Raw genomic sequence first — 57,671 nt, forward strand, 5'->3', positions numbered from 1 at the left:
ATATTATATATATAAGTAATATTATAATTTTTCTTTTAACAGGAATTATTCTAGATACTTGTTTATAAGTAAAATTTACAAATTTATAAAATAAAAATGAAAATACAAAGGTTAATAGTACTAGTGTTATCATATCTTTTATAGAATAGAATAACACTAGCAATATAAAAAAGGCAAAAAGCTTTTTAATAAAATCTTCTGCAAATATTCTTTTAAATAGTACCATAAAAATCTCCTTCTAATGCATTTTGTTTTTTAATTTCGAATACATTCCTTTATATAAATTAATATACTATTAAAATATAAATAAATCTAGAAAAATATATAAATATATTGTGGTTAAACTGTAATACTAGTTACATATTCTAAAATTATATACCAATAGTGTTTACTAATATGAATTCTTTAATAAATTGATTAAATTTCTTTATATTGTTCATAATATTAATGAAAGCTCAATAACTAATAATTTTCAGTACGAACATAGTTATAAGCTTTTTAACATTTTGATCCCCCTAAAATGTTATTTATAATATAGCAATAGAAAAGGCTGATATTTCAAGTATCAGCCTTTTCTATTAATAATGTGTAACATGTAGTTTAAATGTTTCTATATCAATGTTCTAGTATTTTTCTATGTTCCTATGAATATATATAAGTCTAAGGGGGTGTTATTATGGGTTATGGACTTTTTGCTATATTTAGTACTTTTGGATTTATTGTATTTTTTATATTATTAGGTTTAATTATATATGGTCTAATTCTTTTTATACAGCTTAGTAGTCTTGGAATTAGGGCTTTAAATATATACCTAAAAAATAATGAATAAATTATGATTGCATATGATATAGTTTTTTATAATAATACTACATATACTTGAATAAATTTGATTAATATGCATAAACTTTATACTGCTGAGGCAATGTAACATTATTCACATAAAAGGTTAACATCTAAATTAAATTTGTTTCAACTTAAAATAACCCTGATATTTTTCAGGGTTATTTTAATATGTGTTCTTATCTTCTATGCTCTATTAAATCTATTCCACCAAGTACCACATGAGCTAAACCAAAACCTAATACAGCTGTTTCTATCATGGGTAGAACATTTCTTGTTCTTAAACCCCTTCTTTTTATATCTCTAGATCTTAAAGCAGCTGCACCTACTGTTACTGCAGCACCAAGCACTGTAGGAACTATTCCTTCTCTCATAATTATTTCCTCCTAACACTTAGTATTTTAAATTATTTTTGAATTTGTATTATACCTTTATTTTTAATGTTAAATCATAAGTAATCATCTAAAGCTGTGATGAAATATAACCTTTGTGTACACTATAAGTATGTGCTGTTTTAAACTTATTACCCTGTTTAATTACATACAGTACCTGTAATATTTATCAATAATACCATAAGTTTATTTGCTAAATGTGCTGTATGTCTTTATTTTTCATATAATTCTGAAGCTGGTACATGGTAAAGTTGTCCAGTTTGCAAGTCTTTCACATTAGCTGTACCACTTGCTTCTTGTATACTTTCAATCCATATAGGACTATTTTTATATAATACATTTACTGTACCAAAAGAATTAAATATTTCTTCAAGTTTTTTAAACTCCATAATATCACCTCTTTATAAATATGGAACTTTTAAATTTAATTTAAAAGTTTCGTACCTATATTTATATTAAAAGTTTATACTTTTCTTCAATTATTAATCCCTTAAGTTTATTCTAGTAATTGCAATATATAACATAAAAAACATTAATATACTTTTGTTACTTTTTCAACAAAACAATAAATGAATATTATAAAAACAACTGGTAAAGCTAGTATTAAAAGAAAAGGAGGCTTCCTATATGATTGGATTTATATTTAAAATCATTGTTTATCCTATTATATTACTAATTTCAGACTATTTATTTAAAGATATATATTATTCCTATACATATGAAACTTTCTTTGTTGGTGTACTCCTTGCTATAACAATATATTTAGTAGAACTAGTATTGTTTAGACCTGGCACCTTGCTAATTACTACTGCCGCAGATTTTTTATCAATATTTACCGTAATATATTTATCACAATTTATGTTTCCTGGAGTAACTGTAAATCTAATAGGTTGTTCTATTGCTTCAACTCTATTAGCAACTATACAGTTTCTTCAACATATATTTTTAATTTATAACTACAAAACAAAAAAATTGGAGTAACTAAGCTTACTCCAATTTTATTTATCCTTTTTCCCATTTAATTCATATATTTGTGGTTCAATTCTCTCTTCTTTAATTGTACCATCACTATTATAACCAGTTTGCATAGTAGGTACAATCTTAACAGTCTTTAGCTTATCAGGAGTTCTATTGGCTTCATTAATTTCTATACGCTCCTCTAATTCTTCTTTTCCCATTTTCTTTCCTATCATATGTTGCCTAACCATACTACCTCTCCTTTCTAAAAATATGTTTTCCATAGAGAGGTATTTTATTCTTAAGTTTTATCCAATGACTATCCGCTCTAACGCTCCATCTGATTCAAGTTTTACTTTATGCAATTATTTAAAGCTTTTCTCTATTTGTCCTTTAAACAACCTGTGAGTATGTGTACTGAGTGATTGTTTAATCAACACATTATTATGTGCTGTGTTGTGTTCAATATATTGCTCAAAGTCATATAAACACATACAAGATATCTTTAAACCATGAATTAATTCTTCTAAATTTTCTTCGAAACTTAAGAAGTCTTTTGGTAATAAATCTTTCATTATATAACTTACCTGTCCTATAATTCTTATACCCGAATATCCCTGAGTATATATATTATTTTCACAATCTCTAAGCTCTATCTTTACTGCTTTATTTCCTGCTTCTTTATGTAAATTTATTATTCTATTAATATCAAAATAAGATATGTCTTCAGTATATTTATCTAAACATTTACAAACTCTGTCATATAGTTTCGGTTCTGCACATAAATATATATATTCATTTCTTTCTATACAATCTTTTATATATTTATACATATTCACCATTAAATGATCAATTCCAAAATAATAAAAAACACAATGGTTACCAAATTTATAATAATCCATCATAACAACTACCCTTTTCAACTAATATTTTATTCGTTGACTGCTCGCTCTAATATTCCCATCTTTATAGGAAACTCCTTTTCCTATGGGGAGACCAGTCCTCACAGAGTAAGTAATCATATCAAATTCACAGGCTTTGTATGTGTGCTTAACCGATTTGTACAAAATCATAGGTTCTCTGCTTAATTGGGAGTAAAGAACGGCTACGTTCTTGAATAACGTTTTCTAAGCTTCAAAAAAGTGAAGGCTTTCCTGAAGCCAAGAACCCTGTTTATTTATGTATTCTACATAAGGTATTAATTTTCCTTCTAGAAATTTATTATAATTTTCAATTTATATATTCATGAGTACTCTCTTAATTTTTTTCATATCTGTTAAGTCAAAATTATACATTTATTTAATTAGTAAAACTAATATATATAATATATTAAGGACTAATGACATAAAACTCATTAGTCCTTAATATACTAAAAATGTTTTGTAATTTCTTTTTGTACTCTCCTAATATCTTTTTGCCTTAAGCTAGTTTCTTGTTTAATCTTTGCCCCTGTTTCACCATCAAGAAGCATCTCTCTTACTTTTGACTTAGGTTTATCTATTCCATTACTCATAACTTATACCCCCTATTTCTTACCTTCCATCTTCATTCTTGCTTTAGTAACATCATGTTCACTAAGTTCGGTTATTTCTTTTATTTCTCCCATTCCTATTCCTTTATCAATTAAGTCCTTAGCTGTTTCCATAGATCTTTCATGTGTTCCTTTATTTCTCCATCTGCCCAAAATTATCACCTTACCCTTTTACATTTATAACTTTTCCTGTGTCTACTAATTCCTCTACAGGCACATAAACAGTTTCTTTCTTATCCATAATTTTCACTAATACCCTACCTGCTTTATCATCTATACTATCAAGCCATACTGGATGTTCTTCATATAGTACTTCTATGTTAGCTGGGGAATCCATTATTTCTCTAGCCCTTCCTAAATTCATAGCAGTTTACCTCCATAAATTAGTCTTTTTATTTTAATAAAAATTAAATATGTTATCTATAACTAGTTTTAGTTGTCTACTAATAATTTATACAGCTAAAATATCCTATATTAGATGAAAGAATGCAATACTGTAATGTCAATGTAAAATATTTTCACAAAAATAGATGCTTATTAATTATATAAGCATCTATAGTTGTTTTTAGCATATTTTAAACTAGACTTAATTGCAATATTATTTTAGTTCAATGGTTTAATCCTTATAGAAAACTATAACATCATCGCAAAAATAATACTTTTCTTCTGTGTCTTTGTCTTGTATTTTTCCTTCACTATCAATATAAATTATATCCCCTATATTAAAATTTACTACATCATTCTTTAAGACATTACAAACATCTCCGTTTTCCTTTTTATATATGACATAATCTCCAACATAACATACTATAGTAGCTTTCATAATTTTTATCCTTACCCTAACTATTTTACTATTATCTCGTATATAGAATAAAATAACAGTAAAAAATTATCAACCTTATTTTATAGGTATAGGATCAATATATCTTTTTATTATACACTCCAGTTTTCTTTGCTGTTTTTTCCGTTTTTATTTTCCGCTTTATAGTTGGCACTTCTTGAATGATACTTAGCACTATTAGGATCATTGGACCATTTTTTAAGCTGTGTTTTTCTATGTTCCATCATAATACTTTTCTCCTTCTCTATAATAAATTTTTATAATAACTCTTAATACATATTAATCTAAATGTTTTTCAGACATAGTTCCAAACTTAGCTCTTGAACTTTCATCCTGTGGATCATGATCAATGTGCTTTTTTCTAAATCTTCCATCTGATTTTTTATTATTATTTGTATACTTCATTTTGTTTTGCATGGCTACATCTCCTTTCTTGTACTAGCTTTTCCATGAACTCAGTTTTTATTCTTAAGTAATAATTACGCACTTACATTCATATATGTTTTTATAAATTTATTATAAAATTTGCATGAATTAGCATTTATTTTTTTCATTTGATATAATATAGTTACTATTTAGGAACACTTATAAATGTTATTAGTTTCATAGGGAGGTTTGTACAATGATTTTTAAGTTACCAAAATATCACTCACCTGATTTTAGTGAAGAACTTTTTAAGTCTTCTCCAAATGTAGTAACAGGGAAAGTAACTATAAAAGGCGTAGCTCCAGATAACTATCATGCAACGTCAATATATCCAGAATACTTTAAAATAGAGGGTAATTGGATTTTAGCTTCACAAAGTCGTATGGACTGTGTAGTTGTTGTTGATGAAAATAATGATCTTCAAGTAAAAGAATTTAGAAATCTAAATATAGATGATAACGTAATACTAGGAAGAAGTGAGAATGCAGAAGATGGTATCTATGTTCATGTACAATGTTTTCAACAAACTACCAGCGAAGAGCAGTCTTTTGCTTTCCGCTCTGGCAGAACAAGAGAAAGTTCATACTCAAAAGATTATGATAGCTTATATGAACTTCTTAAATATGAAAAAGAACATGGTTTTATATTATGGGTTTTAGGACCTGCAGTTATATTTGATCATGATTCAAAAAATGCTATGGCAGATTTAATTAGTAAAGGTTATGTAGATGCTCTCTTTGCAGGTAACGCCTTAGCCACACATGATTTAGAAGGTTCTTTACTTCGTACTGCATTAGGTCAAGACATATATACCCAACATTCAGTTTACAATGGCCATTATAATCATATAGATATTATTAATAAAGCTAGACGTGCAGGATCTTTAGACAAATTTATTGAGCAAGAAAATATTAAGGATGGAGTAGTTTATACTTGTATCAACAACAATATACCTCTTGTATTAGCTGGCTCCATAAGGGATGATGGACCTCTTCCCCCTGTCATATCGGATGTTTATGTTGCACAGGATGAAATGAGATCTTATTGTAAAAAAGCTACCACAGTGATTTGTATGGCAACGCAATTACACACCATAGCAACCGGCAATATGACCCCAATGTACAAAGTTGAAGAAGATAAAATACGTCCAGTTTACATTTATACTGTTGATATTTCTGAATTTGGTGTTAACAAGCTTAGAGATAGAGGAAGTCTTGAAGTAACTTCCATAGTTACCAACGTTCAAGATTTTATTGTAAATATTAATAATAATCTAAAATAAGAGTTGTAATCTTCTCTTTATTGTTACATTGTTTGAATTCCAAAACCTGTATATAATATTAATTAAAATCATATACTATATACTTTGTATATTAGAATCTGGAGGTATACTTAATGTTAAAGCGTGACTTAACGTCAGAACTAGTAAAAAACTTCAATGAAATTCTTGATAAAATATTGATTTATAAAAAAGAAAATAAATATGATGAATGTTTAAATTTAATTGATAACGCTTTTAAAGACATATTTAGGTTGAGTTCTAAATTTTTTAATTCTTTTTCCCATGAAAATTTAATAGATATGATAAAAACTGATGGTACAATAAATTCAGATAAGTGCATTATGATGGCTAAGCTTTTAGAAGAAGAAGGAGAGATATTTGAAAAACAAAATAATCTTGATGAAGCCTTTTATATGAACTTAAAATCTATAAATCTTTTTTTAGAGGCATACTTAAATAAAGATAATAACTGTGATTTAGACTACTATTTTTCTGATATAGATAAATTACTTGAGCTGGTATCAGAATATAAGCTACCAGTATCTCTACAGAATAAAATAATAGATTATTATGCAAAGAACCAAGAATATGATAAAGCTGAAAATACTTTATATGAAATTTTAGATGCTAGTTCTTTTAGTGAAGATTCTATAAGAGATGCTCTAGATTTTTATGAAAAGTTATTAACTAAGGATGATGAAACTTTAAATAAAGCCAACCTTCCAAGAGAAGAAATTGAAGAAAGTATAACTTCTTTAAAGCAGAAGTTATAAAACTTCTTAGTTAAAGCAAATTAAAAAACACTATCAAATTTATTAAATTACATAAATCTGATAGTATTTTTTCTAAATAACTTAATATTAAATTAATTTTTTATTCAGTTAAATTATCTATAGAAATTCCTAATTCTTTTATCTGAGCTTCATCAACTACATTTGGTGCTTCAGACATAGGACAATATGCACTTTGATTTTTAGGGAATGCTATTACATCTTTTATATTTTCAGTTCCTGCTAGAAACATAACTAGTCTATCAAGTCCAAAAGCAAGTCCGCCATGTGGTGGTGGTCCATATTTAAATGCTTCCAACAAGAATCCAAATCTTTCCCAAGCACTTTCTTGAGATATTCCTATAACCTCAAACATTTTTTCTTGAAGCTTAGTATCATGTATTCTGATACTTCCTCCTCCAAGTTCTTCTCCATTAAGAACTATATCATATGCTTTAGCTCTAACCCTACCTGGATCACTATCTAAATATTGGATATCTTCATCCATAGGCATAGTAAATGGATGGTGTTCTGCTTGAAATCTTTCTTCTTCTTCATTATATGAAAGTAGTGGAAACTCTGTTATCCAAACAAATCTGAATTCTTTATTATTTTCAAGAATTCCTAATTCTTTTGCTAAATGAAGTCTTAATGCACCTAAACTTTGGAATACAACACTATTTTTATCGGCTACTATTAAAATTAAATCTCCAACCTTTGCATCCAATTTAGTTAATATTGCTTCTGTTTCTTCTTCTTTTAGGAATTTTGCTATAGATGCTTTAACACCATCTTCTTTATAAGCTATCCATGCTAGGCCTTTTGCTTTGTATGTCTTAACAAATTCTACTAATTTATCTATTTGTTTTCTACCCATATTTGCGCAATTTTCAGCTTTAATAGCTCTTACTGAACCACCATTTGAAAGTGCATCTTGAAATACTTTAAAATCAACTGATTTAACAGTTTCACTTAAGTCATTTATCTCCATACCAAATCTTAAATCTGGTTTATCTGATCCGTATTTCTCCATAGCTATTTTATATGGCATTCTCTCTATAGGAATTTTAATATCTACACCAGCTACCTCTTTAAAAACTTTTTGTATAAGCTTTTCATTTAGTTTTATCACATCATCTTCCTCAACAAATGAAAGCTCCATATCTATTTGAGTAAATTCTGGCTGTCTATTTGCTCTTAAATCTTCATCTCTAAAACATTTTGCAATTTGAAAATATCTATCATAACCTGACACCATCAAAAGCTGTTTAAAAAGCTGAGGAGATTGTGGTAATGCGTAGAATTTTCCTAGGAAATTTCTACTTGGTACTAAATAATCTCTAGCACCTTCTGGTGTACTCTTAGTAAGTATTGGTGTTTCCATTTCTAAAAAATTATTTTCATCCAAAAAGTCTCTTGCAACTTTTGTAACTTTATGTCTTGTTATGAAAATTTTTTGCATATCTGGTCTTCTCAAATCAAGATATCTATACTTTAATCTTACATTTTCAGCAGCATCTAAATTTTCCTTTATGTATATAGGTGGAGTTTCTGATTCTGATAATATGTTTATTTGTTCTCCTTTTAACTCTACGATTCCTGTGGGCATATCAGCGTTCGGAGCCTCTCTTCTTACTATAGTCCCAGTAACTGCTATACAGTACTCTGATTTAACTGTATCAGATTTCTCAAATGCTTCTTTATTTATTTCCTCTCCAAATACCACCTGAAGTATCCCTGTTCTATCTCTTAAATCAACAAATATTAAGCCTCCAAGATTTCTTTTTCTTTGTACCCATCCCATAACAGTAACCTTGTTATCAATATGAGCTTCTCTCAACTCTCCACACATTATGGTTCTCTTCAATCCTCTTAGCGCTTCTCCCATGTTCCTAATCCTCCAATAAATTAATTTCTTGCTCTATGTTAACTTTTCAAGTCGCATATCTGTATAGGGTTCCAAAGTAGAAACTTAACTTATACTCCGGAATATGTTGCCAAACTTCAGCACGTTAAAAACTTTTAATCAGTCTAAAGTTCGTGTTTTAAGCAGAGAGCCAAAATCTGTGATTTTGTGCGAATCGCTTACTCATCTGACGTAAGGAAGAGGAGTTTCATATAAAATAAGAAACTTTGATAAACTCGTACCTCAGTCCGGACCAACTTATCAATTCCCATTGATAAGTCGCTCGTTGAAAGCCATTCAGGCTTTCAACCATATCAAAGCTCCTAAGATTTTCTAAAAACACTTCACTAAGACTGATAAAAAAGTTTTTAAATGTGCTCCAGTTTTGTCAACATATTCCTACGTATAAGTTAAATTTTCACTGTAGTACTAACTAACTCTACTATGCTATCTAAATTATTTAAGCTAACTTCAAATTGCTCTCCATCACTCATTCTCTTGATCTTAGCTATACCAGATTGTAATTCATTTTCTCCAAGTATCACTGTAAATCTAGCACCTATTTTGTTTGCATATTTCATTGATGCCTTAACGCTTCTATTCATGTGGTCACAATCACACTTTATGCCAATTTTTCTTAAGCTGTTTATTAGCTTAAAGGTTTCTATTTTTGCAGCTGCTCCCATAGCACCTACATATAAGTCTATATAGCTTAAATCAGGTATTTCTATACCCTCTGTTTCTAAAGTCATTAAAAGCCTTTCAATACCTACGGCAAATCCAAAAGCAGGAATATCTGGTCCACCTAGCTCTTCAATAAGTTTATCGTATCTTCCTCCGCCACAAACGGTTAAATCTTTATATATTATTTCAAAAACAGTTTTAGTATAATAATCTAATCCTCTTACTATCTGTGGATCAACAGTATATTTGATACCTATTGCATCTAAATATTTCTTTAATTCTTCAAAATGATCTTTACACTCATCACATATATAATCAAGTATTGTAGGTGCATTTTTAGTTATCTCTTTGCATTTTTTTTCCTTACAATCAAGAATTCTCATTGGATTTCTCTCAAATCTTGATTTACAGGTACCACACAATGTTTCGTAATTTTCTTGTAAAAATTGTTTTAATGCATCGTTAAACTTTTTTCTACACTCTGGACAACCTAAGCTATTTATATTTAAGCTTAAATCCTTTAATCCAAACTCATCTAGGGCTCTAATTGCTATACTTATACCTTCTGCATCAATTGAAGCCTCTTTTGAACCAAAAACCTCTACTCCAAATTGATGAAATTGTCTTAGTCTGCCTTTTTGCATTTTTTCATATCTGAAAGCTGGTGTAAAATAATAAAGCTTTGTAGGCTGAGAATCTGCATATAAGCTATTTTCTACAAATGCTCTAACAGCTGGTGCCGTTCCTTCTGGTTTTAATGTAACACTTCTTCCACCTTTATCTTCAAAGGTATACATTTCCTTTTGAACCACATCAGTAGTTTCTCCTACTCCCCTTGTAAATAATTCTGTATTTTCAAATATAGGAGTTCTTATTTCCCTTATTCCATATGTTTTTGCTAACTCTTCAAATTTCTGTTCAACATAATGCCACTTATATGAATCTCCAGGTAACACATCTTTTGTACCCTTTGGAGCTTGTATTGCCATTTTATTTCCTCCTCTTAATCCAAACAGTTAAGTTTATATAGATAGCACGCCCGAAATTTAACTTATACGACCGTATATATTACCATGTTTCGTCACGTTAAATATTTTTTATTAGTCTAAAGCTCAAATTTAAGCAGAGAGCCAAAATCTGTGATTTTGTGCGAATCGCTTACTCCTCTGACGTAAGGAAGAGGAGTTTCATTAACCTAAGAACTTTGATAAACTCGTACCTCAGTTCGGACCAACTTATCAATTACCATTGATAAGTCGCTGGTTGAAAGCCATTTAGGCTTTCAACCATATCTAAAGTTCTAAGGCTTTTCTCAAATTTTCGCTAAGACTAATAAAAAAATATTTAAATGTGACTTCAACATTGGTAATATATACTTACGTATAAGTTAAATTTAAGTGTGAGTATCTATATTAAATATAAAATTATACTTTATATAGTGTATCTAAAATATTTATCTTCTTTTCAACCATTTCCTTAACTCTATTTGTATATTCTTTTACATCTTTCAGGTTAAAATGTCTCTCAATCCTATTCTCATCCATAAATACAACTTTAGTAACAGCATCTGCACCACAGGATATAATAGTCTGTCTCTCTTCCATCATTTGTATATTATATAGACCTTCTTTTCCTTCTTTAGTATAACCTACATTCTCCATGTTTCCTACCATATTTTTTTGTCTATACATATAATATGGTTTCATTTTTAATTTTTCAGCAAGTTTTGCTGTTTCCTCGTACATTAAATTTAATTCATGCTGATCTGAAACAGAAACTTTCTGCTTATTTATTATGTTCTCATGAAGCCTTGAGCCTCTTTTTATAGACATGCCATGAACAGTTATACTTTCTGGATTAAGCTTTAGTATTTCTTCACAAGTATTCTTAATATGCGCCAAATCTTCTCCTGGTAAGCCTACTATAATGTCCATATTTATGTTTTCCATTCCACATTTTCTTGCCATATTAAATTTATCTATTATATCTTCTACTGTGTGAATTCTTCCAATAACCTTTAAAGTATCATTATTCATGGTCTGAGGGTTTATGCTAATTCTATCCACATTATATCTCTTCATACTTTCCAATTTGCTAAGAGTTATACTATCCGGTCTTCCACACTCTACTGTAAATTCCCTTATATTATTATTCAGTATAAAGCTTTCATATATATGCTGCATTGTTTTTTCAAATTGCTCATCACTAACTGATGTAGGAGTTCCTCCTCCAAAATAAACGCACTGAATCTTTAAATTATTATCTTTTACATATTTAGCAGTAGCTTCAATGTCATAGAATAAGGCTTCAAGATATGGATTCACCATATTTTTACAACTTTCAATAGGATTAGACGTGAAAGAACAATAAAGGCATCTAGTTGGGCAGAAGGGCATACCTATGTAGATGCTAATGGTTTTAGCATCTTTGTTTACTAATTCTCTCTCAATATTTGCAACTTCTATACAAAGTCTTGCTTTGTCCTCACGTACATGAAAATTCTTTTTAAAATAGTTAACTATATAGTCATAATCTTTACCTTCTTCTATTAACAATAAAGCCTTCTTACTTGGTCTTATACCAATTAAACTCCCCCATGGCATATCTTTTTTCGTTATTTTAGTGAAATACTCAAATATAGCTTTTTTAATGCCTTCCTTATGGGTTAAATCTGAATCTAGAAAAATTTCTAATTTATTCTCTTCGTTTAAAATATTAATTTTCTCATTGAGAATTTCAATATAAAAATCCCAATCCTTATCCACAAACTTTATATCAAAAAAACTATAAAATATATTGACCATATGGTATACATCATATCTATAATTCATGTCATTTAGCTTTATCTTAACTTCCATTATAAATCTTTCTTAGCCTCCTAATAATTAAATTTGAAGAACCGTGCTTAGAGGCATTTATTACTCTTAATTTTTTTTACTATAACCTATAGAAACGGATTATGTGTTCTTTCTTCTCCAATGGTACTCTTAGGTCCATGCCCTGGTAACACAGTAATGTTATCAGGAAGTATCATGAGTTTCTCCTTAATACTTTTTATTATAGTATCAAAATCTCCTCCTATAAAATCTGTTCTTCCAATAGAACCAGCAAACAATGTGTCACCAGTAAATATCATTTCATTAACTAAAAAGCACATTCCACCAGGCGTATGCCCAGGTGTATGTATAGCCTTTATTTCCTTATGTCCTAGCCTGAAAGTATCATGTTCCTTTATATATTTATCAATATTTCCAGAAATGTTTCCAAAAATATATTCGCCTTTCTCACATATATTATAATCCTCTTGGCTAATATATATAGGCACATTAAATTCTTCTTTTATCTGAACAGCTGCATCCGTATGGTCTATATGTCCATGAGTAAGTAGTATGAATTTTACCTGTGCTCCTGTGTCTTTTATTGCTCTTATTAAATCTTCTGCATCTCCACCTGGATCTATAACAGCAGTGTCTTTTGTCTCATCATCCATTATTATATAGCAGTTAGCTGAGTAAATACCCGCAGGAATTGTTTTTAACTTCATAATTATACCCCTTTATTCAAAATTATTTTAATTAAAAAATCTTTTTACTATCTAGCATAATAGTAACAGGTCCATCGTTTTCTATGGATACCATCATATCAGCTCCAAATTTTCCTGTTTCAACTTCAGTTATTACCTGTCTGCATTGGCGTACAAATTCTTCATACATACTTTCTGCTGCTTCTCCTCCCAATGCTTCCACAAAACTCGGTCTTCTACCTCTTCTACAATCTCCATATAGAGTGAATTGAGATACTATTAATAATTGTCCATCAATATCAATAAGTGATTTATTAAGCTTACCATTTTCATCTTCAAAAATTCGTAAATTTAATATTTTATCTTTTATATACGCTATATCTTCAGTTGTATCTTCTCTTGATATTCCAATTAAAACATTTAACCCTTTTTCAATTTGGCCAACTATGCTTCCGTCTATTTCCACTTTGGAACTTCTCACTCTTTGCACTACCGCACGCATTAATAGTCACCTCTTTTATTCTAGAAAACACTATTTTTAGTTCTATAGGTATCAATTACGCCTTTTATTCTTTTTATCTTCTTTATAACAGCCTTCAAATCATCAATATTAGATATCTTTAATTTTATATTTATTAGTGCAATATCATTCTTAGCTGGTTTTGCATTTACTGCATATAATGAAGTATTGCTACTACTTATAATTTCCATTGACTCAGCCAATAATCCTTGTCTGTCTTCTGCTTTAATTAGAATCTCAGCAATATATTCGCCACCTTTAGGTTTTCCCCAACTTACTTCTATTAGTTTATTTTCTTCATTTTTAAGCAAAAATTCTATATTTTTGCAATCTTCTCTATGAATAGAAACTCCTCTTCCCTTAGTTATATATCCTACTATCTCATCCCCTGGTACAGGGTTACAGCATTTTGCAAATCTCACAAGTAAATTTGTTTCACCTTTTACAATTACACCTGGTGAATTTGCTTTAGCTTTGGTAACTGACTTATTAGCGTTGGCATTTTTATTTAATTGTTCTTCTACAACCTTCCAGTCACTAACTTCATTTTTAGAAACCTTGGAATATAATTCTTTAAGTCTTAGCACTACAGTTGATGGAATCATAGCACCTATACCTACAGCTGCATATAAATCATCCACAGAATTCATATTATATCTCTTTAATATGGTATCTATTGTTTCACCCTTAGCTATTTCACCAAAGTTGTAGCCCTGTTTTTTAGTCTCTTTCTCTAAAAGATCCTTACCTTTAATAATATTCTCTTCTCTCTTAGCTTTCTTAAACCAGGCTCTTATTTTACTTTTAGCTTGATTACTCTTAACCATGTTAATCCAGTCTATACTTGGACCTTTTGGTGTACTAGAAGCAAGGATCTCAACTATTTCCCCAGTTTTTAGATTATAATCTAAGGGTACCATCTTACCATTTACTTTTGCACCTATACATCTATTTCCTATGTCCGTGTGAATCTTATATGCAAAATCAATAGGAGTTGCATTATATGGTAAGTTAATAACGGTTCCTTTTGGTGTAAATACAAATACTTCATCAGAAAATAAATCTATCTTAAAACCTTCCATAAATTCTTCTGCATCTGCTGTTTCCCTTTGCCACTCTAACATTTCTCTCAGCCAGGTAAGTTTTTTATCTATGTCCTCTGCATTTTCAACTCCCTCTTTATATTTCCAGTGAGCTGCTATACCATATTCTGCAGTTGTATGCATTTCGAAAGTTCTTATCTGTATCTCAAAAGGCTTCCCTTGAGGACCAATTACTGTAGAGTGAAGCGACTGATACATGTTAGGTTTAGGCATTGCTATATAATCTTTAAATCTTCCTGGAATTGGTTTGTAAATAGTATGAACAATTCCTAAAGCAGCATAGCAATCTTTTACAGTATCTACAAGTATTCTAATAGCAGTTAAATCAAATATTTGATCAATAGTTTTATTTTTCTTCACCATTTTTCTATAAATACTGAAAAAATGCTTAGGTCTCCCTTCTATATCAGAAGTAATATTAGATTTATCAAGATTTTCCTTAAGTTTAGAAACTATTTCATCAATATAATTTTCTCTTTCAACTCTTTTTTCTGCAATTTTTCTAACTATAAAATAATATTCATTAGGATTCATATACCTAAAGGCTAAATCTTCTAATTCCCACTTAATTTTTGACATACCTAGTCTGTGTGCTAGAGGCGCATATATATCAAAGGTTTCCTTTGCCTTTTCTTTTTGTTTCTCCACAGACATATATTTTAGGGTTCTCATATTGTGTAGTCTATCCGCAAGCTTTATTAATATAACTCTTATATCTTTGGCCATTGCAAGAAGCATTTTTCTTACGTTATCAGCTTGTTGCTCTTCCTTAGTTTTATACTCTATCTTACCAAGTTTTGTTACTCCTTCTACAAGGTTAGCAACCTCTTCACTAAACTCTCTGCTCACATCTTCATAGGTAAAATCCGTATCTTCTATGACATCATGAAGTAGTCCTGCTGTTATAGTACTAGTATCTAAGCCCATATCCGCCAAAATACCTGCTACTTCAACAGGATGCATGATATAAGGCTCTCCTGATTCTCTTCTTTGATCCTTATGTGCATCATAGGCAAGATTATATGCTTTTATCACCATATCTTTATCTTCATTACTACAATTTTTATCTATCTTTTCGATTAATTTCTCCAGCATATTACTACTCCCCTAAAATCAATGGCTGGTCTTAATAACCAGCCATTATTTTTTATTAATATTATATTATATACAGTAAGAACTTGCAATTTTAAATTAAAGCTGATTAAACATCATACTGAACTAAAGATATTGAATCATATTTTGTTAACTTTTCTATTCCATTTAAATCAGTTAGTTCTATTACAAAATCTAAAGTTATAACCTCTCCGCCCACTTGTTCTACGAGTTTTGCAACAGAAGCTATGGTTCCCCCTGTGGCTAATAAGTCATCTACTATAGCAACTCTTTGACCTGGCTTTATGGAGTCCTTATGTATTTCTAATTCATCACTACCATATTCTAAATCATAACTTATGCTTACAGTATCATAGGGTAATTTCCCTTTTTTTCTTACTGGAACAAATCCCGCACCAATAGCATAAGCAACAGGTGCACCGAATAAAAATCCTCTAGCTTCTGGACCAACTACTATATCTATATTTTTATCTTTTAGATGCTCAGCTATTTTATCAATTGTATATTTAAAAGCATCTTTATTTTCTAATATAGTAGTTATATCCTTAAAACTTATTCCTTCCTTTGGAAAACCTTCTATAACCCTTATCTTTTCCTTTAAATTCAATTATATTCCCCCCTCAACATATCTATGTTATTATAGAAAATAAGCAAGCCTTACTTTATAATATTTGTGGTGATTATTAATATATATTGAAATTTTTAGAACTTATTTCTAAAGAATACATAATTGGTTTCCGTTAATTTCATTTTTTAAGTATTTTGCAATCTGTTCTGCTCTATCCATATTGTTTGTGGTAAATAGTTCAACTGTTATTCTAGCGTTATCCACACACCTTTTATTCTTCATAGAAGGAATCAAATTATTAGCTAGTCTATATATGCTTTCCTTATTTATGTTAGCGATTTTAAACACTTTAATTAAAGCCTTAAAGCCATAATTATTAGTACAGCTTAAATAATAAATACCTTCGTTAACTATAGCTTTATTTTCACCCATTGTATTAGCACCTTTAGAAAGAGTTCCTAAGGTAGCTAAGTCTAAATATTTACTTATAGATTTCATCTGATAATATGCAGATATAGCTTCAGCCAGCTTAAAAGCAACTCCAACAGCCGTCAATTCCTTAAAAGGATATTTACATCCTTTTTGATTAGGATCAATAACTACAGTTTCAGGTAGTATGCCATTGTATTTATGATAATCAGTTATAATTACATCAATACCCAGTTCTTTACATAATTCTACTTCATTCATAGAATTAATACCACATCCTACAGTAATTATAAGCTTTGTTCCTAAAAATTTAATATAATTTCTTACAATGTCTCCATTTATACTAAAATCTTCATCTATATCATCTGAAACAAAATATTCTACGTCAGCATTTAAGTACTTCAAAACAAGCAATAATAAAGACACAGCTGTTATACTATCTAAATCATAGTGTCCATAGATAAGTATTTTTTCTCTCTCATTTACTGCCTTTATTATTCTTTGTAAGGCTTCTTGCATACCCTTTAAATGAAAAGGGTCTTGAATACCTGAAAACTTAGAATAATGTAAATTTTCCTCTCTTCTCTCCATCATAAAATCCTCCAAATTTATCGAAAGCATATATATTATAAATGATATTGCTGTTTTTTACAAATACTTTGTAGAAAAATATTCATGAATAAAAAATAGAGTATTATATTACTCTAGATTTTATATTCTATCATAATAATACTATATTTTAAATATTTACTTCCAAAAATTTAAATTCCATATATTTCTTAATAAAAACTTCTTACTAGAAATCATGGTAAGAAGTTTTTATCATTGGACAAAATTTATGTGGAGTAAGGACTCCTATGTGATTTAAGTTGTATTTTATCATTTTGCAGTACTTAAAGTCTTCTTTTTATTTATAGAATATTTTTTTAATGCAACCCAAAGTGGACTTGCTATAAATATAGATGAGTAACATCCTGATGCAATACCTATTAAAAGTGGTTTTGAAAAATATCTTATTGAAGGTACAAATATATATACTGCAGCTATTGTAATTAATACTGTCAAAACAGTATTAATAGATCTTGCTATTGTTTGTGTTATGCTGGCATCTGCCAATTTAACCAAATCAACTCTTCTCATATATTTTTGATTTTCCCTAATTCTATCAAAAACAACTATAGTATCACTCATAGAATAACCTATGACTGTAAGCATGGCAGCAATAAAACTTGAATCTACAGGAATTCTAAATACTGAATACACCGTTAACATTATAAGAACGTCATGTACAAGTGCTAAAATAGCAGCAATACCAAACTTAAATTCAAATCTTATACCAATATATATAAGTATTAAAATATTTGCTATAATTATAGCTTGAACAGCTTTAAATTTAGTTTCTTTCCCAATAGTTGCTCCTATACTTTCCTGATTGGTTAGATTACTATCTTTATATTTTGCTTTAATATCTTTTACCATAGCACTTATATTATCATTTGATAAATTACTGCTTTTTATTTCAATAGATGTATTATTAACTTTGTTAGACTGAAAATCTGAAGTATACTTTTTAATTATACTATCAATTTCATCTTTATTAAAATCTTTTCCTATGCTTATATTAACTACAGTACCGCCTTTGAAATCTATTCCGTACTCTAACCCTTTTGTAGCTAAAGAAAATATTCCTACTGCAATTATAATAAGGGATATAGTAAACCAAATCTTACTTTTCTCAACAACTTTCAGCACTTTACTCTACCCCCTTTCTGTAGTCGTGTACTCCAAAGGTTCCTATGGTCCATTTGTTATCAAACCATCCCATGTTAGCTGCAAGTTTAACTAAGAACCTAGTAATAACTATTGCAGTAAACATACTTATGATAATACCCACTATTAAAGTTAGTGCAAATCCTTTTACGGAACCAGATCCCAGTGAATATAATATTATACCTGAAATTACAGTTGTAGTATTGGAGTCTATTATTGAGGACAGAGCTCTCTGGAATCCTGTATTGATTGCAGACTTAACGGATTTACCAGTTTTCAATTCTTCCTTTATTCTTTCAAAAATAAGTACATTAGCATCTACTGCCATACCTACTGTAAGAAGAAGCCCTGCTATACCTGATAGTGTTAATGTTACACCTATGTTAGCAAATGCTAAAAGTACTAAATAAATATATAGTATTAGAGCTATGCCTGCTAAAAATCCTGGAATTCTATAATATAGTAACATAAATAACAGTACTATACCTACGCCAACTTTACCAGCCAATATACTTAGCGGAAGAGCATTGGCACCAAGTGATGCTCCTATAGTTTTAACTTCAACCGGCTTAACAGTAACTGGTAAAGCACCAGAATTAATCATGTTAGCTTGACTTTTTGCTTCATCAATACTCTTACTGCCTGAAATTGTAGCCTTTCCATCTGTTATATGTGCTTGAACTACAGGACTTGTCAGAGTTTGTTCATCCATTGTTATAGATATTTGCTGTCCTATGTATTTTTGAGTTGCATCCGCAAATTTTTTTGCTCCTTCAGCATTAAGTTCAAGACCTATAGTAGGTTTATTATCTTGATCTATATAAGCTGTAGCTTTTTTAACATCTTTACCAGTAAGTATAACCTGCTTGTCTGGACCTACAAATTTCAATTCACCAGTCTTAGCTATACTATCTACTACTTCTTTTGCATCAAATTTTCCTGGTATCTCTATTCTTATTCTTTTTTGTCCTTCTCTAGTAACAACCGTTTCACTTACTCCTAACTTATTAACTCTATTTGATAAAAGTTCTGCGGTTCTATTTAATGTATCTTGATCTACTTTATCTGCTTGGATTTCCTCAAGAACTGAAACCCCACCTTGAAGATCAAGCCCACGATTTATAACTTCGTTAAAAGGCTTAACTCTATAGCCACCCATGGTTATGCCATATACACCAGTATAAGCAAGAAAACCTATAACAAGTATACATATAATAAACAATATGGCACTTTTCCCCTTACTTTTCATGTTTATCCTCCTTTGTGAATACTGTATCGCTTCAATTTACAGCCATTTACATTAGACATTATATTACTTATAAAAATCTCCGTCAATATAAATAACCGTAAATTAATTTGTAAAATTTTCAAGAACTATGTAAAAATTTCTTTATTATTCCTCCATTGCTTTAGCTTTTAACGCTATAGCACACTCAATTCTCTTTTTTTGCATCTTACAGCCTAAATGATATGGAATATGAATATCTTTATTAAAGTTGTAGTTATTAGCTTGACACCCTCCACTGCAGTGAAATCTTGCCCAACATTCCCTGCACTCCGGCTTATTATATATGTGTGCTGCCTTAAACATGTTAGGTAGTTCTTTGTTTAAATTTTCTATATCCTCTAAACTTCCTAACTTAAATTCTTCATTTCCTATAAATTGATGACAAGGGTAAATATCGCCATCTGGGGTTATAGCCACATACTCATGACCAGCTCCACAACCTGATATTCTTTTATATACACAAGGACCTCCCTGTAAATCAATATTAAAATGATAGAATTTGAATTCATTACCTTCTTTATGTCTTTTAGCCATTTCTTCATAAAGCTTATCATATTGTTGGAATATAGCAGGAATATCTTGTTCTCTTATAGAAAGAGGGTGATCATCTGGTAAAACCACTGGTTCTACAGATATTTCATCAAACCCCTGATCTGCTAAGTATTTCACATCTTCAAAAAAATCAGTATTCTCTTTTGTGAAGGTTCCTCTAGCATAATACTGTTTTGACTTATCTCTTCTTTCCACCATTTTCTTAATTTTAGGCATAATAGCATCGTAAGATCCGCTTCCATCTACTCTTACTCTTACCTTATCATTTATTTCTTTTCTTCCATCTATACTCAGCACAATGTTGCCCATATTTTTATCAAGATACTCCATTATTTCATCGTTTAACAATGTGGCATTGGTAGTCATTGTAAATCTAATAGTTTTATTATGAATTTTTTCTTGTTCTTTTGCATATTCCACTATTTTTTTTACAGTATCAAAGGCCATCAGTGGTTCTCCACCAAACAAATCTATTTCGATATTTTTTCTGGGACCTGATTTTTCTATAACAAAGTCTATAGCCTTCTTCCCTATATCTTCACTCATTAACTTTCTACAACCCTTGTATTCTCCTTCATCTGCAAAACAATATTTACACCTTAAATTACAATCATGCGCTATATTTAAACATAGGGCCTTTATGAATGAATCAGAATCATCTGTGTTTAATGCTATATTTTCATATAAATCTTTTGAATATAGTATACCATCCTTTATTAATTCTTGTATTTCATCATAAGCCTCTATTATTTCTTTTTCAGAGTACTTGTCCGCTAATACTTCTACTGTTTCAGCTTTAGATTTTAACCCTTCGTCCTCTAAAATATCATATACCAATTCATCAACTACATGTACTGCTCCAGAGTTTACATCTATAATGTAATATTCTCCACCTTGTTTAAACTTATGAATATCAGCCAAATCTTTTTCCTCCCTAAAAATACTACTACCATTTATCAATAAATATTTCAACTAAATTTAAAGCAGTAACATAATGTTACTGCTTGAATTTATATTAATTTTCACAAGCTAGGTTAGCAACTGTACAAGAAGTTTTACATGCTGATTGACATGAATTAGCACACTCTTTACATCCTGGTTTCTTTAAGCTATCCTTTAAGTTAGTTCTGTTTACAGTTTTTATATGTTTCATAAAATTTTCCTCCATTCTTAAGGTTTTCCGTTTGATTATAACATAAATCATTGACAAAATAAAGTTAATTAATAAATAAGCTTACTTAATATGGAAATAAATCAAAGATTTATGCCAAGCATTCCAGACAATGTGCCTACTACTATGGCAAGTAAAAATCTCCATATTCTATCTGCACCTATTACTGCAGAGTTTCCTGATATTATAGAAACCACATACAGTACAATTAAATATAACAGTGCAACTACTATTCCTACAAGCCAACCTTTTCTCTTAATTTTTCTTACAGCATATATAGTTCCATACATTATACTTAAAAGTGTTGTAATAAGATAGAAACTTGAGCTTATACTTTCGTCAATTTCAGTAAAAGTCATTATAACTGCAAATAGTAACAGTAACACTACAGTTATGATAAATCCTCTAAGTACACCTTCCGCAGCGGGAAGATAATTACTACCTCTTTCCACTATAAAACACCTCCCATATATTACTATCTATGTATAAAGGAGGTGTTTTATGATTAAAAACTAAACATCTTTATCAACTGACTCAATTTTATTTAATACTCCAGTTTTATCAAACTTTATTCTCACTCTATCAGGACCTGTTTGAACAATTATGAACTTATCTTGTATATTTACTATTTTGCCAACTATTCCACCTTTAGTAATTATTTCGTCATTTACTTTTAGGCTTTCAAGCAAGTTTTTATAGTTCTTTTTTCTTCTACCCTCTGGTATAAATATTACTAAGTAGAATAACGCCAACATAAATATCAAGGGTATATATGGTACTAGTGCTTCCATTTAATCACCTCCTCATAATACAAATCTTCTATACTTAACTTTAAGAGTGCTTTTAGGCTTTTTCACCCCATTGCTGTAATTTTTCGCTTTTAAATTCTTGGAAGTAGTCACCATCAATGGCATCTCTTATTTCTTGCATTAGTTTATTATAAAAATACAAATTATGCAATACACAAAGTCTCATAGCAAGCATTTCTTTAGCTTTAAATAAGTGTCTTATATAAGCTCTTGAATAATTCTTACATGTAGGACACTGACATCCTTCATCAATTGGTTTTTCATCTAATTCAAATTTAGCATTTAGTATATTAATTTTACCTTCCTTAGTAAATACATGTCCATGCCTTCCATTTCTAGCTGGTAAGACACAATCAAAGAAGTCAACGCCTCTCTCAACAGCTTCCAAAATATTCACTGGTGTACCTACACCCATCAAATATATTGGTTTATCTTCAGGTAAATAAGGTATAACAGCATCTACAATTCTATACATTTCTTCATGAGTTTCACCAACGGCTAATCCCCCTATAGCATAACCGTCTAGATTCATTTTAGTTATTTCTTTAGCGTGTTTAATTCTTATATCTTCAAAAATTCCACCTTGATTTATTCCAAAAAGCATTTGTTTTTTATTTATAGTATCTGGAAGAGAGTTAAGTCTATCTAACTCATCTTTACATCTTTTAAGCCATCTAGTGGTTCTTTCCACAGATTCCTCTACATATTCTCTTGGTGAAGGATTGCAAACACACTCATCAAAAGCCATGGCTATAGTTGAAGCTAGATTACTTTGTATTCTCATACTCTCCTCTGGTCCCATAAATATTCTCTTACCATCTATGTGGGAATTAAAATAAACTCCCTCTTCTTTTATTTTTCTCATATGTGATAATGAAAATACTTGAAACCCACCTGAATCCGTTAATATTGGCCTATCCCAATTCATAAATTTGTGCAACCCGCCCATCTTTCTAACAACCTCATCACCAGGTCTTAAGTGAAGATGATAAGTATTAGAAAGCTCAACTTGACATTCTATTTCTTTCAAATCTATAGAAGAAACAGCACCTTTTATTGCAGCTAAAGTTCCTACATTCATAAAAACAGGAGTTTGTATTACACCATGAGGTGTAGTAAGCTCTCCTCTTCTCGCCTTTCCACATTTCTTTAGTAGTTTATACATCTAAACACCCTTTCTTTTGTTGCTCTATATAGATAAACACGCCCGAAATTTAATTTATACTCCGGGATATATTACGATGTTTCGTCACGTTAAATTTTTTTAATTAGTCTAAAGCTCAAATTTGAGAAAAACCTAAGAACTTTGATAAACTCGTACCTCAAACATATCTAAAGTTCTAAGATTTTTCTCAAATTTTCGCTAAGACTAATAAAAAAATATTTAAATGTGACTTCAACATTGGCAATATATCCCTACGTATAAATTAAATTTAAGCTTTGGTTATCTATAGGGTTCCACTTGTTAACTTTGTTTAAACCTAGGGATATGTTACTAGTTCTGAAGGCACATTTAAATACTTTTTTAATGAGTCTTAGCAAAGTATTTGAAAAGGAGTTTAGACCTTTTGATTGTTTGAGCGAAGCGAGTTTATCAAAGGTCTTAACTCATTTTCAAATGCGAGCTTTAGACTCATAAAAAAGTATTTATGGTGCCGAAGAACTAGCAACATATCCCGGGGTTAAGTCAAGTTCCCGAGTTGGAATTCTCTATATAAAATTCATTCTTTACTTTATAAACATAGCATCTCCAAAGCTAAAAAATCTATATCTTTCATTTACCGCTGTTTCATAGGCTTTAAGTATATTTTCTCGTCCTGCTAAAGCACTAACTAACATTACTAATGTAGATTGTGGTAAATGAAAATTGGTAATTAGCTTATCAACAACTTTATATTTATATCCCGGGTATATAAATATATCCGTCCAACCAGATTGCTCTCTTACCTTTCCTGAAGCATCTGCTATTGTTTCTAAAGTTCTACAAGATGTAGTTCCAACAGCAATTACATTTTTTCCATTTTCCTTAGTTTTATTTATAATATCTGCAGTTTCTACAGACATAGAGTAATATTCAGCATGCATATTGTGCTCCAATATATCGTCTACTTTAACAGGCCTAAAAGTCCCTAAGCCTACGTGTAGAGTTAAGAAAGCAATATTTACTCCCTTTTGTTCTATTTTATTCAACAGTTCCGGAGTAAAATGCAGCCCTGCAGTAGGTGCAGCTGCTGATCCTTGTTCTTTTGAATAAACTGTTTGATATCTTTCTTTATCTTCCAATCTTTCTTTAATATATGGTGGCAGCGGCATCTGTCCCAGCTTATCTAAAACTTGTTCAAATATACCTTCATATTCAAACTTAATTACTCTATTTCCTTCTTCACCCATGCTAACAACTTCTGCTTTAAGCTCACCATTTCCAAATTGAAATCTGGTACCTATTTGAGCCCTTTTGCCTGGCTTAACTAAAGTTTCCCACATATCTTTGTCTACTCTCTTAAGCAGTAAAAATTCCATTTTCCCACCAGTTTCTTCTTTAACACCTATAAGCCTAGCAGGAAGCACTCTTGTATTATTTAGTACAAGGCAATCTCCAGGCTCAAAATAGTCAACTATATCTTTAAAAATCTTATGATTAACTTCACCAGTTTCTCTATCTAAAACCATTAACCTGGATTCATCTCTCTTCTCCAGTGGGTGCTGTGCAATTAGTTCCTCTGGCAAATAAAAATCAAAATCAGTAACCTTCAAAAAATTCACCTTCCGTTATCTATTAGTTTATAATTATTTCTCTTCTTTCTTAAATATAGAAAACTGTTCACCAATATGTTTATTAAATTTATCATTTCTTTGTCTATTTAAATGCTTATATGCAGCATCCGATGCAATTCTTCCTCTTGGAGTTCTTATTATAAAACCTTTTTGAAGAAGATAGGGTTCATATACATCTTCAATAGTATCTAATTCTTCTCCAACAAAATAAGATAAAGTTTCAATTCCTACAGGTCCTCCATTAAAACTATCAATTATAGCTGTTAATATCTTGTTATCAATACTATCAAAGCCCTCTTTATCTACATCTAGAAGCTGTAATGCATTCTTTGCAATTTTCACATCTACAATGCCATTTCCTTTCACCTCTGAATAGTCTCTAACTCTTTTCAATAGTCTATTAGCTATTCTCGGAGTTCCTCTAGACCTTTTACCTATTTCTATTGCTGCATCTTCTTCTATCTTTGCCCCTAGTATCCTTGCAGATCTAACTATAATTTCTTTCAATTCATCATCTTCATAAAACTCCATAGGACATAATACTCCAAATCGGTCTCTTAATGGGGAAGTTAAAAGTCCTACTCTTGTTGTTGCTCCTATTAATGTAAATTGTGGCAAATCTAGTCTTATAGATTTAGCAGAGGCCCCCTTGCCTATTATAATATCAAGAGCATAGTCTTCCATAGCAGGATATAATATTTCTTCAACATTTCTATTCAATCTATGTATCTCGTCTATAAATAAAACATCACGATTATTCAAGCTTGTAAGAATTGCTGCTAAATCTCCTGCCCTTTCTATAGCTGGTCCTGATGTAACCTTCAAAGTTCCTCCCATTTCCATAGCTATTATGTTAGCTAAAGTAGTTTTTCCCAGTCCAGGAGGGCCATAAAGCAATACATGATCTAAAGCTTCATTTCTTTTCTTAGCAGCTTCTATAAAAACACTTAGCTTCTCTTTAACCTTTTTCTGTCCTATATACTCGTTAATTTTATTAGGTCTCAAACTATATTCATTTTCCCTATCTTCTAACATATCTGAAGGAGATGTAATTCTATCGTCCATAAAATACCTCCACCTACCTTAACTCATTAAGAATTTTAATGCATTTTTTATTATATTTTCAAGTGAATCCTTGTTATCTATAGAATTTATAGCCTTTTGTGCTTCTTTTTCTGAGTATCCTAATGCAATTAATGCCTCTAGTGCCTCAAAAGCAGCCTCTGTATTTTCTTGTATACCTATGTTTATGTTATCAGTGTTAACAATTTCCTCAGTCTTAACCTTATCCTTAAGCTCTAGTATAATTCTTTGTGCCATTTTTTTACCTATACCAGGTGCCTTAGTTATAGTTTTTTCATCACCTGAAAATATAGCATATTTTAAATTAGTTACATTACTTATTGATAAAAGTGACAAAGCTGCTTTAGCTCCTACACCATTTATAGTTAAAAGTAATTTAAACATATTAAGCTCATCTTTAGTTAAAAAACCATATAGACCAATAAAATCTTCCCTTACAACCTGTTGAAGATATAGTAAAATTTCTTCACCTATTTTTGGTGTTTTAGCTAAAGTACTTCCTGATGTAAAAACCTTATATCCAATGCCATTATTTTCAATGACTATATAATCCTTAGTCATTCCTTCATAAGTTCCTTTAATATACTCGTACATGGTTTTCCTCCAGAGCTAATATTTATATTCAAAGATTATATCTATAGATAACCTCAGCTTAAATTTAACTTATACGTAGGAATATGTTGCCAAAACTGAGACACTTTTAAAAACTTTTTTATCAGTCTTAGTGAAGTGTTTTTGAAAATCTTAGAAGCTTTGATATGTTTGAGGTACGAGTTTATCAAAGCTTCTTAGATTTTCAAAAATACGAACTTTAGACTGATTAAAAGTTTTTAACGTGCCAAAGTTTGGCAGCATATTCCGGAGTATAAGTTAAATTTCGGACATGGCTATCTATATTTATTTAACACATAATACTTTAACATTTTAATGGACTTAATTCAAGTAAAGCAAAAACGTCTTGAAGACTATTTATTCGTAGTCTTCAAGACGTGCTTGTGCATCTTCCCTAGTGTCACATTCAAAATATTTATCTCCATTTGTTAGAAGCTGAACATCCGCCTGTTTTAACTTATCAATCTTGATATCAGTTATATCTCTTCTTTTATCTTCAATAAACATATTTCCATCTTTGTCGGTTTTATATATAGCAATATATTCATCTTTTATTCCTAGTACATATTTATTTGGAGCATATTTATCAGTTTCTCTAACCAGTACAACTTGGTCTTGAGTAATACCTTGAACTTTGTATCCTTGATCTTTATAAAGTTCCTCTAATTCTGATTTTCTTTTTCCAGCTAAAGCTCCAGCAAGCTGTTCCTTTTCTACAAATAGTTCTCCACTTTTGTTATATTTTATCTTAAATACAACATTTGCATTAGCTGAAACTTCACCGTTTATACTTGTATTTACTGTTAAAGAATTAGATTTATCATTGATATTTTTACCAAATTGTTTATTATTTTTTATATTCGCAACTAACAATTTATTTATACATATATAATAACTCAGTCCAAAGATAAGTAAAGTTAAAATTACCAGCATAGCAGTTCGTATTTTCCTTTTATCCATAATATCCCTCCCTAGGAGTATTATGGACAATTATATATATTAATATTCACATTTTATTGTATATTATTATTTAATTTAGTTTTTTATAGTATACAACTTCTTCATATATAATTGAATATTAAGTAAAAACTCTTTCTTTATATTACCATACATTCAACAAAAAAGGCGGTGTTTTACACTACCGCCTTTTTTATTACTGCTACACGTTTAATTGATTGTTTTGATTTAAGTAATCTAATCTGCCATTTAGGTATTGTAAGTGTCTGTCAATATCCGATTTCATACCATTAAACATCTGTTTTGCCTGTTGGTCATCGGTTGACTCTGACATCATAGAATAACTGCCCTTTGCAGCCTCACAAGACGCTATTGCTTTTTGCAAATCACTTTGTACTGTCAAACTAATCACCTCGCTTTCAACGAAGTTAGTTTAACCAAAATAAACTTAAATATTCCCGTATTTAAGTTTATCATGTTTTTGTCTCTACTTCTTCTGTATACTTTATAGCTAGATATTTTAAATATGTGGATATATACATCTCTAATAGTTAATCATTAAGAAAACCTAACCGAAGCCTTGATTTGCTTACTAACCTTCATACCCTTCTGGGAACTCAGCATTATGGTAGACGTCTTGAACATCGTCATCATCTTCAAGTTTATCAATAAGTTTTTCAACCTTTTGAGCTGTTTCCACATCTACTGATGCTGTAGTATCTGGTATCATAGTTACATCAGCCGAAAGGAATTCAAGTCCCTGTGCTTCTAATGCTTCCCTAACTGTACCAAAATCTTCAGTAGTGGTTGTTATCTCAAACACTTCTTCAGAAGCTTCAAAATCCTCTGCACCAGCATCTAATGCTGCCATCATGATTTCATCTTCATCCATACCATCTTTTCTTTCAATAACAATTTGTCCTTTACTTTGAAACATGAAAGAAACACAACCAGTTGAGCCTAAGTTTCCACCTGATTTTGTGAAAGCAGCTCTTACATTACCTGCTGTTCTATTTTTATTATCAGTTAAAGTCTTTACTATAACAGCAACTCCACTTGGTCCATATCCTTCGTAAACTATCTCTTCGTAGTTTACTCCTTCCATTTCTCCAGCGCCTTTTTTGATTGCTCTATTTATTGTATCTTGCGGCATATTATTAGCCTTTGCTTTTGCTATTACATCTCTTAGTTTACTGTTAGTGTCCGGATTTGACCCACCTGTTTTAGATGCTATAGCTAATTCTTTACCAATTTTTGTAAAGATTTTACCTCTCTTAGCATCAGTCTTACTTTTCTTAGCCTGTATATTATGCCATTTTGAATGTCCTGACATAGTAATTTCCTCCTAACCTAAGGTTTGTATATAATTTATTAATTACAAAGCAATATTAAGTGATATATAGTACTATATAGATACCTGTAGCTTAAATTTAACTTATACGTAGGAATATGATGCCAAAACTGAAGACACTTTTAAAAACTTTTTTATCAGTCTTAGTGAAGTGTTTTTAGAAAATCTTAGGAACTTTGATATGTTTGAGGTACGAGTTTATCAAGGTTTCTTAGATTTTCAAAAACACGAACTTTAGACTGATTAAAAGTTTTTAACGTGCCGAAGTTTGGCAGCATATTCGGTCGTATAAGTTAAATTTCGGGCGTGATTATCTATAATTAAAAAAGCTTATATTAAATTCATTATTGTCAAAAATTCCTCAATTATTATATCATACAAGATATTGAAAATACAAACATAAATATGACTACTTTTCTTTAAAGAGTCTGTTGCCTAGTTTAAAGAAATATTCCTCATCACCAAGCACTATTTCACATTTACCATTTGTAGTTTCCATTGACTTGCTTTTTACTTCTGATAGTTTGTCCATAGGACAATGCATTATTATTTCAACCTTATCTGTGTATTCTATATTTTCTATATGCCATAGACTTTGCTCGAATAAATATTGAATTTTTCCTAACATATCATATTCTAAGACAACATAAAGTGTAACTCCTACTACCTTTTCTACTATTCCACCTTCTGCTACAGCCATGGCTGCAGCTTTTGAATATGCTCTTACTAAACCACCTTTGCCTAATAAAATTCCACCAAAATATCTAGTAACTACTACAACCACATTAGTAATATCATTCTTTTTTATAACTTCTAAAACAGGTATGCCACCTGTTCCTTGCGGCTCTCCATCATCACTATATCTCTGTATACCTTTATTCTCTCCGATAACATATGCATAAACATTATGTCTAGCTTCCTTATGTTCAGCTTTTATACTGTTTATAAATTGCTTTGCATCATCTTCATTATAAACTCTTTTTACATGACCTATAAAAATGGACTTTTTCTCCTCAAATTCCGTACTCACTTGATCCTTTATGGTAAAATAACTCAACCTTATCACCAATCCTTTGTAAAACTATCAACTAATCAACCTCTTCAATTTCATTAAAGTACTGTTCAGCTACTCTTTTTATATAATCTTTATCCCACTTATGAACTATTTGTTTTACCTTACTTTTGGAACTTTTGCTTTTTATCTTTCCTAGAGCTTTAATAGAATACATAACTACCTGAGGATTCTCATCCTCTAGACATCTAATAAGTAAGGCTTCCATACCCTTATCCTTAATCTTACCTACAGCTGAAACTGCCATTCTTCTTACATTTACGTGCTTATGAACTGAAGCCTTTGTTAAAATATCTATGACTTCCTTATGTGCAATCTCACCTAATATCCATATAGCATTTTCTTTCTCTTTAGTTACCATACTACCATAATTTTCTCTAATAAATTGTATTAATTTAATTTTGTTCTCTTCCTCTAAGCCTTTAAGAGCCTCAATTTTATCTTGCTTACCAGACTTACATATACTTTCAAAAAGTTCTTTTATGTTACGACTTTTGGCTAAAATGCCGTATTTTATTTTACCATCTAACACATGTTTCTGAACAATTTCTTTATCTAATTTTCTAATTTTACATATACTTTCTATACTTTTCCCCTCAAGAAACAAAAAAAATGTAATATCTTCCTCAGTATACTTAGTTATATCATTCCAATCTATATTGAGTATTCCTCTATTCTTCAGAAAGTCCACCTTCTTTTATAAATCTTAATATAGATACTCAAAGCTTAAATTTAACTTATACGTAGGAATATGATGCCAAAACTGATGGCACTTTTAAAAACTTTTTTATTAGTCTTAGTGAAGTGTTTTTGAAAATCTTAGAAGCTTTGATATGTTTGAGGTACGAGTTTATCAAAGGTTCTTAGATTTTCATAAACACGAACTTTAGACTAATTAAAAGTTTTTAACGTGCCGAAGTTTGGCAGCATATTCGGTCGTATAAGTTAAATTTCGGGCATGGTTATCTATAAGCATTCATAACTTCATTAATAGTTTCCAGTCCGATTTTTATATTTTCCTTATCCATCTGTGAAAATCCAATTCTAAAATATTTTTCACCTTCAGATGGGTTTTTGTAAAATAGTATACCTGGAGTTATTAATACTTTTCTATTTTTTGCTTCTCTAAATAATTCTATAGAATTAATATTTATTTCATCATTAATCTTCAGATAGAAATGAAGACCTCCACCTGGACTAGTAAAATATACTTTCTCTTTTAAAGTTTCCTCTATACACTTTTGAGTAAATATATATCTATCCTTATAAATTGTATTTAAATTACTAATATAATCTCTCCAAAAACCTTTATTAATGTATAAATCAAGTGCTCTTTGCATAAGACTTGAAGTAGATATATCCGTATTTATTTTTGAATTTTCAATAACTTCCCTAAATCTAGCTGGTGGTACTAAATATCCTATTCTTATTCCCGGTAGAAATATTTTAGAAAAACTTTTTATATATATAACCCTATCGTTTTTATCTAAACTTTTAAAGCTTTTGTATTGAATGTTATCATCATAAATCAATTCTGACAAGTAATCATCTTCTATTATATAAAAATTATATATTTCAGCTAATCTTAATAATTGCAGTTTTTTCTCTATACTATAACTCATACCAGTAGGATTCTGAAAGTAACTCATAGTATAGAAACATTTTACATTATTTTTTCTAAGGATCTTTTCAAATTTTGGGATATCTACGCCATCTCTCTCCATGGGAACTTCAAGTATATCTGCTCGTCTCCACTTAAATACAGATAATGCACCACTATAAGTAGGGTTCTCTACCACCACAGTATCATTGCTATTAATTAAAGCCTTAGATATTATATCTATTCCTTGCTGGGCCCCAGATACAATTAATATATCTTCACTTTTAATACGGTTATCCCAAAAAATATTGCTGATACTTTTTCTTAATCCTTCATAACCTAAGGATTCTTGGTATATAAGAGCTTCTGCTCCATCCCTATCTAACACCTCATTTAACACATCCTTAAAGGAATTTACAGGAAAGAACTTACTGCACGGAGTCTCGCCTGTAAAATCTATGTATTCATTTAATAATTTTCCAGATATCTTCTTTATTACTTCAGAGTACTCCCTTTTAAAACTTTTATTAACCTCTTTCTTTTTAGCATAAGTACCACTTCCTATTTTTTGAATTGCATATCCCTCATTTTGAAGCTTTTTATATGCATTTACAATAGTCACATTATTTACATGTAAAAGTTCTGATAGTATTCTTATTGAAGGCAGTTTTTCTCCATCTTCGATTTTATTACTATCAATTAGTTTTTTAATATGCTTAACAATTGTAATATATTTAGGAGTATCCCCTTGTTCTAAATTAATAAAATATTTATTCATAAAATATGCTCCTGATCAACTATCTTTATTTAAAAGCAAACGAACTTAAATTTATATGTTAAAATTTAAGTTCGTTTGTTGTAGTCTGTTTTTATATCTTAAATGAAGTACACATTTTCTTTAAATAAAACGTTGCCCTCTTCTGTTTTATAATCTCTTGTTTCTTTTTTTATTATATTTTTTTCCCAGAGTTTATTTAATATATCCTCCATATTTATATCATAACTACTAAATAATTTATCCTTTTTAATATTTTCAGCACTAAGAAAGCTATCCTTTTCTCTCATATAGTTAAGTAGTACGTTGGTTAGGTTTCTAATAGATTCGTCTACATTCTTTTGTAATAATTTAAGCGTATTATTTATAGCTTCTTCTATATTTGTCTTATTAAAAAATAACTCTTCTACACACTTTCTGAAATCATCATTTAAATTCATTGCCATTGTCATAGCATCTTTACTAATCATATATCCAGAAGAATTTACATATAGCCTTGCAAACTCCTCTACAGATTTTACAGCTGCAGTATAGGCAGTACACACCCCATTATTATGTAAATATTTTTTAGATATTCCTATACTCTTTAACAAATTACCAAGGTATACCATATTCCATCTTTCTCTATCTAAATCTGGATAATATCTTCCATTATCATATCTTGTAGTTACCTCTGCATCCTTAGAAAATACTAATCTTGATGAAGCAAAAATCCTATGAATAAATCCACCTCGTAAATCTTCCTCATGTAATTGCAAGAACTTACTTTTGCTCATGAGTTTAATATGAACCGGTATATCTTTCTCTTCTGTATAAATATTTTCTATATCATGGTTCTTTTTATTCAACACAACAAAGAGATCGATATCTGATTCATCCCATAGGTCCCCAGTAACCATACTTCCAAATACCATAACAGCTAAAACTGACTCATTACTTTTTAATCTTTCAATTATACTATTAAAAGCCTTTTGATATTGTAATATTGTCCTTTCCATTTTATTGATGCCCCCTTTTTATAAAAAACTGTATCTTAAAAAAAATGCTGATAGTAACAAATGTTTATCAGCAGCATAAAATTAAATGAATCTTTAATTTTTTTTATTATATAATACATTTAAGTATAATTACAATACTAAAGTTGCACACATGAATGAATTCTTTCAATGCTTATATTTCAATTTTACCTATTTTCACTCTTTCCGCATTATTACAACTTTTGCATTTAAATAAGTGAGCACAGTAATCATCAGCATCTCGTATAGGCTGCTGTGGACCATATGGTTCAGAAAAATCCTGTACCCTACCTAAATTATTCATAGCACCTCCACATTCTACACATTCCTTATTTACATCCTCCAATTTGTTACACAAAGGGCATACTTTATCCACTAATAATCACTTCTTTCTTATATATATTTAAAATACTTTACTAGCAATATCTTTCCCATCTTTTACAAAAAAACAAGTATAGAGTATTGCAATACTCTATACTTGTTCTTCTAAGTTTATCATATATTCCTTACATTTATTAAACACTTCAATGTCTACTAAAGCACTTATGTAAGTACCATTTTCTTCATATTCTTCTTTCTCAACCTTTGAATTTCTATGTAAAAATGCTACAATTGATTGTTCATTATAAGGAATGATATATTCAACTTTTTTTAAGGTATAAGGCAACATTTCTGCTATAGTATTCAAGAGTAAATCTAAATTTTTCTCTTCTTTTGCAGAAATATGTAGTACCTTAATGTTTTTATATCTATTTGATATGTTATTTATGTTTTCTTCATTAGCTCTGTCAATTTTGTTTAAAACAAGTACAGTAGACTTATTTTTTGCTCCAAGCTGTTCTAGAACATTTTCTACTGCTTCTATTTGTTTTTCTGCACTATCTGATGAAACATCAACCACATGCAGTAGTAAATCAGAATATATTACCTCTTCTAATGTTGATTTAAAAGCTTCAACTAAATCATGAGGTAGTTTTCTAATAAAACCAACTGTATCTGTCACTGCAGCTATTCTTCCATCATTTAGTTCTATGGCCCTTGTAGTAATATCTAATGTAGCAAAAAGCATATCTGCTTCAAATACCTTTTCTTTTTGTGCTGATTCCTTTGGCATTGCTATTTCACACAATTTATTCCTCAGAGTTGATTTACCAGCATTGGTATATCCTACTAAAGATATTTTTGGTATATCGTTTCTTCTCTCTCTCTGAGTTTCTCTTACTAATCTTATCTTCTTTAACTCTCTAGTTAAATCATAAATTTTCTCCCTTATATGCCTCTTATCTATCTCCAGCTTTTTTTCTCCTGGACCTCTGGTTCCTATGCCAGCACCTGTTCTTGAAAGAACTGTACCAAGCCCGGATAACCTTGGTAATCTGTATTTTAGTTGCGCAAGTTCAACCTGTATTTTAGCTTCTCTACTCCTTGCTCTTGTAGCAAATATCTCAAGTATTAACGTGGTCCTATCTATAACCTTCGCCCCTATATTTTCTTCTAAGTTTCTTACCTGGGACGCTGAGAGTTCATCGTCAAATATAACAACATTTGCTCCACAAGCCTGCCTTAAAAGAGCTATTTCTTCTAACTTGCCCTTTCCAACATAAAAAGCATTATCTATAGTTGATCTTTTTTGTAATACTTTTTCAATAACCTTTACATTACAAGCTTTAGCTAATTCAGCTAATTCATCTATACTTTCTTCACTTTCTACACCAACTAATATAGCTCTTTCGCTATTATCTTCTATAACCTCTCTATCCTTCATAAGGCTTTCTATATAATTAATCTTGTCAACTATATTATATTCTAAAGCCTGACTTATATTTAACGACTCTGTCATTTCTCCTATAAGCAAGTCATCTTTTATAGTACAAAAACCTAAAGCTATATCAGTACATCCACCATTATCAACTCCAATAGCTGCAATACAATCCAATCTTAGTTTCACTAATGCAGAAATATCAATAGCCGATAACCTAGAGTTTCCATTAGGATGTGTGTGTATTATTCTTATTCCCGATAGTTTTTTTTCTTTTATATCAACCTCAGGCATTTCCACTGTAGTACTATCTCCTACAGCTATACTTACTACATTTCCTTTTCTATCAACGGCTACGCTTACCTCTCTATTTAACATGGTTGTGGTCTGGCAAAGTAATCCAATTAGTTCTTCATTACAAACACTATCTTTTGGAAGCTTTAAATCATAGGCATTTTCCAATCTGTCTAGTATTGATTTTCTTATTCCTTCTATGTTTCCGTATATCATAAAATCACTCCAACACTTTCATTATATTAGTAATATTCTCATTAATAGTACATAATAAAATATATAATCTTAAATTTTTAATATAATTATTCATTTTTTTCTACACATAGGGTTCCAGACTTGGAACTTAACTTATGCGTAGGAATATGTTGTCAAACTGAAGCACATTTAAAAACTTTTTTATCAGTCTTAGTGAAGTATTTTAGAAAATCTTAGAACCTTAGATTGCTTGAGCGAAGCGAGTTTATCGAAGGCTCTTGTAAATTTATAATGAAACTACTCTTCCCTTCCTCACAGAGTAAGCGACCATATGAAAATCACAGATTTTGTATGTCTGCTTAACCGATTCGCACAAAATTACAGATTTTGGCTCTCTGCTTAAAACACAAGCTTTAGACTGATTAAAAGTTTTTAACATGCTGAAGTTTGGCAGCATATTCGGTGGTGTAAGTTAAGTTTCCAACTGCGAAACCCTATACACTTGACAACTTTCATTTAATTTTATACTATAAAATCATTATTGTAAATATATGTGTTTTGGAGGATTACAATGGAAGCTAACGCAAGAAATATACTACTAACTAAAGAGCAAATTGCTGAAAGAGTACAAGAATTAGGTAAAGAAATTTCCAAAGAATATCATGGAAAAAACCTATATGTTTTATCCCTTCTAAGAGGAAGCTTTATATTTGCAGCTGATCTAGTTAGAGAACTAAGTATACAATTAAAAGTTGGATTTATGACAACTTCAAGCTATGGAAATGCCGAAATATCTTCCGGGTGCGTTAAAGTTATAAATGATATACCTGATAACATTGAAGGATATGATGTGCTTATAGTAGATGATATTATAGACACTGGAATAACAATGGATTTTGTAATTGGTCATGTTAAAGCATTAGGAGCCTCCAGCGTAAAGTGCTGCGTCCTTCTAGATAAACCTGAAAGAAGAAAAGTAGACCTTAAACCAGACTTCTGTTGTTTCGAAATTCCAGATGTATTTGTTGTGGGCTATGGATTAAACTATGGTGATTATTACAGAAATGTACCCTATATATTTAATTGGGAAGAAAAGTAATACGTAAAAGGGCTGTACTCATTACAGTCTTTTTTTATCTATATAACGTAAATTACTTCCCGTTTGGCAACGTATAGCCTGCATTGTCTAATCCAAGATTTATTGCAGTTTCTGGTACTTTACCAACAATTATAGTTTCAGATATTGGCACTTCGTTTTTAACCTCTATATCCTTACTATTAAAAGGTATTATTATCTTCATTCTTGTTTTAACTTGTACATATATTTTATGCCTAGTTTGATTAATCCCTGCACTTTCGAAGTCAGATAAATATTTAGTTTCTATGTATCCCACTGGTTTCATCTTTACTGTAATATCTGGTCCAAAAAATGCTAATAAATTGTTTTTTAATATATATCCTAATGGTAATTTCAGTCCAACTTCGCCTATGTTTTTTAGTTGATTTTGTGATTCCAAAGCTACATCACAGGCTATCTTATTCATTTTTAAGGTATCAGCTTTAATCATCACTATGTTTCCATCTTTATCTTTTTCCACATGAACAACATTATCATAATTAAATTGAGCTAAATATTCATTTAGTATTACTGAGTTTATTATTTCTGTTACTTTAGCTCTTGTCTCTACGTCAGAGGCAGTTATTACAGCAGGGCTCATAAGTAAATTTATATAGTAGATAAAAATACTTAAGAAAATTAAAACTACAGAAATTATAATATAAACCTTTAATTTATTATCACTTGCTCTAAACCTTTTAATGTTATCACACCCTTAAACTCTTGCTTTATATATTTATATGAAGTATAGTCATTCTTTATTTATCTAAGTTATTGCTGTATATTTTATTAATATATTGTTTTATGATATAATTATTTAAAATTATCATTTTATATTTAAAATCAAGGAGGACAATTATGGGTAGAAAGCGCAAAAAAGCTCCTTATAGATACCTAAAAGCAACAGTTATTACTATATTTATGTTATTTTTATTAGCTTCTGTTGCAACGGGTGGAGCTGTATTGGCTATAATAAAGAGTGCACCTGCATTAGACGTAAATGAAATTTTAACATTAAATGAACCTTCAAAGTTATTTAATGACAAGGATGATTTTATGGATGTAGTTGTCACAAATGAGCAAAGAACAGTTATTCCTTTTAATATAATGCCCCAACAATTAAAAGACGCTTTTGTAAGTATTGAAGACGAAAGGTTTTATACACATAAAGGAATCGATATAAAAAGAATAGCTGGCGTAGTTATCATAGATATTAAAAATAAGATTAGTGGTCAATCTGGCTTACAAGGTGCATCTACTATAACCCAACAACTTGTAAGAAACACTATATTATCCTCTGAAGTAACTCTTAAAAGAAAAATTCAGGAGATGTATTTATCTGTACAACTAGAAAATTATCTAACAAAGGATCAAATATTAGAAGGATATATGAATACTATATGGTTAGGTGGTAAGGCCTATGGAGTCGAAGCTGCTGCCCAGCAATATTTTAGTACACCAGCAGAAAAACTAAGCTTAATTCAATGTGCTTTTATTGCAGGTATACCTCAAAGTCCTACATTGTTTTATTCATCAACTGTATTAAAAAGTAATCCATCAGCATATATAAATAGAACTGAAACCGTGTTGATGAAAATGCATGAAAATGGTTACATAACACAGCAACAGTATGAAAGTGCATTAAATGATTTATCTAGTAACAAGTTAACCTTTAAACCTAATGTTGCTCCTAACAGATTGGATTATGAGTATTTTTCAATTCCTGCTATCGAACAAGTAAAAAATGATTTAAAAGCTCAGTATCACTACAACGATACTCAAGTACAGCATCTGCTTATGTATGGTGGTCTAAAAATATTTACTACTATGAATAAAGATATTCAGTACAACACACAAAAAACATTAAATGATGATAGTACCTTTGGTATCGAATCTAGAAAGGATAAGAATGGTATACTACAACCTCAAGCATCTGCTGTAATAATGGATTATCACACCGGAGAAATAAAATCAATTATAGGAGGAAGAGGAAACCAACCTCCTATGTCCCATAATAGAGCAGCTGCGGTTAGTTACTTAAGTCCATATACTAGATCTCCTGGGTCTAGCATAAAACCTCTTACTGTATATGGGGCTGCCATTGATTCAAAACAAGCAACTGCAGCTACTGTAATAGCAGATTCTCCTCTTTCAGAAGATATAGCTAAATTATACGGCCAAAGCGGGAAACAGTATCCACGAAATGATTATGAAGGATATGGAGCATATGGCGAAAATATAACTTTGAGAACAGCTCTAGTTCATTCTGTAAATACAGTAGCTGTAAAACTTGAAAATCAGATTGGATTAAAAACCGGTATAGAGTATGCTGAAAAATTCGGATTAAATTTAAACGCTAGAGATAAAACAAGTATTGCTGCTTTATCTCTAGGACAAACGCACGGCACAACCCCACTTACTATGGCTGCAGCTTATGGGGTTTTCGGAAATGCTGGAAACTATACTACTCCTAGACTTTATCGTAAAGTTTTAGACAGAAGTGGCAAAATTATATTAGAAAATAAGGTTCAATCCAAACAAGTGCTTTCACCAGAGAGTGCTTATATAATGTATGATTTACTAAAAGGACCTGTTAGCTCTGAGGGTACTGGACCGAGAGCGAACTTTGGGTCAATGCCTGTGAGAGGTAAAACTGGTACTTCAAGTGATAACAAGGATTTATGGTTTGTAGGCCTTACCCCTTATTACTCAGCTGCTGTTTGGATTGGTAATGATGACTACAGCGCAATAGGTAGTGGTAAGTATGGATATGAAAGTGGTTTAATAAGTAATACTGCTGCTAAAGCATGGTCGTTAATAATGAAGCCAGTTCATCAGAATTTAGAACCGAAAGACTTAGATATGCCATCTGGAGTAGTGAGTGCAGTAGTTTGCTCTGAATCTGGAAAACTTCCAACTAGCGCATGTTTTAATGACCCTACAGGTAATAAACCATATACCGAATTATTTGTAGATGGTACCGTTCCAGCTGACTACTGTAATTTTCCACATTCATCCGGAAAAAATGATTCTAATTCTGACTCTAATTCTATACTAGATAAAATACTAAGACCGTTTAAAGGTGGTTCTGATACAGAAAATAATACTAACGATGTAAACAAAGATACTAATACTAATACTAATACAAACACTAATTTAGACCCTAATTCTGATAACGTTAATCCAAATAACAATACTAATAACGATGAAAATATAAATAACTCAACTAACTCAGACAATACTACACCTAAAAATAATTTAAATCCTAAAAAGCCTACTATCTTAAATTGAGCTAATTTAGAATTAGCTCTTTTTACTTGTATACTTAATTTTAAAATATATTACTCTTTAGTTTTAGGGTTAAATAATAAAGACATTATATATCCAAATATTATTGCAGCTGTTATCCCACCTGCTGCTCCTTTAATTCCACCGGTAAAGGCTCCAATTAAACCTTTATTTTCAACTTCATTTATTGTAGCCTTTGCAAGACAATACCCAAAGCCTGGTAGTGGTACAGTTGCACCTGCAAATCCAACTTCAACAACAACATCATATATATTTAATGCTCCTAAAATAACTCCTAAAGTCACAAAACTCACCAGAATTCTGGCAGGGGTAAGTTTTGTTTTATCCATAAGTATTTGAGCAATTACACATATTGTTCCTCCCACTAGAAAAGCCGCTGCATAGTCTCTCATTATTCTTCCTCCGAATCTTCGTATTCTATAGAAACTGCATGTGCAATACCTGGAATACTTTCTCCTTGCAATGATGATGTCGTACTTAATAAAGCCCCAGTAGATACTAATAAAACCCTTCTAAATTTTCCCTTTAACATATTCTTATATATATATCCGCAGCACACTACAGCTGAACATCCACATCCGCTGCCACCAGCATTTGTGCCTTGATTTTCGTTATCAAAAATTTTTTCTCCACAATCTATATAGTTATCCTTTACATCATATCCATATTCCTGTAATAATTTCACAGTAATCTCTCTTCCAAACTTGCCCAAATCCCCTGTTGCTATTAAATCGTAGTAATTTGGACTTCTTCCAGTATCCTTAAAGTGCTGATATAAAGTAGATACTGCTGCTGGTGCCATAGCCGCTCCCATATTATTAGGATCGTTTATCCCATAATCTTTTACTTTTCCAATAGTAACATAAGTAATACATGGGTAGTTCCCTTTTCTCCCTAAAACAACGGCACCAGCCCCAGTTACAGTCCATTGAGCTGTAAGAGACCTTTGATTGCCAAATTCTAAAGGAAACCTAAATTGTCTTTCTGCTGCAGCAAAATGAGATGAGGTAGCCGCAACAATATAATTAGCAAAGTTACCATCCATAATCATAGCAGCTAAACCTAAAGACTCTGTCATAGTAGAACAGGCCCCATAAATGCCTAAAAACGGTATATTTATTCCTCTAGCTGCAAAACATGAGGAGGTTAACTGATTAAGTAAATCACCTGCAAGTAGAAAATCTATTTCTTCTTCCTCAAGCTTTGCTTTATTTATACTCTCTATTACTGCGCTATAGAGCATATTGCTTTCTGCTTTTTCAAAACTTTCAGTGCCATTTAAATCATCTTCTAAAATCACATCAAAATACTCAGATAACCTTCCTTGCCCTTCTTTAGGTCCAACTATACTCATAGTAGCAATAATTTTAGGCTTAGTTTCTATTTTTACAGTATGCTTTCCAATTTTTTTATTCAAGAAGATCACCCCATTTCCTTTCTATAGATAAGCAATTCCATAAACTCACTTATACTAGTGGATATGTAAAGTTTGTGGATTGTGTATCTACATATATATCAATTACACTTTAGTAGCTATAAAATATATTATGCCTACTAATACAGATGTACTTATTCCATAAACTAATACTGGCCCAGCTATTATAAACATCTTAGCTCCTATACCAAGCACATGTCCTTCTCTTTTAAATTCCATTGCTGGTGATACTACAGAGTTAGCAAAACCAGTTATAGGCACTACAGTACCAGCTCCCGCAAAAGTTGCTATTTTATCATACACACCAATACCTGTAAGTAACGCACCAATAAAAATCATAATTATAGAAACATAAGTTCCTATATCCGCTTTAGGTATTCCTATATTCAATAAGTAATTGTAAAAAAATTGTCCTATATCACAAATAAGACCTCCCACCACAAATGCACTTATACAATTTTTTATAATATTGGGTTTAGGTAATATCTGCTTTGATAACTTCTTAAACTTTTCTTTTACTATTTCCTCTTTAATTCCCACATCAATCACTTCCTTTAATTTAATGCTTATATTAAATCTATTTTGTGCACAATTAATATTTTTAAACAAAAATAAAATAGGATACATTTGTAATATGTATCCTATCCGCTTAAATTTTCTCTCATTATTTTTAAAACCTTTTTTTCAATTCTAGATACTTGTACCTGACTAATTCCTAGCATCTTAGCTACTTGTACTTGAGTTTTATCTTTAAAATATCTAAGCATTATAATTTGTCTAGATTTAACATCTAAGCTTTTAAGTGCCTCTTTTAAGGCAATTTTATCTATCATTTCATTGTCTTGATCTGGATTTTCACTTAGCTTATCTATTAACAAAACAGGTGCTCCATCATCCTGATGGATAGTATCATATAAATACTGCAAGCTGTTAACAGATTCCGTTGCAAATATGATGTCTTCAACAGTTATCCCTGAGTATTCTGACAATTCTTCAATAGTAGGATCTCTATCAAGCTTTTTAGTAAGTGCTTCTTTATCATAATGAAGCTTCTTGGCTACATTTTTAACGCTCCTGCTAACCTTTATCATTCCATCGTCTCTTATAAACCTTTTGATTTCTCCAAGAATCATAGGTACTGCATATGTAGAAAATTTTACATTATACTTTTCATCAAAATTATTTACAGCCTTTACTAATCCCATACAGCCTATTTGAAAAATATCTTCATATTCATATCCTCTATTCAGAAACTTTTTACTTATAGTAGCTACCAACGGAAAGTTAACTTCTACTAATTTGTTTAAGGTCTCCTTGTCTCCATTTTTGGCGCGTTTAATGAGTTCAAGGTTATCTTTATAATCATAATTTAATTTTTTTATTGCTTCTTCACTCATATTCTCCACCTAACTTAAAGATTTAAAAACTTTTCTCATTGTTATTCTTGTTCCTTTACCTTTCTCTGACTCAACGTTTAAACTATCCATAAAGGTTTCCATTACTGTAAAACCCATACCTGATCTTTCCAGATCTGGCCTAGATGTATATAGTGGTTGCATAGCAATCTCTATATTTTCTATACCAGCCCCTTCATCCTCTACTATTATTGTAAACTCCTGGTCTTTAATATAAGCTTCAATTTTAACTAATCCCTCCTTGTTTTCATATCCATGAATGATTGAGTTTGTTACTGCTTCAGAAATAGCTGTTTTAATATCTGTTAGCTCCTCTATGGTAGGATCTAGCTGTGACGCAAAAGCTGCTACTGCTACCCTAGCAAAGCTTTCATTTTGTGATTTACTTAAAAATTCTATTTTCATCATATTTTCGTACATATTTAATCCCCCCATTAAATGTTCCTAACTGCATCTTCTAGACTTTCATAGAGCTTGATTATCTTAAACATACCAGATAACTCAAAAACTCTCTTAACTGAATCGCTAACATTTATTATACAAATATCACCTTTTTTTAATGTTAACTTTTTATATCTTCCTATAACTACACCTATTCCAGAACTGTCCATAAAGCTTATACCCTGAAAATCCATTATTAGTTTGCTAATGTTGTCCCTATCTAACCTATCATCAATCTTGCTCCTTACTTCCTCAGCACTATGATGGTCTAATTCTCCAATCATATGAACAATAAGTTTATCCTCTTTGTTTTCAAATTCTAAATACATACTATCACCGCTCTACTAAAACCAAATTCAAAAACTATATCCACTCTTAGTTTTAGCGTTAAAGACTAACTCTTTAACTTTAATTTACTCATTCTAAAATTAGTGGCAAAACTCTAGAATGACTGTAACAACACTTTAACAATATATATCATTACAGTATATGCATGAAATTTATGCATAGTCCGAGCCAGACTATCTTACCCCCCTTCTGTTATATTTTATATAATAATTTTTAAAGTTTTTGAATAAAATATTACTTTAACTTATATTCTACACGTGGAATAATTTTCCTTCATTTTTGTATATTTTTTCTATTTCTTATTTTTTACATATTACTCATATTTTATTCAGTATATATAAAATTTTTTTATATATTTATTCTTCAGTTACCAGTATTAAGACTCTCTATTGTATAAAGGGTAGTTTAAGTGTATTTTTTTACATAAAAGATCATGTTTTGTATATAATTTTAATAATTGTCTTTTGCTTAAATCATTGCTATAATAATATTTGCTTGACTACTTATATAAAAATATAGCGATAAATTTAGAAGTATTTGTAATTTTTTGTGCTTTTACTTAAATTATATACTAGGGAGGTATACATAATATGGATATGTGGTTAAAAGAAGGTCAAATAGAAGATGCTGCAATGACATATAAAATAAAAGAAACTCTTGTTACTAAAAAAACTGAGTATCAAGATTTATCTATAGTAGATACCTATGCATTTGGAAGAATGCTTATATTAGATGGAATTGTTCAAACTACTGTAAAAGATGAATATGTTTATCATGAAATGATTTCACACATACCACTATTTACACATCCAAATCCTAAAAAAGTACTTGTTGTTGGTGGTGGTGACGGCGGTGCTATAAGAGAAGTTTTAAAACATCCATCTGTTAAAAAAGCCGTTTTATGCGAGATTGATGGTGAAGTAGTTGACCAATGTAAGAAATTTCTTCCTGAAATTAGTTGTGCTTTAGATGATGCAAGATGTGAAGTATTTATAGGTGACGGTATAAAATATGTTCACGAGCACAAAAATCAATTTGATGTTATAATTGTTGATTCTACTGATCCTTTTGGAGCTGCTGAAGGCTTATTTGGTGGAAGCTTCTACAAAGAAATATTCGAATGTTTAACAGAGGATGGAATATTTATAGCTCAAACTGAAACTCCATTTTACTTACCTGATGTAGTGAAACGAGTTTACGACGATGCTAAAGCTGTTTTTCCTATAACTAAATTATTTATGGCAGCTATACCTACATATCCAAGCGGATTTTGGAGTTTTACTGTAGGTTCTAAAAAATATGATCCTGAGAAGGTAGATTTATCAAATATTGTAGATATAGAAAGTAAGTATTACACTAAAAAGCTTCATAAATCTTGTTTTGTATTACCAAAATTTATTGAAGATATACTAAAATAATCATATTTACTGACATTACTATATAATACTATTTATCTAAAGTGAATATAGAGTTTTCTGTGAATAAAAAATAAACTCCTGGTTAACTGACTATGGTAAACTATCAATTACCATCATCAGTTAACCAGGAGTTTAAAAAATATAAGTAATTGTATGACAGTTTTCAAGACTTTAATAGACTTTTTAACAATCAATGACGCTACTTTCAACTATTTCAATTTCTTCTTTAGTCAAACCAAAAAAACCATATAAATAATCTTCATTTGTTTCTTCATTATATTCTGGTATTATTGGTATACATAGCTTATTTATATTGTTTGGGTAGTATTCAAACAAGTCTTCTCCTAGTTTCTTAGCAAAAGTTTTAAAGTAAAATTCGTATAACTTACTATTTAATAGGAACAACAAATAACTATATGTTAATTCTGTTTGTTTTGATAGTATGAGAGAATATACATCTGCACTAAAATAACTACCTTTATCTAAAGAAAATCTGTTTCTATTTGATTTATATGGGAAAATAATCTTTTCTTCTTCAAATATATTCTGAACTCTACCCCATTGTAATTCATACCATCTTCTAATGCCATTTTTACATTCTCTTCGGTTTAATAACCTTTCTTTATATTTACTTATATATTTGATAGCTATAGGGTATTCATGTTCACTATTTATAAGATTAGAATATATGATAAACTTATCATCTTTTTCAATTTTGTTTTTATAGATATAACTGCTCTTTATCCATGGCTTTATAATATCCTTTTCTATTCCATATTCAGCTATTATATCACTATCTACTACAAAAGCTTTATCACAGCCAGTTATTATCCCCTGATAACTTTCACATATATTACCCAGAATATACAAACTATTTTTTTCAATTTTTTTTACTATATTTCTTTCTTTTTCGTCAATTAATCTCCAACCGCTTCTATTCAAATCTTTACTGGAAATATAAAACTGTTTATATTCTTTTCCAGTACCCTTAAATAAAGAATTATAGAAATTCTTTTTGTTTTTGCCTTTAGTTTCTAAAGGTTTTATAACCTCTATACTATTTTCGTCACTATTTCCTTTTAATAAGAATATAATTACAGGATCAACGCCTACTCTTTTAAAAGGTCTGATTCCATAGAAATCAACAATTTTGTATATTTCAGTTTCATCAGTTAACATTTTCCTTAAGGTTTCCCCACTTTGTGCTTCCAAAAAATATCTAGATGTAATAAATGACAACTTACCCTTTTCCTTTATTTTTTTTATTCCACTTTTAAAAAAACAATAAGAAATATCACCTTTGTCTTTATATATATCACTATATTTATCTTTTAATATCTTGGAATAACTTTTATCAATAGTCTTATGTCCAATGTAGGGTGGGTTTCCTATTATAAAATCAAAGTCTTCATCAATAATATCTATTAAAAAATCTTTTTTAACAAAATTATGTTCATTTAAATAACCAGTTATATAAAAAATATCAATTTTTAAAATTTTAAGTGCGGTTTCATCTATATCAAATCCGTATAAATTGTTGTCTAATATATGCTTATCTATATCTGTAATATTTAAACTCATACTATTTTTTTTATTTATTAAGTTTAAATTTGATAGATAAATATCTTTTAAATATTTAAGACATGGAATTATTATGTTTCCACAACCACATGCTGGATCTAAAATTTTTAAATATGGATTATTAATTATATCCTCTGAACTTATTATATTTTTCACTATAAATTTAGATATCTCTTCTGGAGTATACACTACTCCATTTTCCTTATTTAATCCACACAGCTTATAATATTGGTCTGAAAAACTACAATCACTGTCAATATTCAACATATTTTTATAGTGATTTATAGCTATTTCCTTGTTCATTTGGTCTAAAGGAAGTAAAATCATATTATAAAGTTCATTTATTTTTTCTAAAAAATCCATATACATATTTTATATCTCCACTATATTTAAGTATAATCTAAAAATTTAAGCACAGTATAAAGTATATCATAATAAATGATGGGAGGCAGTTAAAATGAGTAAAAAAATAGTCGTTTTATGTACACTATGTGTATTTCTTTTATGTTCTTGTAGTAATAAAAATATTGATAATTTATCTAATACTCCTTCAACCTCTACAACTAGTGATACAACGTTAATAACTTCTGATAATAATATTAGTAGTACTACTACTAATAATAGTATTAATAGTAATAGTATTAACAATAATGACAACATAAAAAATGATATGAATTATGATAATAAGAACTCTAATACTAAGGAACTTAATATATCTAATTTAAATTCCACTGAGAAGAATTGGTTTTTCCAACCTAAAAAAGATGGATCTCCTTCTGGAGAACCGCAGGAAATATTAGACCTTATAAATAAGTACTCAGCTTATTATTTAGGTGATACATCTAAAAAAGTTCTATATTTAACTTTTGATGAAGGCTATGAAAATGGATATACCTCAAAAATTTTAGATATACTAAAAGAAAATAATGTTAAAGCTGCTTTTTTTGTTACACTACCTTTTATAAATACTAATAAAGACTTAATAAAACGAATGGATGCAGAAGGACATTTAGTTTGTAACCATTCTAACACTCATCCTTCAATGGCTAAGGCAGCAAAGAAAGGAAAAGATTCCTTTGAAAATGAATTTTCTACAACTGAAAAAGCCTATGAGGATGTTACCGGCAAAAAAATGCCAAAGTTTTTTAGGCCTCCTATGGGTAAATATAGTGAGTTATCCTTGTACTATACTAAAGAATTGGGTTATAAGACTATATTTTGGAGCTTCGCATATGGTGATTGGGATACCACTAAGCAACCCTCTCCTGACTATGGTAAAAAAATAATAGCTGAAAGGACACATAATGGTGCTATCGTTCTTTTACATGCTGTGTCAAAAACCAACACTGAAATACTAGATTATGTTATAAAAGATTGGAAAAGTAAAGGTTATGAAATAGAACCTTTAGATAAATTACCGTAATATAGATAACCACGCCCGAAATTTAACTTATACTCCGGAATATGGTGCTAAACTTCGGCACGTTAAAAACTTTTAATCAGTCTAAAGTTCGTGTTTTAGAAAATCTAAGAAGCTTTGATAAACTCGTACCTCAGACATATCAAAACTTCTAAGATTTTCTAAAAACACTTCACTAAGACTGATAAAAAAGTTTTTAAATGTGTCTTCAGTTTTAGCATCATATTCCTACGTATAAGTTAAATTTAAGTTGTGGTTATCTATAATTTAACTAAAAACAATTATTAATTAATTATAATTTTGACTTGACAACATAAAATTTCGGTAGTATATTTTATGTATACTAAATAAGTATATTTTATGTTTTGGAGAAATTTTATGAAAATTACACAAGAATCAGATTATGGTTTCAGAGTAGTACTATATTTGTCTAAATTAGGATATGGAGAAAAAATTGAAGCAAAAACTATTTCTTATGAAGAGAATATACCACTAAGATTTTTACTAAAACTTTTAAGAAAACTTACAATGGCAGGTATAATAAGATCATATAGAGGTATTAATGGTGGATATGCTCTTAATAAACAGCCAGAAGATATAAGCTTAAAGGATGTTATAGAAGCAATCGATGGACCTATTTTTATAAATAGATGCCTCTATGACCCTACTCACTGTAACTTGAATAGAACTAATAAATGTGATATACATCATGCTATATCAAAAATTCAATCAAGATTAATAAAGGATCTAAGTAACGTAACCTTTAGTGACATTATTAATAATAAAGTAAAGCTTGAATCAGATAGGGTTTTGACCCATGCTGATTCTTAGTTCAATGAATAATACAATAGGGGAATTGTTTCCCCTTATATTTTAAATTAAAACTATACCAATAAGGTATACATTAGGAGGGTTTTTCATGTCAAATTGTTCAACATGTTCAGATTGCACAATATGTCAGTCCGCTGATGGTGTGCTACATAGTTTTATATCATCGTTAGATGTAGAAACTTCTCATCATAGGGTAGAAAGTCAAAAAACAAAATGTAAGTTTGGAATGGAAGGAGTTTGCTGCAAACTCTGCGCTAATGGTCCCTGCAAGATAACCCCTAAATCCCCAAGAGGTATATGTGGTGCAACCGCAGATACCATAGTTGCTAGAAACTTTTTAAGAGCTGTGGCTGCAGGTTCAGGTTGTTATGTTCACGTAGTGGAAAATACAGCAAGAAACTTAAAGTCAATGGGAGAAAATAAAGAAACACTTAAAGGATTATCTACACTAAATAGACTTTCTGATATTTTTGATATAAAGGAAGCTGATGTACATAAAAAAGCTGTACTATTAGCTGATAAAGTAATAGCTGATTTATATAAACCTAGATTTGATAAGATGGAATTAGTTGAAAAAATGGGCTATAAGCCTAGACTAGATAAGTGGGCTGAGCTAAATATTCTTCCTGGAGGAGCAAAATCTGAAGTTTTTGATGGTGTTGTAAAAACCTCTACTAATCTAAATAGTGATCCAGTAGATATGCTTCTAAGTTGTCTAAGACTTGGTATTTCCACAGGAATATATGGTCTTACTCTTACTAATTTATTAAATGATATTATGCTTGGAGAACCTAAAATAAGAGCAGCAAAAGTAGGTCTTAAGGTTATAGATACAGATTATATTAATATAATGATAACAGGTCATCAGCATTCATTGATTGCTCATCTACAGGATAGATTAACAGACGAAGATATAGTAGAAAGAGCTAAGGCTATCGGTGCAAAAGGCTTCAAAATAGTTGGATGCACTTGTGTAGGACAAGACTTGCAACTTAGAGGAGAGCACTACGATGAAGTATTCTCTGGTCATGCAGGAAATAACTTTACAAGTGAAGCTGTAATTGCAACTGGTGCTGTTGATTTAATATTATCTGAATTTAATTGTACATTGCCAGGTATAGAACCTATAGCTGATGAATTTATGGTAAAGCAAATATGTATAGACAATATAGCTAAAAAAGCAAATGCTGAACATGTAGCTTATTCTTACGAAGAAAGAGTAAATATTACAAATAAGGTTATAAATGAAGCATTAGAAGCTTACAGCAGCAGAAGAAGTAAAGTAACAATAAATCTTCCTGAAAATCATGGTGATGATAATACAATAACAGGTGTCAGTGAAACATCTTTAAAAGAATTCCTTGGTGGTACATGGAAGCCACTAGTTGATCTAATTGCTGAAGGAAAAATTAAAGGGGTTGCTGGAATAGTTGGATGCTCTAACCTAACAGCAAAGGGTCACGACGTATTTACTGTAGAACTTACTAAAGAACTTATAAAGAGAAATATAATAGTACTATCCGCAGGATGTTCAAGTGGTGGCCTAGAAAATGTTGGTCTTATGTCACCAGCAGCTGCAGAACTTGCTGGTGATAGTTTAAAAGAAGTTTGCCAAAGCCTTGGTATACCTCCTGTATTAAATTTTGGACCTTGCCTTGCTATTGGAAGATTAGAAATAGTTGCTACAGAACTAGCTGAATATCTAGGAATAGATATCCCTCAGTTACCTCTAGTATTATCTGCACCTCAATGGCTTGAAGAACAAGCACTTGCAGATGGTTCCTTTGGTCTTGCATTAGGATTACCTCTTCACCTTGCAATACCTCCATTTATTACTGGAAGTAGCCTTGTAACTAAAGTATTAACTGAAGATCTTAAAAATATCACAGGTGGTCATTTAATACTTGAAGATGATGTAATGAAAACTGCTGATATACTAGAATCTATAGTTATAGAAAAAAGACAAGGACTTGGTCTTAAATAATAAGTGCTTTTTACTAACTTACCATATTAAATGAACTCTGTCATAATTCACTTACTATTATTTACTTATAGAAAAGATAGAACTGTATAACTTTTTATTGCTAGCAAAAAGTTACTCAGTTCTATCTTTTTGTCTAACCTAAAGTAAAATTTACACTAGCTAATATAATTCCCATCGCAATAACCCTTAATAATAATATATAATGTTACCAAACAAGAATATCTACAAAACTTATTATATATTCGTATTAAATTCTATGAGTATTGTTAAAAATATATCTTTATACTTATAGCCATATTTCATTGAAATATACAGATATTTGTGCTAGAATGATTGATACATTTTCAAAAATGTTTGAAATATGAAAATTAACTTTTATAAATATTTTTATAAGGGGGATACCTATTATGAATAACAATAATTTTCCAAATCAACAAGGTCTGTATCATCCTGATATGGAAAAGGATAGCTGCGGAGTTGGTTTTATAACTCATATAAATGGAATTAAATCAAACTCTATTTTAAAGCAAGGTCTTCAAATTTTGAAGAATTTAAAGCATAGAGGGGCTGTTGGAGCAGATCCTACTACTGGTGACGGTTCAGGAATTATGATTCAAATACCTCATGAGTTTTTTAAAGAAGAAACTAGTAAAATACAGATAGATCTTCCTGAGTACGGTGATTATGCTGTTGGAATGATTTTTTTACCTAGGGAACCGCATACAAGACTTTTCTGTGAAGGTGTATTTGAAAAAGTGTTAAAAGAAGAAAATCAAAAACTTCTAGGTTGGAGAGAAGTTCCTGTATGTGAAAAAGCCTGTGGTGAATCAGCAAGAGCTACAATACCTGTAATAATGCAAGTATTTATAGATAGAAACGGACAATCGCAAGATATATTTAAGCAAAAACTGCTAGCCATAAGAAAACAAGTCCAAAACTTAGTTCTTAATTCTAATAAAGCAAATGTAGATAACTTTTATGTTTGTAGTTTGTCAGATAGTACCATAGTGTACAAAGGTCAGATTCTAGGTTATATGTTGGAAGAGTTTTATCTAGATTTAAAAAATCCCGCTGTGAAAACCTCAATTATAATCGTACATGAAAGATACAGTACAAATACATTCCCATCCTGGAAACTTGCTCAGCCATTTAGATATATAGCACATAACGGTGAAATTAATACAATTCGTGGAAATGTTAACAAGATGAATGCTAGAGAAGGAGTTATGTATTCTAATACCTTTGGCGAAAATTTCAAGAAAATTTTACCTATAATTGAACCAGGTGGAAGTGACTCTTCCTCTTTAGATAACGTATTTGAGTCATTCATAGAAAATGGACATACCATGGAATACACAATGTCTCTTTTAGTTCCAGAAGCATGGGAGAAAGATTTAACTATGGATGAAAATAAAAGAGCCTTTTATGAATATCATGCTAGGTTAATGGAACCATGGGATGGCCCTGCTACCATTGCATTTACTGATGGTGTTAAGGCTGGTGTTGCTCTAGATAGAAACGGATTAAGACCTGCTCGTTATACAGTAACTAAGGATGATTTAGTTATTATAGCTTCAGAAACAGGAGTAGTTGATATTGACAATTCTATGGTAACAGAAAAAGGCTTAATAGAGCCGGGTAAAATTTTGTTAGTAGACACTTCAGAAGGAAGAATAGTTTATGATGAAGAAACAAAAGCAAAAATAAGTACTATAAAACCATTTAAAGATTGGATTGAAAGAAACAAGTTAACTCTTAAAGATATTAAACAACCTTATGAGACAAAAGCAATGAGAAAAGAAACCTTATTATTAAAAGAAGAAATATTCGGGTATACTCAAGAAGAACTTAGACAAGTTATCTCCGTTATGGCTGACACTGGTAAAGAACCTATAGGATCTATGGGATTAAACTCCCCTATCGCTATACTGTCTGACAAGCCTCAACTTTTATTTAATTACTTTAAGCAAACTTTTGCTCAGGTTACAAATCCACCAATAGACCCTATAAGAGAAGCTTCCGTAATGTCTTTAACACAATATATTGGAAGCCACGGAAAAATTCTTGATCAAATAGAAACAGATACAAATACTAAATATATTGAAATCAAACATCCTATACTTTCTGATTCAGAATTAGAAAGTATAAAAGATTTAGATACTGAAGACTTTAAGACAATTACAATTCCAATAGTATTTGAAACTGACCGTAAGAATGGATTAAAAGAAGCCTTAGAATATTTATGTAAGCGTGCAGAGGAAAGTGTATTAAGCGGTCATAATATTTTAATATTAAGTGACAGAAATACAAATATATATTCTGCTCCTATTCCAAGCTTATTAGCTTTAAGTGCTGTTAATAATCATCTTATTAAAAAGAAACTAAGAACCTCTGTAGATATATTAGTAGAGTCCGGTGATGCAAGAGACGTTATGCATATAGCCCTTCTACTTGGCTATGGTGCAAAAGCTGTTAATCCTTATATGGTATATCATATTATTTCAGATATGATAGAAAATAAGAAATATGTTAAAAACATAACTACTGTAGAGGATGGCTTTAAAAATTACTGTAAGGCAATCTCTGACGGACTTCTAAAGATAATTTCAAGAATGGGAATATCCACATTGCAAAGTTATAGCGGCTCTCAAATATTTGAAAGCATAGGTATAAGTACTGATTTAATAAATGAATATTTCCCTCATACCCCTGCTAGAATTTCAGGAATTACCTTAGATGATATTGCAAATGATGTTATACAAAGACATGGATCAATATATGAAAATGATCAAAAACCAAACACTGAGACTAATTACCTTCTGCCACCAACTTTAGTAAAGAAGCTTAGAAACTTATCTGTAACTAAAAATCATGAATCTTGTAAGGAATATCGTAAAGAAATAACTGATCAAGATGAAAAATTAGTTACTATAAGAAACCTTTTTAAGTTTAAAACTATAAAAAGCATTCCTCTATCAGAGGTAGAGCCAGTAGAAAGCATCTTGAAACGTTTTACAATTTCAGGTATGTCTTTTGGATCATTAAGCAAAGAAGCCCATGAAACAATTGCTATTGCTATGAATAAAATAGGAGCTACTAGCAACTCTGGTGAAGGTGGAGAAGATCCTGATAGATATAAATTAAGATGTAATGGTGAAGATCCCAAAAGTGCTGTTAAACAGGTTGCATCTTCAAGATTTGGTGTAACTACTGAGTACCTTGTTAACTGCAGCGAACTTCAGATTAAAATGGCACAAGGAGCAAAACCAGGTGAAGGTGGTCATTTACCTAGTAGTAAAGTTACCGAGGAAATTGCTAGAGTACGTCATTCAATCCCAGGAATAGATTTAATTTCACCACCACCTCATCACGATATATATTCTATAGAAGACCTAGCACAGCTGATATTTGACCTAAAAAATGTAAACCCTGCTGCTAGGATTGGTGCAAAACTAGTATCAGAAGCAGGTGTGGGTACCGTTGCTGCTGGTGTAGTTAAAGGACATGCAGATGTAATTATGATCAGTGGTCATGATGGCGGTACAGGTGCTTCTCCAATTAGTTCAATGAAATATGTAGGTCTTCCATGGGAATTAGGAGTTGCGGAAGTTCAGCAAACTTTACTACTAAATAACTTAAGAAGCAGAGTGACTGTTCAAGTTGATGGTAAATTAATGTCAGGTAGAGATGTAGTAGTTGCAGCTTTACTTGGTGCTGAAGAGTACGGATTTTCCACTACTGCCCTTATATCTCTTGGATGTATAATGTGCAAACAATGTGCTTTAAACAGATGTCCTGTGGGAATCGCTACTCAAGATGCAGATCTTCGTGAAAAATTTAAGGGTAAACCTGAACATTTAATTAATTACCTAACCTTTATTGCAGAAGAAGCACGTGAAATAATGGCACAGCTTGGTTTCAAATCTATAGACGAAATGATTGGTAGAGTGGACATGCTGGAAGTTAAAGAAACTCTTAAGCACAAACTTAAAGGTCTAGATTTATCTCCTATACTCTATAGGCCTGAACTTCCTTCTAGAATAATTGGAAAACACACTATACCTCAAGAGCACAAAATAGATAACGTACTGGATAGACAATTAATTGAGTCATCACGCACTGCTTTAGAAAATAAAGCTAAGGTTGAACTTACAGCTGACGTTAGAAACACTGATAGAACTGTAGGCGCTATGTTAAGTGGTGAAATTGCTAGGCGTTATGGAGACGAAGGTTTTCCTGAAGATACTATTATAGCACAATTGAAAGGTTCTGCTGGTCAAAGCTTTGGAGCTTTTGCAGCTAGAGGACTTACACTAATTCTTAGCGGAGATGCAAATGATTATGTAGGTAAAGGCTTATCTGGTGGTAAAATAATATTAATTCCATCAGAAGATTCTACTTTTAATCCTAGAGAAAATGTTATTGCAGGAAACACTCTTCTTTACGGAGCAACTTCTGGTAAAGCCTTTATTTTGGGAAAAGTAGGCCAAAGGTTCTGTGTAAGAAACAGCGGTGCTGAAGCTGTAGTAGAAGGTATTGGCAACCATGGTTGTGAATATATGACAGGTGGTACTGTAGTTATTCTAGGAACTACTGGGAAAAACTTTGGTGCTGGAATGAGCGGTGGAACAGCTTATATATTAGATGAAGCTGGAGACTTTGAAAACAAATGTAATAAAGAAATAGTAGAAGTAAAGCTTGTAATCAATGAAAATGATATATTAAAGCTAAAGAAGCTTATAAGTGAACATCAGTTGTATACTAATAGTTCAAAAGCTAAAGAAATACTAGATAATTGGGATGTTTATGTTAAGAAGTTCTTAAAGGTAACTTCTCCTATCTACGAAAAGCAATTAAATTTACAAGAAAATATATAAATTTCAAATAGAGCAGCTTAGCTGCTCTGTTTTTGTATATAGATAGTCACGCCCGAAATTTAACTTATACTCCGGAATATGCTGCCAAACTTCGGCACGTTAAAAACTTTTAGTCAGTCTAAAGTTCGTATTTTTGAAAATCTAAGAACCTTATATAAACTCGCTATGCTCAAACATATATAAGGCTCTAAGATTTTCTAAAAACACTTCACTAAGACTGACAAAAAAGTTTTTAAATGTGCCTTCAGTTTTAGCAGCATATTCCTACGTATAAGTTAAATTTAAATTGTAGTTATTATATAAAGTAAAATTTATCAAGTATTACCGAGGATAATTTATACTGATAGTTGTTTTATAGCGTTTCCGTATATCTTAGTCAGCTTTACTAAGTCATCAATCTCTATATATTCGTTAGCTTGGTGATCTAAGTCTGGCTTTCCAGGGAATATAGGTCCAAAGGCAACTATATTAGGCATTTCTTTCGCATATGTGCCTCCTCCCATAGCTATTGGCTTCGCTTTTTCCCCTGTTTGCTCTTCATATACTTGGCATAGAGTTTTTATTAACTCATGATCTTTTGGAAAGTACAAAGGGGGTTGATGCATTAATCCTTCTATATTGAATCCTGTTTCTTTAATTTTATCTTGTAATGGATTCATCATTTGTTCCAATATACAAGTTACAGGATATCTTAGATTCATACCTATAGAAACCATATCTCTATTCATATTTATAGTTCCCACATTAAAGCTTAGCTCTCCTGAAACCTCATCTTTTAGATACACCCCAAAAGTTTTTCCGTTAGTCTCTAAACCAATATTTTCAGCTAAAAATTTTATAATCTTTCCTATTTCACCTTTATCAATTTCTATCCAGTTTAAGAATATTAATGTTTGCATTACGGCATTTTTCCCTTGCTCTGGTGTGCTACCATGGGCTGAATTTCCTTTGCACTTTAATATTAATAAATCTTCTTTTATCTCATAGCTTAAATCTATATTATGAGCCTTAGCATTGGAATCTACTTTTCTCATTAGAGCTTCTTTATCCTCTAATTTCAGACCTACTTCACAATAATCAGGAACCATATTAGATTTGTTTCCACCTTTAATGTATACAACAGGACTATTTTCTATATTTTTAAATTCCTTAGCTAAGGAAAATGTGGTTATACCTTTTTCTGCAAAAATTACTGGAAAATATGCATCTGGTGTAAATCCTATTGATGGTTTTTCTTCCTTTTTCAAATAGTATTCAATATCTCTGCTTCCGCTTTCCTCATTAGTTCCAAGAAGTATTCTTATTCTGTTCTGTGACTTATATCCTGTTTCTTTTAAAGCATATAAGCCGTATATACAAGCCATTATTGGCCCCTTATCATCTAAAGCTCCTCTTCCATAAAGTTTGTTATCATGTATCTCTGCACCATAGGGATCAAATTTCCATCCATCTCCAGCAGGTACTACATCTAGATGTCCCAAAATTCCAACTATTTCATCCCCCTCACCATATTCAATATATCCCATATAGC

General features: G+C 30.6%; 57 protein-coding genes and 1 pseudogene (1 of these 58 running past the window's edge). 11 read left to right on the forward strand and 47 right to left on the reverse strand.

The genetic code is table 11. The features are described from left to right. Positions 1 to 226 (reverse strand): annotated as a pseudogene (locus HGI79_RS22485) (hypothetical protein); the annotation flags it as partial. 450 nt (positions 227 to 676) lie between these two features. Here HGI79_RS22485 and HGI79_RS12600 point away from each other — a divergent pair. After that, positions 677 to 829, forward strand: coding sequence for a hypothetical protein (locus HGI79_RS12600; RefSeq protein ID WP_185651044.1), 153 nt, complete (start codon positions 677 to 679; stop codon positions 827 to 829). 190 nt (positions 830 to 1,019) lie between these two features. On the opposite strand, the gene HGI79_RS12605 is transcribed toward HGI79_RS12600, so the two are convergent. Together HGI79_RS12605 and HGI79_RS12610 are read right to left on the reverse strand one after the other, a co-directional pair. Continuing rightward, a complete protein-coding gene (locus tag HGI79_RS12605; protein WP_207725775.1) occupies positions 1,020 to 1,214 on the reverse strand; it encodes an asparagine synthase in 195 nt (64 codons plus the stop codon). A gap of 230 nt (positions 1,215 to 1,444) precedes the next feature. After that, on the reverse strand, positions 1,445 to 1,621 hold the full coding sequence (locus HGI79_RS12610) for an H-type small acid-soluble spore protein (RefSeq protein ID WP_185651045.1): 177 nt from the start codon (positions 1,619 to 1,621) through the stop codon (positions 1,445 to 1,447). Positions 1,622 to 1,859: 238 nt separating this feature from the next. Here HGI79_RS12610 and HGI79_RS12615 point away from each other — a divergent pair, with 238 nt between their 5' ends. Continuing rightward, on the forward strand, positions 1,860 to 2,213 hold the full coding sequence (locus HGI79_RS12615) for a hypothetical protein (RefSeq protein ID WP_185651046.1): 354 nt from the start codon (positions 1,860 to 1,862) through the stop codon (positions 2,211 to 2,213). Positions 2,214 to 2,230: 17 nt separating this feature from the next. On the opposite strand, the gene HGI79_RS12620 is transcribed toward HGI79_RS12615, so the two are convergent. The 8 genes from HGI79_RS12620 to HGI79_RS12650 all read right to left on the reverse strand — a co-directional run bounded on the left by HGI79_RS12620 (position 2,231) and on the right by HGI79_RS12650 (position 4,978). Continuing rightward, on the reverse strand, positions 2,231 to 2,440 hold the full coding sequence (locus tag HGI79_RS12620; RefSeq protein ID WP_185651047.1) for a hypothetical protein: 210 nt from the start codon (positions 2,438 to 2,440) through the stop codon (positions 2,231 to 2,233). 114 nt (positions 2,441 to 2,554) lie between these two features. Then, positions 2,555 to 3,112 carry an MEDS domain-containing protein gene (locus HGI79_RS12625; RefSeq protein WP_185651048.1) on the reverse strand — a complete coding sequence of 186 codons (558 nt, stop codon included), beginning with the start codon at positions 3,110 to 3,112 and terminating at the stop codon, positions 2,555 to 2,557. A 446-nt stretch (positions 3,113 to 3,558) separates the two neighbouring features. Next, positions 3,559 to 3,702 (reverse strand): hypothetical protein, encoded by a 144-nt coding sequence (locus HGI79_RS12630; protein WP_185651049.1) that lies wholly within the window; start codon positions 3,700 to 3,702, stop codon positions 3,559 to 3,561. Positions 3,703 to 3,714: 12 nt separating this feature from the next. Continuing rightward, entirely contained in the window at positions 3,715 to 3,873 is a 159-nt protein-coding gene (locus HGI79_RS12635) for a hypothetical protein (RefSeq protein WP_185651050.1), read from the reverse strand. Positions 3,874 to 3,883: 10 nt separating this feature from the next. Beyond that, positions 3,884 to 4,084 (reverse strand): H-type small acid-soluble spore protein, encoded by a 201-nt coding sequence (locus HGI79_RS12640; RefSeq protein ID WP_185651051.1) that lies wholly within the window; start codon positions 4,082 to 4,084, stop codon positions 3,884 to 3,886. Positions 4,085 to 4,336: 252 nt separating this feature from the next. Then, positions 4,337 to 4,543, reverse strand: coding sequence for a hypothetical protein (locus tag HGI79_RS12645; protein ID WP_185651052.1), 207 nt, complete (start codon positions 4,541 to 4,543; stop codon positions 4,337 to 4,339). Positions 4,544 to 4,653: 110 nt separating this feature from the next. Then, positions 4,654 to 4,788, reverse strand: coding sequence for a hypothetical protein (locus HGI79_RS23280; RefSeq protein WP_278046708.1), 135 nt, complete (start codon positions 4,786 to 4,788; stop codon positions 4,654 to 4,656). A gap of 52 nt (positions 4,789 to 4,840) precedes the next feature. After that, positions 4,841 to 4,978, reverse strand: coding sequence for a CPC_1213 family protein (locus HGI79_RS12650; protein WP_185651053.1), 138 nt, complete (start codon positions 4,976 to 4,978; stop codon positions 4,841 to 4,843). 205 nt (positions 4,979 to 5,183) lie between these two features. Here HGI79_RS12650 and HGI79_RS12655 point away from each other — a divergent pair, with 205 nt between their 5' ends. After that, entirely contained in the window at positions 5,184 to 6,269 is a 1,086-nt protein-coding gene (locus HGI79_RS12655; RefSeq protein ID WP_185651054.1) for a hypothetical protein, read from the forward strand. 113 nt (positions 6,270 to 6,382) lie between these two features. After that, positions 6,383 to 7,042, forward strand: coding sequence for a DUF6483 family protein (locus HGI79_RS12660; protein WP_185651055.1), 660 nt, complete (start codon positions 6,383 to 6,385; stop codon positions 7,040 to 7,042). 100 nt (positions 7,043 to 7,142) lie between these two features. Here the strand turns inward: HGI79_RS12660 and aspS are convergent, their stop codons facing one another. From aspS to hflX, 27 genes are all read right to left on the reverse strand, one after another. Next, positions 7,143 to 8,927: an aspartate--tRNA ligase gene (gene aspS / locus HGI79_RS12665; RefSeq protein ID WP_185651056.1), complete on the reverse strand. Its 1,785-nt coding sequence runs from the start codon at positions 8,925 to 8,927 to the stop codon at positions 7,143 to 7,145. A 428-nt stretch (positions 8,928 to 9,355) separates the two neighbouring features. Continuing rightward, positions 9,356 to 10,618, reverse strand: a complete 1,263-nt coding sequence (hisS, locus tag HGI79_RS12670; protein ID WP_185651057.1) for a histidine--tRNA ligase — start codon at positions 10,616 to 10,618, stop codon at positions 9,356 to 9,358. A gap of 435 nt (positions 10,619 to 11,053) precedes the next feature. Next, positions 11,054 to 12,487, reverse strand: coding sequence for a coproporphyrinogen III oxidase (locus HGI79_RS12675; RefSeq protein WP_185651058.1), 1,434 nt, complete (start codon positions 12,485 to 12,487; stop codon positions 11,054 to 11,056). 86 nt (positions 12,488 to 12,573) lie between these two features. Then, the gene (locus HGI79_RS12680) at positions 12,574 to 13,173 is read right to left on the reverse strand and encodes an MBL fold metallo-hydrolase (protein WP_185651059.1); all 600 of its coding nucleotides are present in this window, start codon (positions 13,171 to 13,173) and stop codon (positions 12,574 to 12,576) included. 31 nt (positions 13,174 to 13,204) lie between these two features. After that, on the reverse strand, positions 13,205 to 13,654 hold the full coding sequence (dtd, locus tag HGI79_RS12685) for a D-aminoacyl-tRNA deacylase (RefSeq protein ID WP_185651060.1): 450 nt from the start codon (positions 13,652 to 13,654) through the stop codon (positions 13,205 to 13,207). 20 nt (positions 13,655 to 13,674) lie between these two features. Next, complete coding sequence (locus HGI79_RS12690) at positions 13,675 to 15,870, reverse strand: bifunctional (p)ppGpp synthetase/guanosine-3',5'-bis(diphosphate) 3'-pyrophosphohydrolase (protein ID WP_185651061.1); 2,196 nt, start codon at positions 15,868 to 15,870, stop codon at positions 13,675 to 13,677. A gap of 106 nt (positions 15,871 to 15,976) precedes the next feature. After that, positions 15,977 to 16,495: an adenine phosphoribosyltransferase gene (locus HGI79_RS12695; protein ID WP_185651062.1), complete on the reverse strand. Its 519-nt coding sequence runs from the start codon at positions 16,493 to 16,495 to the stop codon at positions 15,977 to 15,979. A gap of 108 nt (positions 16,496 to 16,603) precedes the next feature. Then, positions 16,604 to 17,476, reverse strand: a complete 873-nt coding sequence (locus tag HGI79_RS12700; RefSeq protein ID WP_185651098.1) for a DHH family phosphoesterase — start codon at positions 17,474 to 17,476, stop codon at positions 16,604 to 16,606. Positions 17,477 to 17,764: 288 nt separating this feature from the next. Next, positions 17,765 to 18,637, reverse strand: a complete 873-nt coding sequence (secF, locus tag HGI79_RS12705) for a protein translocase subunit SecF (protein ID WP_185651063.1) — start codon at positions 18,635 to 18,637, stop codon at positions 17,765 to 17,767. 1 nt (position 18,638) lies between these two features. Continuing rightward, positions 18,639 to 19,904, reverse strand: a complete 1,266-nt coding sequence (gene secD / locus HGI79_RS12710) for a protein translocase subunit SecD (protein WP_207725776.1) — start codon at positions 19,902 to 19,904, stop codon at positions 18,639 to 18,641. A gap of 144 nt (positions 19,905 to 20,048) precedes the next feature. Then, the gene (scfB, locus tag HGI79_RS12715) at positions 20,049 to 21,416 is read right to left on the reverse strand and encodes a thioether cross-link-forming SCIFF peptide maturase (RefSeq protein ID WP_185651064.1); all 1,368 of its coding nucleotides are present in this window, start codon (positions 21,414 to 21,416) and stop codon (positions 20,049 to 20,051) included. 94 nt (positions 21,417 to 21,510) lie between these two features. Then, positions 21,511 to 21,648, reverse strand: coding sequence for a six-cysteine ranthipeptide SCIFF (gene scfA, locus HGI79_RS12720; protein WP_185651065.1), 138 nt, complete (start codon positions 21,646 to 21,648; stop codon positions 21,511 to 21,513). A gap of 101 nt (positions 21,649 to 21,749) precedes the next feature. Next, complete coding sequence (locus HGI79_RS12725) at positions 21,750 to 22,118, reverse strand: TIGR04086 family membrane protein (RefSeq protein ID WP_185651066.1); 369 nt, start codon at positions 22,116 to 22,118, stop codon at positions 21,750 to 21,752. 60 nt (positions 22,119 to 22,178) lie between these two features. Continuing rightward, a complete protein-coding gene (gene yajC / locus HGI79_RS12730) occupies positions 22,179 to 22,457 on the reverse strand; it encodes a preprotein translocase subunit YajC (protein WP_185651067.1) in 279 nt (92 codons plus the stop codon). A gap of 52 nt (positions 22,458 to 22,509) precedes the next feature. Then, entirely contained in the window at positions 22,510 to 23,640 is a 1,131-nt protein-coding gene (gene tgt, locus HGI79_RS12735) for a tRNA guanosine(34) transglycosylase Tgt (RefSeq protein WP_185651068.1), read from the reverse strand. 563 nt (positions 23,641 to 24,203) lie between these two features. Further along, positions 24,204 to 25,229 (reverse strand): tRNA preQ1(34) S-adenosylmethionine ribosyltransferase-isomerase QueA, encoded by a 1,026-nt coding sequence (queA, locus tag HGI79_RS12740; protein ID WP_185651069.1) that lies wholly within the window; start codon positions 25,227 to 25,229, stop codon positions 24,204 to 24,206. A 33-nt stretch (positions 25,230 to 25,262) separates the two neighbouring features. Next, the gene (ruvB, locus tag HGI79_RS12745) at positions 25,263 to 26,315 is read right to left on the reverse strand and encodes a Holliday junction branch migration DNA helicase RuvB (protein WP_185651070.1); all 1,053 of its coding nucleotides are present in this window, start codon (positions 26,313 to 26,315) and stop codon (positions 25,263 to 25,265) included. A gap of 18 nt (positions 26,316 to 26,333) precedes the next feature. Further along, positions 26,334 to 26,927, reverse strand: a complete 594-nt coding sequence (gene ruvA / locus HGI79_RS12750) for a Holliday junction branch migration protein RuvA (RefSeq protein ID WP_185651071.1) — start codon at positions 26,925 to 26,927, stop codon at positions 26,334 to 26,336. Between the two features lie 375 nt (positions 26,928 to 27,302). Next, on the reverse strand, positions 27,303 to 27,905 hold the full coding sequence (locus HGI79_RS12755) for a hypothetical protein (RefSeq protein ID WP_185651072.1): 603 nt from the start codon (positions 27,903 to 27,905) through the stop codon (positions 27,303 to 27,305). 199 nt (positions 27,906 to 28,104) lie between these two features. Continuing rightward, positions 28,105 to 28,305 carry a DUF1657 domain-containing protein gene (locus HGI79_RS12760; RefSeq protein ID WP_185651073.1) on the reverse strand — a complete coding sequence of 67 codons (201 nt, stop codon included), beginning with the start codon at positions 28,303 to 28,305 and terminating at the stop codon, positions 28,105 to 28,107. Positions 28,306 to 28,494: 189 nt separating this feature from the next. Then, a complete protein-coding gene (locus HGI79_RS12765) occupies positions 28,495 to 29,235 on the reverse strand; it encodes a YebC/PmpR family DNA-binding transcriptional regulator (protein ID WP_185651074.1) in 741 nt (246 codons plus the stop codon). A 427-nt stretch (positions 29,236 to 29,662) separates the two neighbouring features. Continuing rightward, complete coding sequence (locus HGI79_RS12770) at positions 29,663 to 30,310, reverse strand: YigZ family protein (protein ID WP_185651075.1); 648 nt, start codon at positions 30,308 to 30,310, stop codon at positions 29,663 to 29,665. A 31-nt stretch (positions 30,311 to 30,341) separates the two neighbouring features. Beyond that, the gene (locus tag HGI79_RS12775; protein ID WP_395939541.1) at positions 30,342 to 31,016 is read right to left on the reverse strand and encodes a HEAT repeat domain-containing protein; all 675 of its coding nucleotides are present in this window, start codon (positions 31,014 to 31,016) and stop codon (positions 30,342 to 30,344) included. 271 nt (positions 31,017 to 31,287) lie between these two features. Beyond that, on the reverse strand, positions 31,288 to 32,703 hold the full coding sequence (locus HGI79_RS12780; protein WP_185651076.1) for a PLP-dependent aminotransferase family protein: 1,416 nt from the start codon (positions 32,701 to 32,703) through the stop codon (positions 31,288 to 31,290). Positions 32,704 to 32,801: 98 nt separating this feature from the next. Next, on the reverse strand, positions 32,802 to 33,698 hold the full coding sequence (locus tag HGI79_RS12785) for a nucleotidyltransferase domain-containing protein (RefSeq protein WP_185651077.1): 897 nt from the start codon (positions 33,696 to 33,698) through the stop codon (positions 32,802 to 32,804). A gap of 172 nt (positions 33,699 to 33,870) precedes the next feature. After that, positions 33,871 to 34,074 carry a hypothetical protein gene (locus tag HGI79_RS12790; RefSeq protein WP_185651078.1) on the reverse strand — a complete coding sequence of 68 codons (204 nt, stop codon included), beginning with the start codon at positions 34,072 to 34,074 and terminating at the stop codon, positions 33,871 to 33,873. A 114-nt stretch (positions 34,075 to 34,188) separates the two neighbouring features. After that, a complete protein-coding gene (gene hflX / locus HGI79_RS12795; RefSeq protein ID WP_185651079.1) occupies positions 34,189 to 35,985 on the reverse strand; it encodes a GTPase HflX in 1,797 nt (598 codons plus the stop codon). Positions 35,986 to 36,535: 550 nt separating this feature from the next. On the opposite strand from hflX, the gene hpt reads away from it, so the two are divergent. Further along, entirely contained in the window at positions 36,536 to 37,063 is a 528-nt protein-coding gene (gene hpt / locus HGI79_RS12800) for a hypoxanthine phosphoribosyltransferase (RefSeq protein ID WP_185651080.1), read from the forward strand. A gap of 52 nt (positions 37,064 to 37,115) precedes the next feature. Here hpt and yunB read toward each other — a convergent pair whose 3' ends face one another. Beyond that, complete coding sequence (gene yunB / locus HGI79_RS12805; protein WP_313885212.1) at positions 37,116 to 37,784, reverse strand: sporulation protein YunB; 669 nt, start codon at positions 37,782 to 37,784, stop codon at positions 37,116 to 37,118. A 155-nt stretch (positions 37,785 to 37,939) separates the two neighbouring features. On the opposite strand from yunB, the gene HGI79_RS12810 reads away from it, so the two are divergent. Continuing rightward, positions 37,940 to 40,372: a transglycosylase domain-containing protein gene (locus tag HGI79_RS12810; RefSeq protein ID WP_185651081.1), complete on the forward strand. Its 2,433-nt coding sequence runs from the start codon at positions 37,940 to 37,942 to the stop codon at positions 40,370 to 40,372. A 50-nt stretch (positions 40,373 to 40,422) separates the two neighbouring features. Here the strand turns inward: HGI79_RS12810 and spoVAE are convergent, their stop codons facing one another. From spoVAE to spoIIAA, 6 genes are all read right to left on the reverse strand, one after another. Continuing rightward, on the reverse strand, positions 40,423 to 40,782 hold the full coding sequence (spoVAE, locus tag HGI79_RS12815; RefSeq protein ID WP_185651082.1) for a stage V sporulation protein AE: 360 nt from the start codon (positions 40,780 to 40,782) through the stop codon (positions 40,423 to 40,425). Further along, complete coding sequence (gene spoVAD, locus HGI79_RS12820; RefSeq protein WP_185651083.1) at positions 40,782 to 41,807, reverse strand: stage V sporulation protein AD; 1,026 nt, start codon at positions 41,805 to 41,807, stop codon at positions 40,782 to 40,784. Before spoVAD ends, spoVAE begins: the two co-directional genes overlap by 1 nt. Positions 41,808 to 41,909: 102 nt before the next feature. Then, positions 41,910 to 42,365: a stage V sporulation protein AC gene (gene spoVAC, locus HGI79_RS12825; protein WP_185651102.1), complete on the reverse strand. Its 456-nt coding sequence runs from the start codon at positions 42,363 to 42,365 to the stop codon at positions 41,910 to 41,912. A gap of 101 nt (positions 42,366 to 42,466) precedes the next feature. Beyond that, positions 42,467 to 43,222 (reverse strand): RNA polymerase sporulation sigma factor SigF, encoded by a 756-nt coding sequence (gene sigF, locus HGI79_RS12830; protein ID WP_185651084.1) that lies wholly within the window; start codon positions 43,220 to 43,222, stop codon positions 42,467 to 42,469. Between the two features lie 9 nt (positions 43,223 to 43,231). Then, the gene (gene spoIIAB, locus HGI79_RS12835; RefSeq protein WP_185651085.1) at positions 43,232 to 43,660 is read right to left on the reverse strand and encodes an anti-sigma F factor; all 429 of its coding nucleotides are present in this window, start codon (positions 43,658 to 43,660) and stop codon (positions 43,232 to 43,234) included. A gap of 14 nt (positions 43,661 to 43,674) precedes the next feature. After that, positions 43,675 to 44,010, reverse strand: coding sequence for an anti-sigma F factor antagonist (spoIIAA, locus tag HGI79_RS12840; RefSeq protein ID WP_185651086.1), 336 nt, complete (start codon positions 44,008 to 44,010; stop codon positions 43,675 to 43,677). Between the two features lie 609 nt (positions 44,011 to 44,619). Between spoIIAA and speE the strand changes: the two genes are divergently transcribed. Next, positions 44,620 to 45,447 (forward strand): polyamine aminopropyltransferase, encoded by an 828-nt coding sequence (gene speE / locus HGI79_RS12845; RefSeq protein WP_185651087.1) that lies wholly within the window; start codon positions 44,620 to 44,622, stop codon positions 45,445 to 45,447. Between the two features lie 183 nt (positions 45,448 to 45,630). Here speE and HGI79_RS12850 read toward each other — a convergent pair whose 3' ends face one another. Further along, positions 45,631 to 47,397 (reverse strand): Eco57I restriction-modification methylase domain-containing protein, encoded by a 1,767-nt coding sequence (locus HGI79_RS12850; protein ID WP_185651088.1) that lies wholly within the window; start codon positions 47,395 to 47,397, stop codon positions 45,631 to 45,633. Positions 47,398 to 47,485: 88 nt separating this feature from the next. Here HGI79_RS12850 and pdaA point away from each other — a divergent pair, with 88 nt between their 5' ends. The 4 genes from pdaA (at position 47,486) to gltB (ending at position 56,140) form a co-directional block, all read left to right on the forward strand. Continuing rightward, on the forward strand, positions 47,486 to 48,451 hold the full coding sequence (gene pdaA / locus HGI79_RS12855; protein ID WP_185651089.1) for a delta-lactam-biosynthetic de-N-acetylase: 966 nt from the start codon (positions 47,486 to 47,488) through the stop codon (positions 48,449 to 48,451). A 375-nt stretch (positions 48,452 to 48,826) separates the two neighbouring features. Then, positions 48,827 to 49,279 (forward strand): Rrf2 family transcriptional regulator, encoded by a 453-nt coding sequence (locus HGI79_RS12860; protein ID WP_185651090.1) that lies wholly within the window; start codon positions 48,827 to 48,829, stop codon positions 49,277 to 49,279. A gap of 88 nt (positions 49,280 to 49,367) precedes the next feature. Then, on the forward strand, positions 49,368 to 51,263 hold the full coding sequence (gene cooS / locus HGI79_RS12865; protein WP_185651091.1) for an anaerobic carbon-monoxide dehydrogenase catalytic subunit: 1,896 nt from the start codon (positions 49,368 to 49,370) through the stop codon (positions 51,261 to 51,263). Between the two features lie 407 nt (positions 51,264 to 51,670). Continuing rightward, positions 51,671 to 56,140, forward strand: a complete 4,470-nt coding sequence (gene gltB / locus HGI79_RS12870; protein WP_185651092.1) for a glutamate synthase large subunit — start codon at positions 51,671 to 51,673, stop codon at positions 56,138 to 56,140. A gap of 335 nt (positions 56,141 to 56,475) precedes the next feature. On the opposite strand, the gene pepV is transcribed toward gltB, so the two are convergent. Next, positions 56,476 to 57,671, reverse strand: the 3' portion of a protein-coding gene (pepV, locus tag HGI79_RS12875; RefSeq protein ID WP_185651093.1) for a dipeptidase PepV. The gene runs 190 nt beyond the window's last position; only the last 1,196 of its 1,386 coding nucleotides appear in the window; its start codon lies beyond the right edge, outside the window; its stop codon occupies positions 56,476 to 56,478.

The organism is Clostridium sp. DJ247, from assembly GCF_014231265.1.

Excerpts from the sequence above, each read along its gene's own strand:
- HGI79_RS12655 (WP_185651054.1), top strand. The coding sequence starts at position 5,184 with ATGATTTTTAAGTTACCAAAATATCACTCACCTGATTTTAGTGAAGAA.
- spoIIAA (WP_185651086.1), bottom strand. The coding sequence starts at position 44,010 with ATGTATTTAGAATTTGAAAACAAAGAGGATAAACTTATTGTTCATATG.
- gltB (WP_185651092.1), top strand. The coding sequence starts at position 51,671 with ATGAATAACAATAATTTTCCAAATCAACAAGGTCTGTATCATCCTGAT.
- tgt (WP_185651068.1), bottom strand. The coding sequence starts at position 23,640 with ATGTATAAACTACTAAAGAAATGTGGAAAGGCGAGAAGAGGAGAGCTT.
- cooS (WP_185651091.1), top strand. The coding sequence starts at position 49,368 with ATGTCAAATTGTTCAACATGTTCAGATTGCACAATATGTCAGTCCGCT.
- hisS (WP_185651057.1), bottom strand. The coding sequence starts at position 10,618 with ATGGCAATACAAGCTCCAAAGGGTACAAAAGATGTGTTACCTGGAGAT.
- spoVAE (WP_185651082.1), bottom strand. The coding sequence starts at position 40,782 with ATGAGAGACTATGCAGCGGCTTTTCTAGTGGGAGGAACAATATGTGTA.
- HGI79_RS12785 (WP_185651077.1), bottom strand. The coding sequence starts at position 33,698 with ATGGAAAGGACAATATTACAATATCAAAAGGCTTTTAATAGTATAATT.
- yajC (WP_185651067.1), bottom strand. The coding sequence starts at position 22,457 with ATGGAAGCACTAGTACCATATATACCCTTGATATTTATGTTGGCGTTA.
- hpt (WP_185651080.1), top strand. The coding sequence starts at position 36,536 with ATGGAAGCTAACGCAAGAAATATACTACTAACTAAAGAGCAAATTGCT.
- HGI79_RS12700 (WP_185651098.1), bottom strand. The coding sequence starts at position 17,476 with ATGGAGAGAAGAGAGGAAAATTTACATTATTCTAAGTTTTCAGGTATT.
- HGI79_RS12640 (WP_185651051.1), bottom strand. The coding sequence starts at position 4,084 with ATGAATTTAGGAAGGGCTAGAGAAATAATGGATTCCCCAGCTAACATA.
- HGI79_RS12765 (WP_185651074.1), bottom strand. The coding sequence starts at position 29,235 with ATGTCAGGACATTCAAAATGGCATAATATACAGGCTAAGAAAAGTAAG.
- HGI79_RS12810 (WP_185651081.1), top strand. The coding sequence starts at position 37,940 with ATGGGTAGAAAGCGCAAAAAAGCTCCTTATAGATACCTAAAAGCAACA.
- speE (WP_185651087.1), top strand. The coding sequence starts at position 44,620 with ATGGATATGTGGTTAAAAGAAGGTCAAATAGAAGATGCTGCAATGACA.
- secD (WP_207725776.1), bottom strand. The coding sequence starts at position 19,904 with ATGAAAAGTAAGGGGAAAAGTGCCATATTGTTTATTATATGTATACTT.
- HGI79_RS12675 (WP_185651058.1), bottom strand. The coding sequence starts at position 12,487 with ATGGAAGTTAAGATAAAGCTAAATGACATGAATTATAGATATGATGTA.
- HGI79_RS12755 (WP_185651072.1), bottom strand. The coding sequence starts at position 27,905 with ATGGATAAAAGGAAAATACGAACTGCTATGCTGGTAATTTTAACTTTA.
- HGI79_RS12610 (WP_185651045.1), bottom strand. The coding sequence starts at position 1,621 with ATGGAGTTTAAAAAACTTGAAGAAATATTTAATTCTTTTGGTACAGTA.
- hflX (WP_185651079.1), bottom strand. The coding sequence starts at position 35,985 with ATGATATACGGAAACATAGAAGGAATAAGAAAATCAATACTAGACAGA.
- HGI79_RS12630 (WP_185651049.1), bottom strand. The coding sequence starts at position 3,702 with ATGAGTAATGGAATAGATAAACCTAAGTCAAAAGTAAGAGAGATGCTT.
- HGI79_RS12600 (WP_185651044.1), top strand. The coding sequence starts at position 677 with ATGGGTTATGGACTTTTTGCTATATTTAGTACTTTTGGATTTATTGTA.
- HGI79_RS12645 (WP_185651052.1), bottom strand. The coding sequence starts at position 4,543 with ATGAAAGCTACTATAGTATGTTATGTTGGAGATTATGTCATATATAAA.
- HGI79_RS12680 (WP_185651059.1), bottom strand. The coding sequence starts at position 13,173 with ATGAAGTTAAAAACAATTCCTGCGGGTATTTACTCAGCTAACTGCTAT.
- HGI79_RS12860 (WP_185651090.1), top strand. The coding sequence starts at position 48,827 with ATGAAAATTACACAAGAATCAGATTATGGTTTCAGAGTAGTACTATAT.
- spoIIAB (WP_185651085.1), bottom strand. The coding sequence starts at position 43,660 with ATGTACGAAAATATGATGAAAATAGAATTTTTAAGTAAATCACAAAAT.
- sigF (WP_185651084.1), bottom strand. The coding sequence starts at position 43,222 with ATGAGTGAAGAAGCAATAAAAAAATTAAATTATGATTATAAAGATAAC.
- scfA (WP_185651065.1), bottom strand. The coding sequence starts at position 21,648 with ATGAAACATATAAAAACTGTAAACAGAACTAACTTAAAGGATAGCTTA.
- ruvB (WP_185651070.1), bottom strand. The coding sequence starts at position 26,315 with ATGGACGATAGAATTACATCTCCTTCAGATATGTTAGAAGATAGGGAA.
- HGI79_RS12605 (WP_207725775.1), bottom strand. The coding sequence starts at position 1,214 with ATGAGAGAAGGAATAGTTCCTACAGTGCTTGGTGCTGCAGTAACAGTA.
- HGI79_RS12615 (WP_185651046.1), top strand. The coding sequence starts at position 1,860 with ATGATTGGATTTATATTTAAAATCATTGTTTATCCTATTATATTACTA.
- HGI79_RS12690 (WP_185651061.1), bottom strand. The coding sequence starts at position 15,870 with ATGCTGGAGAAATTAATCGAAAAGATAGATAAAAATTGTAGTAATGAA.
- dtd (WP_185651060.1), bottom strand. The coding sequence starts at position 13,654 with ATGCGTGCGGTAGTGCAAAGAGTGAGAAGTTCCAAAGTGGAAATAGAC.
- HGI79_RS12850 (WP_185651088.1), bottom strand. The coding sequence starts at position 47,397 with ATGTATATGGATTTTTTAGAAAAAATAAATGAACTTTATAATATGATT.
- HGI79_RS12780 (WP_185651076.1), bottom strand. The coding sequence starts at position 32,703 with ATGAATAAATATTTTATTAATTTAGAACAAGGGGATACTCCTAAATAT.
- HGI79_RS23280 (WP_278046708.1), bottom strand. The coding sequence starts at position 4,788 with ATGATGGAACATAGAAAAACACAGCTTAAAAAATGGTCCAATGATCCT.
- HGI79_RS12620 (WP_185651047.1), bottom strand. The coding sequence starts at position 2,440 with ATGGTTAGGCAACATATGATAGGAAAGAAAATGGGAAAAGAAGAATTA.
- ruvA (WP_185651071.1), bottom strand. The coding sequence starts at position 26,927 with ATGTACGAGTATATTAAAGGAACTTATGAAGGAATGACTAAGGATTAT.
- HGI79_RS12660 (WP_185651055.1), top strand. The coding sequence starts at position 6,383 with ATGTTAAAGCGTGACTTAACGTCAGAACTAGTAAAAAACTTCAATGAA.
- pdaA (WP_185651089.1), top strand. The coding sequence starts at position 47,486 with ATGAGTAAAAAAATAGTCGTTTTATGTACACTATGTGTATTTCTTTTA.
- HGI79_RS12650 (WP_185651053.1), bottom strand. The coding sequence starts at position 4,978 with ATGCAAAACAAAATGAAGTATACAAATAATAATAAAAAATCAGATGGA.
- aspS (WP_185651056.1), bottom strand. The coding sequence starts at position 8,927 with ATGGGAGAAGCGCTAAGAGGATTGAAGAGAACCATAATGTGTGGAGAG.